This window comes from Paraburkholderia fynbosensis (assembly GCF_902859935.1).
GTDB lineage: Bacteria > Pseudomonadota > Gammaproteobacteria > Burkholderiales > Burkholderiaceae > Paraburkholderia > Paraburkholderia fynbosensis.
Window position 1 is genome coordinate 172,188 of record NZ_CADIKI010000008.1, and the last position, 57,671, is coordinate 229,858.

Consider the following 57,671-nt stretch of genomic DNA (forward strand, 5'->3'; position numbering starts at 1 on the left):
GCAGGAGAACGTCCAGCACTTCGAACCGGCCACGGCGCGTTTCGAATGCACGTGCTCGCGCGAAAAAGTCGGCGGCATGCTGAAGATGCTGGGTCGCGAGGAAGTGGACGGCGTGATCGAGGAACGTGGCCACGTCGAGATTCACTGCGAGTTCTGCAATCAGCGCTATGAATTCGATCCGGTGGATGTGGCGCAACTTTTCGTCGCCAACGCACTCTCACAAGGCGTGACACCGGCGGCCGACCAGCGGCACTGAGCGCCTTGCGCCGATGGATGCAGGCGCGAGGCGGCATCGGCGGTGCCTGCCCTATCGTATAGTTTGACGGCTGTTACGACGCGCCGCCCATGTCCTTTTCACGGCTTGGGCGGCGCGTTACCTTTGATCGTCGTTACGCTCAATCATTGGCGATGCACGCTGCACATGTTTTGCTTAGGCATCCGACCGATGGAGATCGAACATGAACTACGCTGCTTCGTTAAAACATGATGCGTGCAAGCTGGTTGCCATGGTCATCGTCGCGGGGAGCGCGGCGCTGAGCGGCTGCGCGATGAACCCACCGGGGCCGTCGCAGATTTTGAGCCGCCTTCCTCCCGATCAATCCGGCACGGTGTACGCTCCCGCGCAGCTCACGCCCGAAGAGCTCGCACGCTATGACGCGATCGACCGTCAGGTGCTGTTCGAGCAGGATCAGGCGATTGCCGCCGAGAATGCCGCGCAGGCATGGTCACGTTACTACTCGCCGCCCGTGCGCGTGTTCGGCGGCTATTCGAGCGGCGGCTGGGGACGGGGCTGGGGCACCGGTATCGGTGTCGGCTTTGGACCGACCTGGGGCTGGTAGTCCGGAGCCGCGATTCATCGCCGGTCAGCGGTCCGAGCGCCAGTCAATCCCCGAAAAAAAGCGCGGCTCATTTCTGAACCGCGCTTTTTTGCATCCCTTCGTACTGAGTCAACCCCAAGCAGCCAGGCTCAATGCGTGGTCTTGTCCTTGGCCGCCCTGGCGCCGCGCTTGCGATCCGGCTTCGCACGCGACTCCGGATTCGGCACCACATGCAGCGGCGCGGCCGACACCTCCCCACGCGTGGACGTGGTTACCGAAGGCGTATTCGCCGTCGGCAATGGCGCATTCGGCGATACGAACTGCACGAACACTTCGCCGTCCTTCACCATGCCCATTTCGTAGCGCGCCCGCTCTTCGACCGCGGCGGTGCCGTTCTGCAAATCCTGCACTTCGCCCTGAATACGTTCGTTGCGCAGTTTTGAATCGACATTCTTCTGCACTTGCTGCGCCAGTTGCTGCTGCAACTCGTGCACGCGCAACCAGCCGCCATGGCCCCACCAGAGCGGGTACTGGATCAGCGCCAGCAGAACGATCAGGACAGCAGTGACAAGCCGCATGAAGTAAGCACAATAAATACGCGCCGCCCTGCGCTATACGCAGGGCGGCGAGGTCAATCAGAAACGAAGGAAAACCGGCTCATCGGTCAGCGCTGGCAAACCGGCTGCTCAGCGCAGGTTGTAGAACGCCGACTTGCCCGGATAGCTCGCGATATCGCCGAGATCTTCCTCGATACGCAGCAGCTGGTTGTACTTCGAGATGCGGTCCGAGCGCGACAGCGAACCCGTCTTGATCTGCCCGGCATTCAGCCCGACCGCGATGTCCGCGATCGTCGAATCTTCGGTTTCGCCCGAACGGTGCGAGATCACGGCCGTGTAGCCGGCGCGCTTGGCCATTTCGATCGCCGCGAAGGTTTCCGTCAGCGTGCCGATCTGGTTGATCTTGATCAGGATCGAGTTGGCGATGCCCTTCTCGATGCCCTCCTTCAGGATGCGCGTGTTGGTGACGAACAGGTCGTCGCCCACCAGTTGCACCTTCTTGCCGAGCTTCTCGGTCAGCGTCTTCCAGCCTGCCCAGTCGCTTTCGTGCATGCCGTCTTCGATCGACACGATCGGGAACTTGTCGGCGAGGTTCGCCAGATAGTCCGCGAATTCCGTCGACGACAGTTGCAGGCCTTCGCCGGCCAACTGGTATTTGCCGTCGTGGTAGAACTCGCTGGCTGCGCAGTCGAGCGCGAGCAGCACGTCTTCACCGGCGCGGTAGCCTGCTTTCTCGATGGCTTGCAGGATGGTCGACAGGCATTCGTCGTTGCTGCCGAAGTTCGGCGCGAAGCCGCCTTCGTCGCCGACTGCCGTGCTCATGCCGCGATCCGACAGGATCTTCTTCAGCGCGTGGAACACTTCGGCGCCGCAGCGCAGTGCTTCGCGGAAGGTCGGCTGGCTGACCGGCACGATCATGAATTCCTGGATGTCCAGGCTGTTGTTCGCGTGCGCGCCGCCGTTGACGATGTTCATCATCGGCACCGGCAGTTGCATGGCGCCCGAGCCGCCGAAGTAGCGGTACAGCGGCAGGCCGGCTTCTTCAGCAGCAGCCTTCGCAACGGCCATCGACACGGCCAGCATCGCGTTCGCGCCGAGGCGCGACTTGTTGTCGGTGCCGTCGAGTTCCAGCAGGGTCTTGTCGAGGAAAGCCTGCTCGGAAGCGTCGAGGCCCATGATCGCTTCGGAGATTTCTGTGTTGATGTGCTCGACGGCCTTCAGCACGCCCTTGCCGCCGTAACGGCCGGCTTCGCCGTCGCGCAGTTCGATCGCTTCGCGCGAACCCGTGGACGCGCCCGACGGCACCGCGGCGCGGCCCATCGTGCCCGACTCGAGCAGCACGTCGCATTCGACGGTCGGGTTGCCTCGCGAATCGAGAATCTCTCGACCGATGATATCTACGATAGCACTCATGGTTTCCTCAAGAAATGACGTTGAATTCTTTACTGTGACACTGTATCTGGCACCTGCCGGTCTCCCCGACAGACAACTCGCGCGCCAATACGTTCGACGACCATCGCTAACATTCGCCGCGCGCCGACGATGGCGCTCATTATGCAAGCCAATCGTGACACGCGGCGAATGCCTGAATCAGTTGAAATCGCTTTCGAGGAACGGCGCCCGCTTGACCGCCTGGTCGAGCGTCACCAGCGTTTCGAGCAGGTCGGCCATGCGATTGAGCGGCACGGCATTGGGACCGTCCGATTTGGCCTGCGCCGGATTCGGATGCGTTTCCATGAAGAGCCCGGCGACGCCGACCGCCACCGCGGCACGCGCCAGCACCGGCACGAATTCGCGCTGGCCGCCCGAGCTCGTGCCCTGTCCGCCTGGCAATTGCACCGAGTGGGTCGCATCGAACACGACCGGCGCGTTGGTCTCGCGCATGATCGCGATCGAACGCATGTCCGACACGAGGTTGTTATAACCGAACGACACGCCGCGCTCGCACGCCATGAAGCGGTCTTCCGACAGACCCGCCTCACGCGCCGCGTCGCGCGCCTTGTCGATCACGTTCTTCATGTCGTGCGGTGCGAGGAACTGGCCTTTCTTGATGTTGACCGGCTTGCCCGAACGCGCACAAGCGTGAATGAAGTCGGTTTGACGGCACAGGAAAGCCGGCGTTTGCAGCACGTCGACCACCGACGCCACCTGTTCGATTTCGTGCTCGGCGTGAACGTCGGTCAGCACCGGCAAACCGAGCTGACGCTTCACTTCTGACAGGATGCGCAAACCTTCGTCCATGCCCAGACCGCGAAACGACTTGCCGCTGCTGCGATTGGCCTTGTCGTACGACGATTTGTAGATGAACGGAATGTTCAGCTTCGCGCAGATTTCCTTCAGGCGGCCCGCTGTGTCGATCGTCATCTGTTCGGATTCGACGACACAGGTGCCCGCGATTAGGAAAAACGGCTTGTCGAGCCCGATTTCGAAATCGCCCAGTTTCATGCTTTCTCCCCGACTTCGCTCGCCGCGCGCGATTGCTGACGCGCAAGCGCCGCTTCGACAAACGACTTGAACAGCGGATGACCGTCACGCGGCGTGGACGTGAATTCAGGGTGGAACTGCACGCCGACGAACCACGGGTGCATGCTGCGCGGCAATTCCATCATTTCCGGCAGATCTTCACTCGGGGTACGCGCGCTGATGATAAGACCACCCGCTTCGAGCTGGGGCACGAAGCGGTTATTGACCTCATAACGGTGACGATGACGCTCGTTCACGTCCTTGCCGTAGATCTCTTCGGCCATCGTGCCGGGCTTGATCGGGCAACGTTGCGAACCGAGGCGCATCGTGCCGCCCAGATCCGATTCTTCGGTGCGCTTCTCGACACGGCCTTCGCGGTCGTACCACTCGGTGATCAGCGCGACCACGCGGTTCTCGGTTTCCTGATCGAACTCGGTGCTGTTCGCGTTCTTCAGGCCGACCACGTCGCGGGCGAATTCGATCACGGCCAGTTGCATGCCGAGACAGATGCCGAGGTACGGCACCTTCGCTTCACGTGCATAGCGGATCGCGGCGATCTTGCCTTCGGTGCCGCGACGGCCGAAACCGCCCGGCACGAGTACCGCGTCGAGATGCTTGAGGCTTTCGACGCCTTGCGTCTCGACTTCTTCCGAATCGATGTATTCGATGTTGACGCGCGTTGCCGTATGCATCGACGCATGGCGCAGCGCTTCGATCAGCGACTTGTACGACTCGGTCAGATCGACATACTTGCCGACCATGCCGATCGTCACTTCGTGCTTCGGATGCTGGAGCTTCTCGACGAGGTCGGCCCACATGGACAGATCCGCGGGCTTCGGCGTGAGCTTGAGTTCTTCGCAGATGATCGCGTCCAGACCCTGATCGTGCAGCATCTGCGGAATCTTGTAGATGCTGTCCGCGTCCCACACGGAGATGACCGCGTCTTCGGGCACGTTGGAGAACATCGAGATCTTCGCGCGTTCGTCGTCGGGAATGCGGCGGTCGGCGCGGCACAGCAGCACGTGCGGCGAGATGCCGATTTCACGCAGCTTCTGCACACTGTGTTGCGTGGGCTTGGTTTTGAGTTCGCCGGCGGTGGCAACCCAGGGCACCAGCGTCAGGTGCACAAAGCACGCGCTGTTGCGGCCCATGCGCAGACTCATCTGACGCGCGGCCTCGAGGAACGGCAGCGACTCGATGTCGCCGACGGTGCCGCCCACTTCGACGATCGCGACATCCGGCTCGCCGCACGTCGCAGAAGCTGCGCCGCGCTCGACGAATGCCTGGATTTCGTTCGTGATGTGCGGGATGACCTGCACCGTCTTGCCGAGATAATCGCCACGGCGTTCCTTGCGGATCACCGATTCGTAAATCTGGCCCGTGGTGAAGTTGTTGGCCTTGCGCATCTTCGTGCTGATGAAGCGCTCATAGTGGCCAAGGTCGAGGTCAGTCTCCGCTCCATCTTCCGTCACGAACACTTCGCCGTGTTGGAACGGGCTCATCGTGCCGGGGTCGACGTTGATGTACGGATCGAGCTTGAGGAGGGTGACTTTAAGACCGCGCGATTCGAGGATCGCGGCGAGGGAAGCGGCGGCAATACCCTTGCCGAGGGAAGATACTACGCCGCCGGTGACGAAAACATATTTGGTCATCGCTGGATGCTCGCGGGAAAAACGGATTATACCGTAAAGCAAGGGCCCGACCCAGCAAAATCCGAGCGACATCTGCGCGTGCGGATGCCGCGGCGGCGGCGCCGCGCGTCGATCATGCACCGCTTTTGACGGGCGGCTGGCAGTTAGGGAGTCGCGCGTGCGACTGCTGGCGCGGTGACGCGCGCCTCGGCATCCGGTCAATGTTGCGGCGGCTTGTTGCGGGGGCTTGTTGTGGCAGGCACCGTGAGGCGCTCGGTCAATGGAGCCGACGCAGCCCCGTGTGTCGTATCGCTCGTCGCCGCATTGGCCGCGCCGCCTTCCGTTGCCAGCCTCCGACCTCCGACGCCCGCGCCGCACTTGACCCACGAATCGATGCCGAAGCCGCTCGAATAGCGCTTCCGCTCTCTGCTGACTCACGCACAGCTTGAGGCCAGCCGTCAGGCGCGCCGCTCCAGCTCGTGCAGCATCCTCTGCACCGCGCGCGCGGTCTCGATCGGCTTTTCCATCGGATAAAGATGGCTGCCCTCGATCCACTCGAGATGACCGTGAGTGGCGCGGCGGGTGGCATCGAGACCGGCCTGGCGGATTTCCTTCGAGCGTGTGCCCGCGATGAACCCGACCGGCACCGGTACGCCCCGGGCGAGCCGCGCGCCGAGCGTGTGCGGCAAGGTCCTGTAGATCTGATATTCGGTACGCCGGTCGAAGGCCAGCGTGCGCCCGCCGTCGGGCGAAGTCTGCGGAACACCGAAGTCGATGTAGTCGGACAGCATGCGATCGTCCCAGCGTGCGAACGCCGGCTTCGCATGAAAGTGCCGCCACGCTTCGTCGCGGCTCGCCCAGTGCGTGCGCCGCGTGCGCGTGGCGGCCGCGGGCGACAGCCGCTCGTCGAGCCCGGTCCACTGCGATACGCGCAGCATGCTGCTGCGCCAGCCGGCGATCACCGGCGAATCGAGCATCACCACGCCCCTCACCCACTGCGGCTTTTTCAGCGCGGCCATCAGTGAGAGATAACCGCCGAGCGAATGCCCCACCAGCCACACCGGCTGCTCGTACGAGCGGCCGATGTCGTCGAGCAGCTGTTCGACCAGATGCGGCCAGTCCTGCGTGACCGGAAAGTGCGCGTCGTGGCCGATACGCTCGATGGAGCGCAGTTCATAGTCGTCGGCGAGTTCGGCGAAGATGGTCCGGTAGGTCGACGCCGGAAAGCCGTTCGCGTGCGAGAAATGAATGATGTTTTTCAACTGCGGCTATCTCCGTTCTGTTTTCTGCTTGTGGGCCTGCGCGGACGTTTTTGTCGGGCGCTTTTCGCGAATGCGTACATGCAACTTCCGTGCACCGGCCTTGGCCTCGGCGCGTTCTTCTGCCTGTGCTGCTGGCGACTGACCGGCCAACGCGCCGGCCCGCGCCATCAACGATCCATCCAGTAGCGGCGCTGCGTATCGCGATAGCGTTCGAGCGTGAGGGCCGCACCGTTCGCCGCCGGGCTCGCATCGACGCGCACCGCGCCGTCCGTATCGCTGCGCGCGAGCTCGATATGGCGCGCCTTGTAGCGCTCGAACACCCCCTCGTTCGGATGATGAAAGCGGTTGCGATAGCCTACCTGAAATACCGCGATGGACGGCTCGACAGAGTCGAGGAACGGCTCGGTCGACGAGGTCTTGCTGCCATGATGTGGCACGACCAGCACCTGAGCGCGCAATGCGCCGCGATCGCGCGCGAGCAGCACGCGTTCGGCAGGCGCCTCGATGTCCGCGCTCAGCAAGGCCGCGACGCGCGGCTGCCCGGTCCGGTCATGCGTGACGGACTGACTCGCCGCGTCCGGCAAGGTGGCGACCCGCAGCACGCAGCAATGTGCATTGGGCTTTCCCTGCAGCGGCCCGGCGTCCGGCCACAGCATGGCGAACTCGACGCCGTCCCACTGCCAACGCTGCCCAGCCGCGCAGGGCAGCGTGGCCGCGCCGTGCTGCTTCGCGCCCGCCCACAGCGGGTGGTCCGGCGCCAATGCGGCCACCATCTGACGGACCTCGATCGCATCGAGCACGGCGGGCGCGCCGCCCGCGTGATCAGAGTCGGAGTGACTGACGATCAGCGTGTCGAGCGCCGTCACGCCATGCGCCTGCAGGAACGGCACGACCACCCGCTCGCCGGCGTGGGTCGATTCCGGCCCTGGCCCGGTATCGAACAGCAACGCGTGATGTGCTGTTTCGATCAGCACCGACGCGCCCTGTCCGACGTCGAGCGCCGTCAGCCGGAAACTGCCGGGCGGCGGCCCGGGCGGCGCCGGCATCAGCAACGGCAACCACGTGAGGGGGGCGGCCCAGCGCAGCGGCCAGCCGCGCGGCGCCAGAAGCCAGAACACGCCGAGCGCCGCCGCGGCCAACGCCCATGCGGGCGGCTGCGGCAGCCACCAGAGCGTCCAGGCCGGAGCGGACAGCCTATGCAAGCCCGTGGCCAGCAGATCGAGCAGCGCATGGGCGGCGTGGAATGCCCAGGCATCGAGCGGCGCGGGCAATGCGACGCCGGCCAGCACCGCCGGCGTGATCAGCAGACTCACCCAAGGGATCGCCAACGCATTCGCGAGCGGACCGATCAGCGGAATCTGTGCGAACCAGTAGACCGTGAGCGGCGCGAGCGCGAGCGTCACCGCGATCTGTACGTGCGCGGCGCTGAGGAGGCGCTCGGCGAATGCGTGCAGGTGGCGCTTCAGCGCGGCGCGCAGGGACGCCAATTTGCCGGGCCTCTCGTGGCCCGCCATGACTCCAGCAGCCCCACCAACTTCGCCAGCCCCGCCGCCCTCGCCCTTGCTATCGTCAGCGCGAACTCGCTGCCGAACCCTCATACGCGGGCGTCCCGACATCGCGAACAGAATCGCGGCCACTGCGCAGAACGACAGCCAGAAACCCGCCGACACGACCGCCCACGGATCGATCAGCAGCACGAGTCCCAACGCCCACGCCAGCACCGCCGAGCGCGCGAGATTGCGCCCACTGACGAACGCCAGCGCGACGACACCCGCCATCCATAGCGCGCGCTGCGCCGGCACGTTGAAGCCGGCCAGCGCCGCATGCAGCGCGGCAAAAGCCGCGCCGCCGACCACTGCGACGACTTGCGCCGGCAGCCGCAGCGGCCAGTCCCGCCCGATCCATCCGGAGCGCCGCCACACCGCGCCCACGAGCCAGGCGGCCAGCCCCGCGACGAAGCCGATGTGCAAGCCCGAAATCGCCACCAGATGACTCGTGCCGGTGCGGCGCATCAACAGCCAGTCGGCGGCGCTGATGTCGTCCTGCGCGCCGATCGCCAGCGCCACGACGATCCCGCGATGCGGCGCGTCGCCGAGCACCGCATCGATGCGCGAGCGCAACGCCGCGCGCCAGCGGTCCACGAGCACGCGCGGGCCGCGCGCCCGGCCCGGCAAACGGATCGCGTGGGCCGGCGCGCTGACATAACCGGTTGCCCGCACGTTGCGCGCGAGCAGGTTCGCTTCGGCATCGCGCACGCCGAAGTTCGCGTTGCCATGCGGCCGCTTGAGCCGCACGGTCAGACGCCAGCGCTCGCCCGGCACGAGAGCCGGCGCCGGGGCATCGTCGGCAATCCAGGAGAGTTGAATCACGCGCGGGAAGGCGGCGATCGGCGCATCGGCGGCTTCGACTTCGAAGAGAAAACGCGCGCCTTTCCCGTCGCGTGACGGCAGGCCTCTGATACTGCCGACGATGTCGATATCCCGGCCTTCCCACGCGGCCGGCAAGCTCGTCGCAAGCCGTATTTCCGCGCGCAAAGCGGCATAGCCGAAGCCGATAACGATTGCCGCGCACCATACGGCGCCCCAGCCAGCGAACGATCGCAGACGTCGGTTGAATCGAGTGTGGCGCAAGTGTGAAGTTGAGCGCGGAGCCTGCGGCTGGCCCACAGCCGAAACGGGACCCAGGCTCGCCTCCCGCAACCCCCACACCGCCACGACAAACGCCATTACCCCAAGCACAGCCAAGCCGCACCCGCCCCGCCAATCCGGCAACGCCGCCTGCCGCTGCAGCCAGATCACGCCCAACGCAAACCCGCACCATCCTGCCCGCATTCGCCCTCCGTTCAGCGACGCCGGATGACATCACGCGCGGCGAGCAGACGTCAGCAAGCCCGCCGGGCGTGGGTTTCGCCCGGCGCGAACCACTCAAACCAACGAGATCGATTATGCAGAGGAAAGGGCCAGTCGCGGCAGCGCGGCGAGCGCGTTAGCCGTTGTGCCTAGGGCGGTTGCGTCGGCGCTCATGCCGCGCAGTTCGGCGAGTCCCGCGCCGATGCCCGGAATCTGCTCCGGCGAGTTGCGCTGCTTGTACATCCACGCAGGCGCGATGTCCGGCGCGTCGGTTTCGACGACCAGCGCGTCGAGCGGCAACTGCTCGGCGAGCCGGCGGATTTGCCGCGCGCGCTCGAACGTCAGATTGCCGCCGAAGCCGAGGTGCATGCCCTGGTCGATATAGGCCTGAGCCTGCTGGAAACTGCCGTTGAAGGCGTGCGCGATGCCGCGATGAATTTGATGCCGCCGCAGGCCCTTGATGACCTGATCCTGCGATTTGCGCACGTGGCAAATCACCGGCAGGTCGAACTCGCGCGCGAGTTGCAGTTGGCCGTTATAGAAGAATTGTTGGCGCGCATCGTCGAGGCCGTCGACGAAATAATCGAGCCCGATCTCGCCGATCCCGACGAATAGAGGATCATCGAGACTCGCCTCGATCTCCATGCGCAGCAGATCGAGATCGCGCTCGTCGGCGCCCGGCGTGAACAGCGGATGAATACCGAGCGCATACGCGCCGCCGTCGATCCGGTGCGCGAGTTCGCGCACCGTCGCGAAATTGTGCCGGCCGATTGCCGGAATCACGATGCGCGCCACGCCCGCATTGCGCGCCGCCGCCGCGACCGCGTCGCGGTCGGCGTCGAATTCAGAAGCGTCGAGATGACAGTGCGTATCGATCCACATGACGTACCTCTTGAAACTGGCGGCGCGCGCACGCGGCAAGCGGCAAGCGCGCGGCCCTCAGACCGGCACCGGCGGCTCTTCGTGCAGCACGCCGTCGCGCAGCCGCATGATGCGATCGCAGCGGCCGGCCAGTTCCGGATCGTGCGTGACGATCACGAAACTCGTCTCGAGCGTTTGCGACAGTTCGAGCATCAGGTTGAACACCGTGTCCGCGGTGCCGCCGTCGAGGTTGCCGGTCGGCTCGTCGGCCAGCACGCAGGCCGGTTTGGTCACCAGCGCCCGCGCGATCGCCACACGCTGGCGCTCGCCACCCGACAGCTCGCCCGGCCGATGCTTCGCGCGATGTCCCATACCGACCCGCTCCAGCACCTGGAGCGCTTCGCGGCGTGCGGCGTCGGTCGTCATGCGGCGAATTCGCAGCGGCATTGCGACGTTGTCGAGCGCGGAAAACTCCGGCAGCAGATGGTGGAACTGATAGACGAAACCGAGCGCGCGATTGCGCAAGTCGTTACGTTCGCGCTCGGAGAGCTGCGTGAACGGCTTGCCCATTACCGAGACGTGGCCGGCGCTCGGGTCGTCGAGACCGCCCAGCACGTGCAGCAGCGTGCTCTTGCCGGAACCCGACGCGCCGACGATCGCCAGCTTCTCCCCGCGTCGCACGCTCAGTTGCGCGTTGTTGAGCACCTGCACATTCAGGCCGCCCTGCACGAACGATTTGGAAATGCCGCTTGCTTCGAGCACGTACGGATACGGCGCGGTGTCCTGAGTGGCCATGGAGAGATTAGCGGAACGGTCATTCATAGCGCAGCGCCTCCGCGGGACGGACTTTCGCACCGCGCCAGCTCGGGTAAAGCGTCGCCACCGCCGACATCAGGAACGCGATGATGCCGATGCGCGCGACGTCGGCCGGAATCAGCTCGGACGGCAACTCGCTGATGAAGTACACCGACGGCGGCAGGAACTGCACGCCGAGCATGTGCTCGATCATCGGCACGAGCCATGGAATGCTCCACGCGATCAGGCAGCCGAGCGCGACGCCCGTCGCGGTGCCGATGAAGCCGATCGTCACGCCCTGCACGACGAAGATCTTCATGATCGAGCCGGGCTGCGCGCCGAGCGTGCGCAGGATCGCGATGTCGGCCTGCTTGTTGGTCACGGTCATCACCAGCGACGAAACGAGATTGAACGCCGCCACCGCGATGATCAGCGTGAGGATGATGAACATCATGCGTTTTTCGATCTGCACCGCCGAGAACCAGGTCTTGTTCTGCTGCGTCCAGTCGCGGATGTACAGGTCACCCGACAAGCTGCGCGCAAGCTGATGCGCGACCTCCGGCGCGCGCTGCATGTCGGTCAGCCGCAGCCGCACGCCGGTCGGCGCGGGCAGGCGGAACAGCGCCTGTGCGTCCTTGATGTTGATCAGGGCGAGCGTGCTGTCGTACTCGTAATGCCCCGACTCGAAGATGCCCACCACGGTGAACTGTTTCAGGCGCGGCAGCATGCCGGCCGGCGTGATCGTGCCTTCGGGCGCGACCAGCGTGATCTTGTCGTTCAGCTGCACGCCGAGATTGGTGGCGAGGTCTGCACCGAGTACGATGCCGAAGTCGCCCGGCACGAGATCGGTCAGCTTGCCGCCCTTCATTTCCTTACCGATGTCGGACACCTCAGGCTCGAGCGTCGGCTCGACGCCGCGCAGCGCGACGCCGCTCACGGCGTCCTGGCGCGTGAGCAGCGCCTGAGCTTCGACATAGGGTGCCGCGCCGATCACTTCCTTGTTCTGGCGCGCTTCCTGAGCGGTCAGTTGCCAGTTGGGCATCGACCCGGTTGGTGAAAAGATTTCGACATGCGCGAGCACCGACAGCATCCGGTCGCGCACCTCTTTCTGGAACCCGTTCATCACCGACAGCACGACGATTAGCGCCGCGACGCCAAGCGCGATGCCGGACATGGACACCAGCGCGATGAACGAAATGAAGCCGTTGCCGGTCGTGCGTTTGCCGGCGCGCGTGTAGCGCCAGCCAATCTGCCATTCGTAGGGAAATTTCAAGCGAATCCTTGTCTGCGTTCTTCGGCTGCCTGGCGCTGCGCGCGAAAGCGTGGAGCGCCCGCCGCGCGGTCCGAGCGTGTGATCGTTGGTGTCGCGGCTGCGCCGATGGTTCCGGCGTCGCCGCGTCGCTGAGTAGCAAAACGTGCGCCGCGGCGTTCCGCTGTGCGGTGGACAAGCTGCGCCGCCTTTACTGTCAGCGCCGCATCTGCCGATGCCACCGCCGATCAAGCGCGAAGTTTGCCATACAATGCCGCCCACTCGCGCAAAGGCCATAGGGAACTGGCTCGCGCTGTGAAAGCGGCGGGGTCCGGCAAGGCCTGCTCTGGTGACGGAAAAAGCCCTGTTCGGCGGGTGACGCCAGCTTTGGCGTGCCGGTGTTGATGGGTGGGGGTTTGCGTGGCGCGTCCTTTGCCCTTCGCGCCCCACCGTTTGCCGTTCGCCCTCGCTGGTGTCCGGCGTTTGGCACCCACCTGCGCTAGCGCAAGTTATAACGCCCGCGCAGTTCATTAATGATCCCCGCCGCGGCCGTGCTCGCCACCTCGCGCACATCCGCGTCCTTCCGGTCGCGATGCAGATGGCTGATGTCCCAATTGCAGCCGTCCTCGTCCTCGACGGTCTCGTGCAAGCCGGTCGGAATCCAGCCGGCCGTGACCGGGTCGGCATCGAGCGCTTTAACCACCAGTTCCAACAGTTCCTGCTCGGTTTTGAGTTCACGTGGCATGCCGGTCTCCATCGTCATGTGCGCGGTGCCGCCGCGCGCGGCTCTCTGCGACGTCCGCATGGCACACGGCCTCACCGCCAGGCCGGGCGCCGCCGCGGATGCGCCGAGCGGGAAGCTGATGGTCGGAATACTCGCACTCTTTGCCCTACAATGCGCAGCATCATGCTCGCCAACCGTCTCCATCTTCTGCTGCCCTTCGCGCTGCCCGCCGCAGCGGACGCCTCCACCGCCCTTCACGACATCCGGAGCCCGGCCCTCGACCGGCTGATCGCGCGCGCGACGCTAGTCGAACGGGTGGTCGGCGAGGATTTTCAGCGCACGCTGCCGCACGAGCGCTGGGTGGCCCGCCAGTTCGGCGCACTGCCGGCGGGCGCGGCGGCCGCCGACGAAGCGCCGCTCGCCCCGTACATGCTGCGCGCCGACGGCGGCGATCCCGGCGACGCGACCTGGGCCTGCGTCCAGCCCGTGCATGTGCGCATCGCGCACGATCACCTGGTGCTGATCGATCCCGCCTCGCTCGACCTGTCCGACGACGAAGCCGGCGCGCTGCTCGCCGTCGCGCGACCGCTGATCGAGGAGCTCGGCGTGCGCATCGAGGCGCCGAAACCCGCGCGCTGGTACCTGTCCGGCGACGGCTTCGGCTCGCTGGCGGGCGCCTCGCCGTTGCGCGCGAGCGGCCGCAACATCGAAATCTGGCTGCCGCACGAAGCGCATTCCGGCGAGCGTTCGCGCGCATGGATGAAGCTGCAGAACGAAGTGCAGATGGCGTGGTTCGAGCACCCGGTCAACGAAGCGCGCGAGGCGCGGGGCCTGCCGGCCGTCAACTCGATCTGGTTTCACGCGCAGGGTGCGGCGCAGCCGGTGCGCAGCCCGTTCGCGCGAGTGTATTCCGATGCCGCGGCGACACGCGGTCTCGCGATGAGCGCCGGTGTCGGGACTGGTGCGCCGCCAGCCTCGTTTGCGGCACTGTCGGCGCTGTCCGGTGATCGCGTGACGGTAGCACCAGGCGGAGCGACGGTCGATGGGACAGGCGTAGCGACGAGCCGTGACCCGGGCGGCGACACAAACGGTCCCACAAACGGCCCCACAAACGGCCGGACCAAAGACGCCAATGGCCCGACCGGCGCCACGCTGATCGAACTCGACCCATTCTCCGCGCCCTACATCGAGCAGGACTGGGCGCGCTGGAACGACGCCTTTGCGGCCGTGCAGACCGACTGGTTCGAACCCGCGCTCGCGGCGCTGCAATCCGGCCAACTCCTCGAACTCGGCCTGACCCTATGCGGCGACACCGGCTCGGTGACGCTCACGGTCACGCGCGCCGATCTGCGCAAATTCTGGCGGCGGCGCGTGCTGGCCTCGCTTTTCATTGAATGATTTACCGCATGCTCCACGGCCTCTCCGAATGACTCGAATCGTTACGCGCGCCTGCTCCCCGGTCGACGCCGAAATCCTCACCCGCCACGGTCTGCACCCGGTGCTCGCGCGTCTGTACGCCGCACGCGGCGTGTGCCTGCCCGATGAAATCGAAACCGGTCTCGCGCGGCTCGTGCCGCCCGTCGCGCTAAAGGGCTGCGAAGACGCCGCCGTGCTGCTCGCCGACGCGATCCAGCGCCAGCGCCGCATGCTGGTGGTCGCCGACTACGACTGCGACGGCGCCACCGCCTGCGCGGTCGCGGTACGCGGCCTGCGCATGTTCGGCGGCCAGATCGAGTATCTGGTGCCGAACCGCTTCGAGTACGGCTACGGCCTCACGCCTGAAATCGTTGCGCTGGCCGCACGCAGCGCGTCGGGCAAACCGGATCTGCTGATTACCGTCGACAACGGCATCGCCAGCGTCGACGGTGTCGAGGCGGCCAACGCGCTCGGCATCGACGTGCTGGTCACCGATCACCACCTGCCCGGCGACGAACTGCCCGCCGCCCGCGCGATCGTCAATCCGAACCAGCCGGGCTGCACGTTCCCGAGCAAGTGCATCGCGGGCGTCGGCGTGATGTTCTACGTGCTGCTCGCGTTGCGCGCGGAATTGCGGCGCCGTGGCGCATTTGGCGACGACTTTCCCGAACCGCGCCTCGACGGCCTGCTCGATCTGGTCGCGCTCGGCACGGTCGCCGACGTGGTCAAGCTCGACGGCAATAACCGCGTGCTGGTCGCGCAAGGCTTGCAGCGCATCCGCAAAGGCAAGATGCAGCCGGGCATCGCCGCGCTCTTTCGCGCCGCCGCGCGTGACGCCCGCAGCGCGTCGGGCTTCGACCTCGGCTTCGCGCTGGGGCCGCGGCTGAACGCGGCGGGACGCCTGTCGGACATGTCGCTCGGGATCGAATGCCTGACCACCGACGACATCGGCCGCGCCTGGGACCTCGCGCAGCAACTCGACACGATGAACCGCGAGCGCCGCGAGATCGAAGCCGGCATGCAGCAGCAGGCGCTCGACGATCTCTCGGCCATCGATCCGGCAGGCGCGACCACCATCACGCTGTTCAATCCGGGCTGGCATCAGGGTGTGATCGGCATCGTCGCCGGACGGCTGAAGGAGAAATTCCACCGGCCCTCGTTCACCTTCGCGCTCGCCGACGACAGCGGCCAAACCGTCAAAGGTTCGGGCCGCTCGATCCCCGGTTTCCATCTGCGCGATGCGCTCGATCTGATCTCGAAGCGCGAGCCGAGCCTGATCGTCAAATTCGGCGGCCATGCGATGGCCGCGGGCCTGACGCTCGCCGCCGCCGACGTGCCGCGCTTCACCGCCGCGTTCGAGGCGGTCGGCCGCGAGTGGCTGTCCGAGGAGGCGCTGTCGCGCACGGTGGAGACCGACGGCGAACTCGAAGACGCGTACTTCACGCCGCAATTCGTCGAGATGCTCGACGCGGCCGTGTGGGGCCAAGGCTTTCCGGCGCCGGTGTTTTCGGGCGAATTCGACATCGCGTCGCAGGCGCTGGTGAAGGACAAGCATCTGAAGCTGCAGCTCATACGCGGGCGCCAGCGCTTCAACGCGATCTGGTTCAACCACACGGACACGCTGCCCGCGCGGACCACCGTCGCCTACCGGCTGGCGAGCGACACGTGGAACGGCGTGTCGCGCGTGCAACTGATCGTCGAGCACGCGGCGAGTTGAGGCTGCGGTTGAAGTGGGCAACTGGCGTCAGCCACCGCGGTTTGCCGCGAAAGCGGGCAAGGTAACGTGGCCGATCGCTGTGACCAACCGACGTGGCCAAACCGAAGCAGCAGCCTGAACCGCCGACCCGCACCGCCCCCAGCCATCCCGCCTGCGCCGGCCGCAAAAACGGCGAAAATCTCCGCAAAATCAATCCCGAACCCGCGCCGGATCACTCGAGAGCCTCCGGCGCCGCGCGTCGATCGGCTATAATTTCCCCTTTTTACGAAGCTATAAAGATCGACATGGAAGCGGAACGTCTCAACGCGATCGAAGCCTCTCTGGCGGACCTGCGCACGCGCGCGGCCGACCTACGGGGGTATCTTTGACTACGACGACAAAGCACTGCGTCTAATCGAAGTCAACCGGGAACTCGAAGACCCGGACGTCTGGAACGACTCGAAGCATGCCCAGGCCCTCGGCCGGGAAAAGAAACTGCTCGACGACACAGTCGGCAAACTCACCTCGCTGCACAACGACCTGCGCGACGCGCAGGATCTGTTCGAGATGGCGCGTGAAGAAAGCGACGACGAAACGCTGCTCGCCTGCGAAGCGGATGCGCAAGGGCTCGAGTCGCGCGTCGCCGACATGGAGTTCCGCCGGATGTTCGCGAACCCGGCCGACCCGAACAACGCGTTTCTCGACATCCAGGCCGGCGCCGGCGGCACCGAAGCGTGCGACTGGGCGTCGATGCTGCTGCGCCAGTACCTGCGCTACTGCGAACGCAAGGGCTTCAAGACCGAAGTGCTGGAGCAGACCGACGGCGACGTCGCGGGCATCAAGAACGCGACGATCAAGATCGAGGGCGAATACGCCTACGGCTTCCTGCGCACCGAGACCGGCGTGCACCGCCTCGTGCGCAAGTCGCCTTTCGACTCGTCGGGCGGGCGTCATACGTCGTTCTCGTCGGTGTTCGTGTACCCGGAAATCGACGACTCGATCGAAGTGGACATCAACCCGGCCGATCTGCGCATCGACACGTATCGCGCGTCCGGCGCAGGCGGTCAGCACATCAACAAGACCGACTCCGCCGTGCGTATCACGCACATGCCGTCGGGCATCGTCGTGCAGTGCCAGAACGACCGTTCGCAGCACCGCAACCGCGCCGAAGCGATGGCCATGCTGAAGTCGCGCCTGTACGAAGCGGAAATCCGCAAGCGTCAGGAAGAGCAGGACAAGCTCGAAGCCGGCAAGACCGATGTGGGCTGGGGACATCAGATCCGCTCGTACGTGCTGGACAACAGCCGTATCAAGGACCTGCGCACCAACGTCGAAATCAGCAATACCAAGAGCGTGCTCGACGGCGACCTCGACCCGTTCATCAGCGCAAGCCTGAAACAAGGCGTGTAACCCGCGCAATCGGCGCGGCTTTGCAATGAGCCGCGCCGCATCTTTTTACCGCCTGAGGTTTTTACACTGACTGGCCTCCCGCATCCGGCGCACTCCGGTGCATGCCGACGCGGGCCACCGAACACACATCATCATGAACGAATCGACCCAGCCTAATGCGGCCCAGCCCAATGTGGCCCAGCCGACAGTCGCGCCCGAGGTGGACGACAACAAGATCATGGCCGAACGCCGTGAAAAGCTGCGCGAGCTGCGTGAGCAAGGCGTCGCCTATCCGAACGATTTCCGTCCCACGCACCACGCCGAAGATCTGCAGGAACAGTTCGAGCACGCCGACAAGGAAGCACTCGAAGCGAATCCGCTCGAAGTCGCGATCGCCGGTCGCATGATGCTCAAGCGCGTGATGGGCAAGGCGAGCTTCGCGACCGTGCGCGACGGCTCGGGTCAGATCCAGTTCTTCATCACGCCGGCCGACGTCGGTCAGCAAACGTACGACGCCTTCAAGAAGTGGGACATGGGCGACATCGTCGCGGCGCGCGGCGTGCTGTTCCGCACCAACAAGGGCGAGCTGTCGGTGCGCTGCACCGAGCTGCGTCTGCTGTCGAAGTCGCTGCGTCCGCTGCCGGACAAGTTCCACGGTCTGTCGGACCAGGAAATGAAGTATCGCCAGCGCTACGTCGACCTGATCGTCACGCCGGAAACGCGCAAGACGTTCGTCGCGCGCACCCGTGCTATTTCGTCGATCCGCAAGTTCATGGCCGACGCCGACTTCATGGAAGTCGAAACGCCGATGCTGCATCCGATTCCGGGCGGCGCTGCGGCCAAGCCGTTCACCACGCATCACAACGCGCTCGACATGCAGATGTTCCTGCGCATTGCGCCGGAGCTGTATCTGAAGCGTCTGGTGGTCGGCGGCTTCGAGCGTGTGTTCGAGATCAACCGTAACTTCCGCAACGAGGGCGTGTCGGTGCGCCACAATCCGGAATTCACGATGATCGAGTTCTACGCCGCGTACACCGATTACAAGTGGGTGATGGACTTCACCGAGCAGCTGATCCGCCAGGCCGCGATCGACGCACTGGGCACCGCCACCATCACCTATCAGGGCCGCGAACTCGATCTGGCCAAGCCGTTCCATCGGCTGACGATTACCCAGGCGATCCAGAAGTACGCGCCGCAATACACGAACGAACAACTCGCCGACAGTGCGTTCCTGCGCACCGAGCTGAAGAAGTTCGGCGTCGATGCGTCGCAGCCGCAGTTCCTGAACGCGGGCGTGGGCTCGCTGCAACTGGCGCTGTTCGAAGAGACCGCCGAGTCGCAATTGTGGGAACCGACCTACATCATCGACTACCCGATCGAAGTATCGCCGCTCGCGCGCGCGTCGGACAAGGTCGACGGCATCACCGAGCGTTTCGAACTGTTCATCACCGGCCGCGAGATCGCCAACGGCTTCTCGGAACTGAACGATCCGGAAGACCAGGCCGCCCGCTTCAAGAAGCAGGTTGACCAGAAGGACGCCGGCGACGAGGAAGCGATGTTCTACGACGCGGACTATATTCGCGCGCTCGAATACGGCATGCCGCCGGCCGGCGGTTGCGGGATCGGCATCGATCGTCTGGTGATGATGCTGACGGACAGCCCGAGCATTCGCGACGTGATTCTGTTCCCGCATCTGCGCCGCGAAGACTGATTTTCACGCGGTGCGCATCAAAGCAAACGCCTGGCTCCCGGAGCCGGGCGTTTTTTCTTGCAGCGCGCGGAAAGCTACGGGCGGTGGGCATGTTCGATGGTTTGTAACTATAGGTAAAAGCTGAAGAAGTGCGGTCGCGTCACTGCAACGGGCACTTGTGTCGAACGTTGTAAAGACCAAGGCGCCCCGCTCGCCTTCGCCAAGGCATGGCGGCAGCCCACACCTTAGCCGGTTACAAATTGAAACGCCAACGGGATCGAATTGCCGGACACTCGGTCTCAATAAAAGTCGACTCTGCTAGAGACGGAGGCCAACATGGACAAGCCCACCATCGATACCCAGCCCACGCAACAACGCCGTCTTCACCCGCTCGTCGCGGGCGCGGCGGCGGCGGTCATCATCGCGAGCCTCGCCGCGACTGCGGCCGTCACGGGCCTGTTCCCGAAGGCGTCGAGCAGCGGCGCGCAAACCGATCAGACTCAGGCCGCGCAAGTGACGCCACAACCGGGCGTCGTCGATTCGGCGGCGCCGGTCAACGGGTCGGCGCAACAGCAGCTCGCGCAACAGCAACAAGCACCGCAACAAGCACCGCAGCGGGCTCAACAGCCGGCGCCGGAGCCTATGCCGCCACAGCAGCAACAGTATGCCCAGCAGCAACAGGCTCAACCTGCGCCGCCATACGCGCAACAACGTCCCTCATCCCCCGCCTATTGCTCGACATGCGGCACCGTCGTCGCCATTTCGGCGGTCCGTCAGGAAGGTCATGGCACCGGCATCGGCGCGGTCGGCGGCGCGGTGGCCGGTGGCGTAGTCGGCAACCAGTTCGGCGCTGGAGGCGGGCGCACGGCGATGACGCTGCTCGGCGCACTGGGCGGCGGCCTCGCTGGCAACTCGGTCGAAAAGCACATCCGCAGCTCGACGTCGTATTCGGTGCGGGTGCGGATGGAAAACGGCAAGACGCGCTATTTCACGTATCACGAAGCGCCGCCGTTCCAGCAAGGTCAGCGCGTCCGGGTCGAAAACGGCACGCTGGCCGCAGGCTAGGCCAACGAAAAGGCCAAGGGAGGCAGTCCGGCATTCCCGCGGACGTTAAAAAAGGCGATTCCAATGGAATCGCCTTTTTCTTTGCCGCGAGGCAGCCGAAGCGGAACCGTTTCACGCATCGGCCACGGACCGATCAGTCACGCCGCGCTCAGTAATCCGCGTCTTCAATCCATGCAGTCTGAATCGCCTCGAGGATCTTTTCGCTCGAACGGTTAGGATCGTCGTCGAATCCTTCCAGCTCGGTGACCCAGCGGTGCAAGTCGGTGAAGCGCACCTGCTGCGGATCGATGTCCTGGTGCTTGTCAGTCAGGGCCATCGCGATGTCTTGCGTATCGGTCCACTTCATGGCTGCATCCTCCTGTTAGTGGTTTTCCTTCGCGTGATTGATCGAATAACGCGGAATTTCGACGACCAGGTCCTGCTCCGCCGGCACCATCGCCTGGCACGACAGACGCGAAGCCGGCTCGAGCCCCCACGCCTTGTCCAACAGATCGTCCTCGTCTTCCTCGGACGGCGTCAAGGCGGCGAAACCCTCACGCACGATCACGTGACAGGTCGTGCACGCGCAGGACTTCTCGCACGCGTGCTCGATTTCAATGCCGTTCTCGAGCAGATTGTCGCAAATGCTCTTGCCAGGCACGGCATCGATCACCGCGCCTTCCGGGCACAGTTCGACGTGGGGCAGCACAACGATTTGAGGCATACATTTTCCGTTTGGGTCTGAGGCGCGGCGGCCATCAACGGGCTCCGCACCATTTTACTGGCGCCGTGGGGACTTTTTAAGTCCGCACGGCGCGCTTGAGCGTCGGTGGCCAGCGCGGCGCCTGCCGTCGGCTCGCGACGCTCAGATCTCGTCGAGCTTGCGACCGGCGAGCGCGCGACGAATGCCCTTGTTCATACGGCGGGCAGCGAATTCGTCGGTGCCCTCGGCGAGCGTTTTGGTCGCGGCTTCGATTGCGCCGGCGTCGTCGCTTTGCGCGACTTTGCGCAATGCATCGAGCAGCGCGTCAAGCGCCGCGCGCTCCTCGTCGTCGAGCAATTCGGCGTCGGCGGCGAGCGCCGCGTCGGTCGCTTCCACCAGACGCTGCGCTTCCACCTGCGCCTCGCGCAAAGCACGCGCGCGCATGTCGACTTCGGCGGTCGAGAAGCTGTCTTCGAGCATGCGGGCGATGTCGTCGTCGGCGAGACCGTACGACGGTTTGACCACCACCGATGCTTCCACGCCCGAGCCCTGCTCACGCGCGAACACGGACAGCAGACCGTCCGCGTCGACCTGATAGGTCACGCGAATGCGCGCCGCGCCGGCCGCCATCGGCGGAATGCCGCGCAGTTCAAAACGCGCGAGCGAACGGCAGTCGCTGACGAGCTCGCGCTCGCCTTGCACGACGTGAATCGCCATCGCGGTCTGGCCGTCCTTGAAGGTCGTGAAATCCTGCGCACGAGCAACCGGAATCGTCGAGTTGCGCGGAATGATCTTCTCGGTGAGCCCGCCCATGGTCTCGACGCCGAGCGACAGCGGAATCACGTCGAGCAGCAGCCACTCGTCGCCGTCCGCGCCGCGGTTGCCCGCGAGCAGATCGGCCTGGATCGCAGCGCCAAGCGCGACGACCTGGTCCGGGTCGAGGTTGACGAGCGGCGGCTGGCCGAAGAACGATTCGACCGAGCGGCGGATCACCGGCATGCGCGTCGCGCCGCCGACCAGCACGACGCCCTTGATCTCTTTGGTCGTGACCCTGGCGTCGCGCAGGGCTTTTTTCGTGGGCCCGAGCGTGCGCTGCACCAGCGCCAGAGTGATCGCCTCGAAAGTGGCTTCAGTGATCGTCAGATCGAGCCTGGTGCCGTTCGAGAGCGCTGCCGCAAGGGTAGCCTCGGGCGCATCCGACAACGCCTCCTTGGCCGTGCGCACGCTGTCGAGCAGCAGGCGCACGTCTTCCGGTGATAGCGTCTGCGGCGCGATACCCGACTGCTCCAGCACGTGGCGATACAACGCGTGGTCGAAATCGTCGCCGCCGAGCGCGGAGTCGCCGCCGGCCGCGAGCACTTCGAATACGCCCTTGGTGAGCTTGAGGATCGACAGGTCGAACGTGCCGCCGCCGAGGTCATACACCGCGTACAGACCCTCGGAGCCGTTGTCGAGGCCGTAGGCGATCGCCGCCGCGGTCGGCTCGTTCAGCAGGCGCAGCACGTTCAGACCAGCCAGACGGGCAGCGTCCTTGGTGGCCTGGCGCTGGGCTTCGTCGAAGTAAGCCGGCACCGTGATGACCGCGCCGACCAGTTCGTCGCCGAGCGAGTCTTCGGCGCGCTGGCGCAGCGTCGCGAGAATTTCGGCCGATACTTCGACCGGGCTCTTCACGCCGTCGACCGTGCGGATTTGCACCATGCCGGGGGCGTCGATGAAATCGTACGGCGCGTTTTCAGCGCCTTCCACTTCCGCCTTGCCACGTCCCATGAAGCGCTTGACCGAGACGATCGTGTTGCGCGGATCGCTCGCCGCTTCGGCCTTGGCCGTGCGGCCGATCCGGCGGCCGCCCTTTTCCAGGTAACGCACCACCGACGGCAGCAGCGCGTGGCCGTCCTCGTCAGGCAGCACATCGGGCACGCCGCTGCGCACCGCGGCGACGAGGGAGTTGGTGGTACCGAGATCTATACCGACCGCCAGACGCCGTTGATGAGGCGCCGGCGCCATGCCGGGTTCGGAGATTTGCAGTAAGGCCATCTGGATCTTCTCGGGGCCGCTTTGCCCCGTCCTGAATTTTCGCGTTGCTGGATGTAATGCTACGGCTGCTGGCCGGTGCGTTGCTTCATGTCAGGTTGCGTCTGCGATCGTGTTCTACGGAAACCCGCTCACGGCACGTCGGATGCTAATACTCGAGCCGCTCGATCTGCACGCCGATTTCGGACGCCACCCGCTCGATGAACATCAACTGCCGCACGGCTTCGCCCGCCGCCTGGTTCGCGCCGCTGTCGAGCAATGCGCCGAGCTTGCCGAACCGCACGCGCTCTTCGTCGCGCAGCTCCGTGAGCAGGGCGTCGAGCGCATCGACGTTCTTCGCCGCGGCCGCGTCTTCGATGCTTTCGCGCCACTCCATCTGCTGCATCAGGAACGCCGGCTCCATCGCCGTGTTGTTCTCCGCGCCGACATCGATGCCGCGCCGCGACAGCAGATACGTGGCACGCCTGAGCGGGTCGCGCAGCGTCTGATACGCCTCGTTCGCACGCGTCGCCCATTGCATCGCGATGCGCTTTTGCGCGTCGCCGGCGGCCGCGAAGCGGTCCGGATGCACTTGCGCCTGCACCGTGCGGTACGCGTGATCGAGCGTCGCCGCATCGAGCGCGAATTGCGCCGGCAGATCGAACAGATCGAAGTGGCTGTCGTTCAGCGAGGCCATCGGATTAAAAGTCCGTTGATGAAAGCGCACCGGAGTGCAGTCTAAAAATGTGGCTCGAAAGCGAATGCGTGGCCGGGCGTGAAACGTCCAACCAGCCAGGCCATGCGGCGGCGGATGTGCAGATCAAATTAAAAAGGCGGCCCGCGCCGCCTTTGATCCGCTGCACGCGGAAGTCTTCGGATTTACACGCGGAACGACTCGCCGCAGCCGCATTCGTCCTTCACGTTCGGGTTGTTGAACTTGAAGCCTTCGTTCAACCCTTCGCGTGCGAAGTCGAGTTCCGTGCCGTCGATATAGGCGAGGCTCTTCGGGTCCACAATGATCTTCACGCCGTTGCAATCGAACACCTGGTCTTCGGGTGCGAGTTCGTCCACGTACTCGAGCTTGTAGGCCAAGCCGGAGCAACCGGTCGTACGCACGCCGACGCGCAGCCCGACGCCTTTACCGCGACGGATCAGATACTTCTGGACGTGCTGTGCTGCCTTCTCGGTCAACGTAATTGCCATAGCGTTTCTCATTGCGCAGTGCGCGCGCCGTACGGGTGTCGAGCCCCCGCGTGGCGTCTTGCGCCCTGCTGCCCTGCCTGCATCAAATATCGCTCATGCTGGACGGCGCGTTGAATCTGCCCCGCCCGCTTCCTGTCACTCAATCGCGCTCAACCCCGCGCCGCAAAGATCGCTCAAGCGTGCTGCTTGTCGCCTTCGACCGCTGCTTCACCGTGACGTTGCTTGTAGTCGGCGACCGCTGCCTTGATCGCGTCTTCCGCGAGGATCGAGCAGTGGATCTTCACCGGCGGCAGCGCCAGTTCTTCGGCGATCTGCGTGTTCTTGATCGACATTGCCTGATCGAGCGTCTTGCCCTTCACCCATTCGGTGACGAGCGAACTCGACGCGATTGCCGAACCGCAGCCGTACGTCTTGAACTTCGCGTCTTCGATGACGCCGTCCGCGCCCACGCGGATCTGCAGCTTCATCACGTCGCCGCAGGCCGGCGCGCCGACCATGCCAGTGCCGACCGTATCGTCGTCCTTCGCGAAGGAACCGACGTTGCGCGGGTTTTCGTAGTGGTCCAGAACCTTGTCGCTATAAGCCATGATTACACTCCTTGATCCGTTTCAACCTGCAATTTGCAATTCGATGAATCCGACGTCGTCCAAACGGCGCGTCAGTGCGCTGCCCACTGGATGGTCGAAATATCGATCCCGTCCTTGTGCATTTCCCACAGCGGCGACAAGTCGCGCAGCTTCGAAATCTTGCTCTTCAGCAGGTTGATCACGTAGTCGACGTCCTGCTCGGTCGTGAAGCGGCCCACCGTGAAGCGGATCGAGCTGTGCGCGAGTTCGTCGTTGCGGCCGAGTGCGCGCAACACGTACGACGGCTCCAGCGAGGCCGACGTGCAAGCCGAGCCCGACGACACCGCCACGTCTTTTACCGCCATGATCAGCGATTCGCCTTCGACGAAATTGAAGCTGATGTTCAGGTTATGCGGTACGCGCTTTTCCATGTCGCCGTTCACATACACTTCTTCCATTTCCGACAGGCCGGCAAGCAGACGGTCGCGCAGCATACGGACGCGCTCGTTTTCCGTCGCCATTTCTTCGCGCGCGATGCGGAATGCTTCGCCCATGCCGACGATCTGGTGCGTGGCCAGCGTGCCCGAACGCATGCCGCGCTCGTGACCGCCGCCGTGCATCTGCGCTTCGATGCGGATACGCGGCTTGCGACGCACGTAGAGCGCGCCGATGCCTTTCGGGCCGTAGGTCTTGTGTGCCGAAAACGACATCAGATCGACCTTCAGTTTTTGCAGGTCGATGGCGATCTTGCCGGTGGCTTGCGCCGCGTCGACGTGGAAAATGATGCCCTTTTCGCGGGTGATTTCGCCGATTGCCTCGATGTCCTGGATCACGCCGATCTCGTTGTTCACCGACATCACCGATACCAGAATTGTGTCGGGGCGCAGCGCGGCCTTGAATTTTTCCAGGTCGATCAGACCGTCGTCCTTGACGTCCAGATACGTGACTTCGAAGCCTTCACGCTCGAGTTCGCGGCAGGTGTCGAGCACGGCCTTGTGCTCTGTCTTTACCGTGATGACGTGCTTGCCCTTGCTCTTGTAGAAGTGCGCCGCGCCCTTGATCGCGAGGTTGTCCGACTCCGTTGCACCCGAGGTCCAGATGATTTCGCGCGGGTCTGCGTTGACCAGCGCGGCGACGTTCTCACGCGCTTCTTCGACCGCACGCTCCGCGTCCCAGCCATACGAGTGGCTGCGCGATGCGGGGTTGCCGAACTGCTCGCGCAGATACGGAATCATCTTGTCCACCACGCGCGGATCGATCGGCGTCGTAGCGCTGTAGTCCATGTAAATGGGCAGATGGAGAGAGTCGTTGTTCATCAATTGCTCCGGGGACGTCATTGTGCTCTGGCTTCTAGGTTCTTGATCAGGCAGCGGCGAATGCTAGATACCGCGCCTCACGAACCGGCCATGTTGAAAACGGAATTGGGCCCTTTCGGCGCGGGGCGAACAGGCTCGACCGCCGGCGCTTCGTTGCGCCTGTCGCGCAGCACCGCTGGCGCGCCTTCGCGCGAGCGCTGCTGATCGACCAGATCCTTCAGGGAGACCGAATCGAGGTACTCGACCATTTTCTGGTTCAGCGTCGACCACAATTCATGCGTCATGCAGTGACCGTCGTGCTGTTTGGTGCCTTCGCACGAGCCCTTGCCGCCGCACTGGGTGGCATCGAGCGGCTCGTCGACCGCGATGATGATGTCGGCCACCGTCACGTCTTCGGCGCGGCGGGCCAGATTGTAGCCGCCGCCCGGCCCGCGCACGGACTCGACGATTTCGTGACGACGCAGCTTGCCAAACAGCTGCTCGAGGTACGACAGGGAGATATGTTGGCGCTGGCTGATACCCGCAAGCGTCACCGGGCCCTGCTCCTGGCGCAGCGCCAGGTCAATCATCGCCGTGACGGCGAAACGGCCTTTCGTGGTGAGTCTCATATGGTGTGGGAACCGCAATTCTCGACAAGTTTGGTCAAGTATAAATACATGAGCGATTTAGTCAAGTATCCCTGTTGCGAAGTGGGTCATTTACTTAATAAGCGACGAACCTGAATGCGCTGCTACGGGAACTACGCGAGCAATTGGGGACGCAACGCGGCGATCAAACCGCGGCAGGCGACTTCGCACTGATCCAGTACCTGCTCAAAGCCTTCCGCGCCGCCGAAATACGGATCGACGACTTCGCGGGCGCCGCCCCAACGGCCATCCGCTTCCGGGACGAATTCCATCAACAGCCGGATCTTGTCGCGCTGTGCCGGCGGGCAGATCTGGCGCAGCGCGGCGACGTTCTTGTCGTCCATCGCGATCAGCAGATCGAAGCGCTCGAAGTCGGCGGCGGCGATCTGCCGACCGCGTAAGGCGGCCAGTTCATAACCCCGCTGCCCCGCCGCATGCTGCGCGCGCTCGTCGGGTGGCGCACCGATGTGCCAGTCGCCCGTGCCGGCGGAATCGATCAGAATGCGCTCCGCGAGTTTCTCCTCATCGACCAGATGGCGCATCACGCCTTCCGCCGTCGGCGAACGGCAGATGTTCCCCAGGCACACGAAGCAGACGGACACGGTTTTCATCGAAGTTTCGGGCGCTTTCTTCAGGCGAGACTGATGGTTAATAAACAGTGCCGCGATTATACAAAGCCGGACACATTCTCGCCGAAGGTCGTCGCGGCGGCCTTGGGTATAACTCGCATCTAGTCCGATGGACAGCCCGCATGAGCGGTCAGCAAGTTATCGTGCCCTGAACTCAGGATGCCTCGGCAAGCGGCATTGAGGCCGTGGCACGCATTGGCTTGGCCGGCAGGGCCGAAGCGGCGTCGATCATGCCGTACGAGACGGCGCGCGCGAGCTCCGCGGTCAGTTGATCAGCGTCCAGCGTGATCTGAGGAGCGCGCGAGGCGGCACTGCCGCAAACATGCAGGTAAGCAGCCGCAGCGAGCGGCACAACAATGGCAAGGGGCCAGTACACCGATATTGTCTTTTTCATGATGTGTTCGTTCCAATTAGGGGCGCATGAGCTTGTGACGCACTATGCCCAGTGCGAATGCTATAGGAATTCACAATCAGGAAAAACCCGCCGGTACGAGATACAGCGTTGCTCCAAACGGAACAGTCAATTGTTGATTACGTGCTGCAGCCGCGCGGCGCACGTTGGCACGAAAAAGAAATCCTTACAAACATATACAAACTGCTTATGACGGACAGGGATAATGGCGGTCTTACAAAGTAATCCTCTCGCACTGACTCATCATGAAACGTCTTGCACCCCTTACTGGCCTCCTGGTCGCCGCCCTGCTTGGCGGCTGCGCGGTCTATCCGGACGGCACGCCGATGTATAGCAACGGCTATAGCGGATATGACGGTTATGACGGCTACGCCACCGGCGGGCCGGTCGTGCCGCAAGCCAATGTCTATATGGGATATAGCAACTACTCCGGCCCCGGCTACTACGGCGGGCCGGGGCGATACTACGGGCCGGGGCCCGGCTACCGGGGCTACCCTGATCGGGGTCGGCCGAATAATGACGAACATGGAAACCATGACAGCCGCGGCGACAATGGCGGTCGCCATGGGCAGCCGAACGGCGGGCCGCCTCCGCAGGGCGCGGCTGGCGGGCCGCGTGGACCTAGCGGGTCGAATGCACCACACCCCGGCGCGGGAGGTCCGCCGCCCCAGTCAGCGCCGCAGCAGCAGGCGGGCAATGGCGGCGGGCGCGTCAGCGGTGACCGCACAAGGCCGGCCAGAGACACGTCCGGTCGTCAATCCGGTGGAGCGATGACGCAGCATTGAGCGCCGCGTGCGATGCGATGCGATGCGGCATCGGTTTCGCACGCTTCACCCCCGAGTGGCGATCCCCACGCCCGATAAATGAGTTTGAGTCGCCGCGCCTCAGCGGCGGCTTGCCAATCTCATTTACTCGATCCCTTTGCCCGTACGGGTTGCCGGTGCGGCGCGCCCTGCCGAGCCGCCAGCGATTGCGCACGGCTACGCGCAACGCCGCTCGTCAACGCCAGTTCAGCTCAGCCAATATGACTACGCTGCGCGGCATACAACTCCCTGAACGTCCGGCCGACCGGCGCCGGCATATCGCGCGTGTTGGTCCAGCCCGCGCCGCCCAGCGGCAATTTAGCAATCGAACGATTGCGTCCACCCATCCGCTCGAGCACGCGCACGGCCAGCTTGGTAAAGAGCGCATAAGCGTCGGGATGCAACGCCATAAAACCCCACACGGCCAGCCCGGTGCGCTCCCTCCACGGACGCAGACGCCGCTCCACCTGCTTCTCCCGCAACTTGCGCAGCAAATCGGAGAGCGGAATCCCCACCGGGCACACGCTATTGCACTCGCCGCACAAGGTCGCGGCCTGCGGCAAGTCCAGCGCCTTGTCGATGCCGACATAGCTCGGCGTCAATACCGAACCCATCGGCCCGGGATAAACCCATCCATATGCGTGGCCGCCGACCTTCTGATAAACCGGGCAATGATTCATGCAGGCGCCGCAGCGGATGCACCTGAGCATCTCCTGAAAATCACCGCCGATCAGCCCCGTGCGCCCGCCATCGACCAGCACCACGTACATGTGCTCGGGGCCGTCCTGATCGCCCTCGCCGCGCGGTCCGGTCAGCACGGAAAAATAGTTCGACGTGCTCTGCCCGGTCGCCGAGCGCGGCAGCAGGCGCATCGCCGTCGCAAGGTCTTCGAGCGTCGGCAGCACCTTTTCGATGCCGGTGACGGCGACATGCACGCGCGGCATCACCGTGCACATGCCCTCGTTGCCCTCGTTCGTGACGAGGACGACCGAGCCCGTTTCCGCCACCACGAAATTGCCGCCCGTCACGCCCATGTCCGCGCTCATGAAGTGCGGCCGCAGCATCTCGCGCGCTTCGCGCGTCATCTCGGGAATCTCCGTCAGACGCGGGCGGCCATGCGTCCTCGCGAACAGGTCGGCGATCTCGTCCTTATCCTTATGGACGACCGGCGCGATGATGTGACTGGGCGGCTCGTTGTCGTTGATCTGCAGGATGTATTCGCCGAGATCGGTTTCGATCGACTGCACGCCCATTTGCCCGAGCACCTCGTTCAGGCGCATTTCCTCGGTAACCATCGACTTCGTCTTGATCACCTTCTTGACGTCGTGCCGCCGCGCGATGTCGCCGACGAGCCGCGCCGCCTCCTGGGTCGTTTCGGCGAACAGTACCGTCACGCCACGCCGGCTTGCCTCGCGTTCGAAGTTTTCCAGCCACACGTCGAGATTGTCCAGCGCGCGATTGCGGCGCTCCTTGAGCGCCGCGCGAGTGGCGGGAAAGTCGATCGCGGTCATTGCCGTGGCGCGGGCCGACACGAACTTGGTGGACAGCTTGGTCAGGTTCTGCTGCAACCGCTGGTCGGCAAGTTTCTGACCGGCGCGAGCCTTGAACTGCATCGATTGGATTTGCATGGCGGCCTTGAGCGGACTCGAAAACGCGACGCGCGGCACCGGAACGCGCGAGTCGATATGCGTGAAATAAATGGCGCGAGTGGAACGACAAGCGGCAGGCGGCGACCAACGGCCACGCGCCTTATATGTCTCCCGCCAGCACCTGAGCGATGTGCAGCACCCGAGTGGTCGAGTCCCCGGTTCGCCGCAGACGGCCTTCGATGTTGAGCATGCAGCCAAGATCGCCGAGCACCACCGTGCCGGTGCCGCTCGCACTGATATTCGCGCACTTCTCGTCGACGATCGCCGTCGAGATATCGCCGTACTTGACCGCGAAGGTGCCGCCGAAACCGCAGCAATGCTCGCAATCCTTCATCTCCGTCACCGCGACGCCCACCTGCGCGAGCAATGCGCGCGGCTGGCTCTTTACGCCGAGTTCGCGCAACCCCGAGCAGGAGTCGTGGTACGTTACGTGGCCCGCAAACTCGCCCGGCTGCAATTGCACTTTGGCCACGTTGACGAGGAAATCGGTCAGCTCGAACACCCTCGCGCGCACCCGGCCGTAGCGGTTCATCAGTTCGGGATCGTCGGCGAACAGGTCGCCGTAGTGCACGCGCATCATGCCGCCGCACGACCCCGACGGCACCACCACGTAGTCGAACTGTTCGAACTCGCGCAAGGTTTTCTCGGCCAGATCGCGCGCAATGCGCCGCTCTCCCGAGTTGTACGCGGGCTGCCCGCAACAGGTCTGCGCCGGTGGCACCACCACCTCGAAACCGGCGCCTTCGATCAGTTTGATGACCGAAAAGCCAATCTCGGGACGCATCAGGTCGACCAGGCAGGTGACGAACAATCCGACTCGCATGAGCCCTCCTTCGGGAAAACGTCCCTGATTATCCGCTGTTTGGCGCACAATACCAACGGCCGGAAGGCATAGGACGAACGTCTCGCAAATTCGAGCAGCCTTCGAACCGCGTTCGCTTTTTTCACTATACGAGATACAATCAATTTCCGCTGTTTGACGCGTCAACCGATTCTGCCCATGAGCGATACGAACCCGGATCCCAAAACTTCGATCCAGGTGATCGAACGCATGATGCGCCTGCTCGATGCACTCGCGGCGCATAGCGACCCGGTCAGCCTGAAAGAACTCGCTATCCGCACGGAGTTGCACCCGTCCACCGCGCACCGCATCCTGAACGACATGGTGATGTGCCGGCTGGTCGACCGCTCGGATCCCGGCACCTACCGTCTCGGCATGCGCCTGCTCGAACTGGGCAATCTGGTGAAGGCGCGTCTGTCGGTGCGCGACGCGGCGCTGACGCCAATGCGCGAGTTGCACCGGCAGACCGGCCAAACGGTGAACCTGTCGGTACGTCAGGGCGACGAAATCGTCTATATCGAACGCGCTTATTCCGAACGTTCCGGCATGCAGGTGGTGCGGGCCATCGGCGGGCGGGCGCCACTGCATCTGACTTCGGTGGGCAAGCTGTTCCTCGCCGCCGACGAATCCAACCGCGTGCGAGCCTACGCCACGCGCACCGGCCTGTCGGGCCACACGCAGAACAGCATCACCGACCTGAGCAAGCTGGAGCGCGAGCTGTCGCACGTGCGCCAGCAGGCCTGCGCGCGCGACAACGAGGAACTGGAACTGGGCGTGCGTTGCATCGCAGCCGGCATCTACGACGACACCGGCAAGCTGGTCGCCGGCCTGTCGTTATCGGCACCGGCAGACCGCCTGCAGGACTCGTGGCTCGGGCAGCTCAGCCAGACGGCGCTGATGATTTCCGAAGCGCTCGGCTATCGGCCACAGGCGCCTCATGATCATTCGCGCAGTCATCACGCCTGAGACGGCCGCCACGCCTGCACCGTTGCAATGAAAAAAGCCTCGCGAAAATGCGAGGCTTTTTTTATTCACGCGCGGCCGTCCTGAGAACCGGCCGCCGCAACGTCCCACTTCAGGTGCCGGGACCGCTGGCATCCGCGCTGGTGATACGCGGCTGGTCGCCGCCGTTATCGAGCCACGTGCGCAGACGCGTGGCGTCCGCGAAACGCGAATACTTGCCCGACGAATCCAGCAGCACCATGATCATCGGACGGCCATGAATGGTCGCCTGCATCACGAGGCACTCGCCCGCCTCGTTGATGAAACCGGTCTTCTGCAGACCAATGTCCCACGTCGGGTTGCGCACCAGCGCATTGGTGCTGTTGTACGCCAGCGAACGCTTGCCGGTGTACACCTCGTAACTGCGATCGGTCGAGAATTTGCGGATCAGCGGGTACTGGTACGCCGCGTTGACCATCTTCACGAGGTCGCGCGCGCTCGACACGTTCTGGCTCGTCAAACCCGTGGGGTTTTCGAAGTGAGTGTCGGTCATGCCGAGTTGTTTGGCCTTCGCGTTCATCGCGGCGAGGAACGCCGGACGGCCGCCTGGGAAATACCGCGAGAGCGCAGCGGCGGCTCGGTTTTCCGAGGCCATCAGCGCGATGTGCAGCATGTCCTCACGCGACAGTACCGAGCCCACCGACAGACGCGAGCCGGTGTTCTTCTCGTAGTCGCGGTCTTCGTCGGTAACTTCGATCTGGTCAGTCATCGACTCTTTCGAATCGAGCACCACCATCGACGTCATGAGCTTGGTGATCGACGCGATCGGCACCACGGCGCGCGAGTTCTTGTCGAACAGCGGCTCGCCGGAATTCTGGTCGATCACGTAGGCGACGCTCGAGCGCAACATCAGCGCGTCCGGCGTTTCGTGCAGGCCGAAAGCCTGGCCGACGGTTGGCTGGCGCGGCTCATACGCGACGCGGCGCACCACCGAGTGATGACGGCCGTTCGACGTGAAGCTCACGCGCTTGCGCCTCGCGCTGGCACGCGGCGCATCGTCGTCCGCGGCGGCTGCGGTTTTCACCGCCGCGCCTTTACCGGCCTTCGCCGACTTGCCCGACACCTTGGCGGTGGCGGCAGCGGCGGCCGGCTTCTTCGCGGCTTTAGCGTGTTTGGAAGTTTTTGCGGTCGCAGCAGCCGTGGCGGCAAAGCTGCTGACAGGCGTGGCGAACGCCGCTGCGACGACCAGGGAGACGGCCACCGACAGAGCGGTGCTGCGGGCCGCGCCGTGGATCACTTTTAGCGACGAAAACATGTCGGTTTTCATGGGTGTTCGGTAGGGAGCGGCGAGAAGTTTCCGCAAGTGTAGTAAAACAACGAAAAATTAGCAATTTTAAGCACTTATAAGCGCTCCTTAAACCGGCTTGTAAGCTCCGATCGCAAAAAGACAAATAAGTGCCGCGCGTCGATCGAAAAAAACGATCGGCAACGCGCTGGGCCTCGCCCTTGTCGCCATCCACCGAATCGACGGATTTTTGCAGCTTAACGGCAATTTCGAGACAACCTTGATGAGGGGAACTACGGTTGGAGCACCGGCAGGTGCAGCCGCCGACGCGGCAGACGTCGTTGGGGCCTCTGCTCATCTTGTAAACACCTGCTGGAGACCGCCAACGCGCATTCGACCGGCATGAAGCATTAACGTTCCGTGACAGTTGGCGGTTTACACTGAATTGTCATTTCACGACTTTTCGTGAGATGCGGATGTTACCGTTCCCCGGCCGATCCCGCTGTGGCGGAAGAAAAACCTCACCGAACTCGTCCCGAATATCGATTTGTGCCGCACCAGCGCGGTGCAGCAGTCAAATCATCCGGCGTCACACGAATGACATGCTTACTGCATAACGTGTTGTTTTGTCAGCATTTTCTTAAAATTGTGCGCCGCACAAAAATCGCTTGACATTCGCTGTGGTCATCTTAAAATGAGGACATTGCTGCGATGCACAATACATCGCGGCCCGGGGAGACGACCTTCCGTCTCGCCCCCACCCAATGCGGTCCGCGCAGACAGACCGCAATCCAGGAGCGTAAACCATGACTCTGCTGACCCCTGAGCAATTCGCCGCAGCCCAGAAAGCCAACTTCGAAACGCTGTTCGGCCTGACGACCAAAGCATTTGAAGGCGTCGAAAAGCTGGTTGAGCTGAATCTGCAAGTCGTCAAGTCGACGCTCGCGGAAAGCCAGGAAAATGCCCAACGCGCGCTGTCGGTCAAGGACGCGCAGGAATTGCTGGCGCTGCAGGCGAGCCTCGCACAGCCGGTGGCTGAAAAGGCGCTGTCGTATGGCCGCCACGTGTATGAAATCGTTTCGGCAACGCAAGGTGAATTCACCCGCGTCGCGGAAGCCCAGTTCGAAGAGCAAAACCGCAAGGTGCAGTCGCTCGTCGAAAACGTCGCGAAGAATGCACCGGCCGGTTCGGAAACCGCCGTCGCCGTGATGAAGTCGGCAATCACCGCCGCCAACACCACGTACGAAACGGTTCACAAAGCAACCAAGCAAGCTGTTGAAATCGCCGAAAGCAACTTCAACGCAGCCGCTACCGCCGCGTCGAAGGCCGCTTCGCAAGCCGCTGCGCAAGCATCGCGTTCGGCCAAGAAAGCAGTCTAAGTTTCAGGCATCGCTTTCGGGCAGTACCTCACGCCAGCACCGCGCAAGCAGTGCCGGCGTTATCGTAAGCAACAGCGTCGTGCCGTTGCCGCTCACACGGTTTGATTGGCCGAACGCTCCGATACGTTGAACAGCGTATCGTTTGCCCGGCCAAAAGCCGGGATTTTTTTGGCCGGCTGCCGGACATGAGGCGGCGAGCATGCGTAAGCCACCGCCGCGAGTGTCATGGCGGCACGACAGGCGCCCTGCCCTGTTGCCCGATGAAAAGAAACGGCGCGTTCCCGGACGGGACGCGCCGTTTCTCTTTGCTCTTTCGAACCCGCCCGCAAGCGGGCCGGCCGAACGGCTTTACTTCTTTTTCTGCGGCGGCAAATCGGTGCAGACGCCTTCATACAGCTCGGCGGCCATTCCGATCGATTCGCCCAGCGTCGGGTGCGGATGAATCGTCTTGCCGATGTCGGTCGCATCCGCGCCCATTTCGACTGCGAGACAGACTTCGCTGATCAGGTCGCCCGCATTCAGACCGACGATCCCGCCGCCGATCACGCGATGCGTTTCCTCGTCGAACAGCAGCTTCGTGAAGCCTTCGTCGCGTCCGTTGGCGATCGCGCGGCCCGAAGCCGCCCACGGGAACACCGCCTTGCCGTACTTGATGCCCGCGGCCTTCAACTGGTCTTCAGTCTTGCCGGCCCACGCCACTTCCGGATCGGTGTAGGCCACCGACGGAATCTGCAGCGCGTCGAAGTACGCCTTCTCGCCATGCGCGGCTTCGGCGGCGACGTGCCCTTCGTGCACCGCCTTGTGCGCGAGCATCGGCTGACCGACGACATCGCCGATCGCGAAGATGTGCGGCACATTGGTGCGCATCTGCTTGTCGACGTCGATGAAGCCGCGATCAGTGACCGCGACGCCCGCCTTGTCCGCGCCGATCCGCTTGCCGTTCGGCGTACGGCCGACGGCGACCAGCACGAGGTCGTAGCGCTGCGCTTCGGCCGGCGCCTTCTCACCTTCGAACGACACGTAGATGCCGTCGTCCTTCGCTTCGGCTGCGGTGGTCCTGGTCTTCAGCATGACGTTCGCGAAACGCTTGCTGTTGTACTTCTCCCACACCTTGACCAGATCACGGTCCGCGCCGGCCATCAGGCCGTCGAGCATTTCGACCACATCGATTTGCGCGCCGAGCGTTGCATACACTGTCGCCATTTCGAGGCCGATGATGCCGCCGCCGATCACCAGCATGCGCTGCGGAATCTGCCGCAATTCGAGCGCGCCGGTCGAATCGACCACGCGCGGGTCTTCCGGAATGAACGGCAGCTTCGCCGCTTCCGAGCCCGCGGCGATGATCGCCTGCTTGAACCTGACGACCTTCTTGCCGCCTTCGGTCTGCACTTCCATGTGGTTCGGATCGACGAACGCGCCGGTGCCCGTCACCACTTCGACCTTGCGTGCCTTGGCCATGCCCGCGAGGCCGCCGGTCAGCTTCTTGACGACGCCCGACTTGAAGTCGCGCAGCTTGTCGAGATCGATCTGCGGCTTGCCGAACGTGATGCCGTGCGAGCCGAGCGCTTCGGCTTCGTCGATCACGAGCGCCGTATGCAGCAACGCTTTCGACGGAATGCAGCCGACATTCAGACACACGCCGCCGAGCGTCGAATAACGCTCGACCAGCACCGTCTTCATGCCGAGGTCGGCCGAGCGGAACGCGGCCGAATAGCCGCCGGGGCCCGAACCGAGCACGAGCATGTCGCACTCGATATCCGCGCTGCCCGCGAAACTGCCGGCTTGCGGAGCGGGCGTGGGCGCCGCCGGCTTCGGCGCGGGCGCTGCGGCAGCCTGCGCCGGAGCCTTTTCAGGCTCGCTGGCCGCGGCCTTCGGTGCATCCTTGGCGGGCGCCGCGTCCGCCGACGTTTCGACGAGCGCGATCACGGTGCCTTGCGAGACCTTGTCGCCGGCTTTGACGCGGACTTCCTTGACGGTACCGGCGGTATCGCTCGGCACTTCGATGGAAGCCTTATCGGATTCGAGCGTCATCAGCGCCTGTTCGTTCTCGATGACGTCGCCCGCTTTGATATTGACTTCGATGACATCGACGTCCTTGAAGTCACCGATATCCGGTACTTTTACTTCGACGAGACTCATGTTGTCCCCTTCTCTTATTGATCGTGATGTGCGAAGAACCTACCCCATGCGCCCAAAAGCTCGCAGCGCGACGGACAGAACCATCCTTTGCTGACCGCCGAAGGACGCGCCTTTCTTTTGCTTACTTTTTTTGGAAGACAAAGAAAAGTAAGTGCCGCCCCGCAGAGGGGCGACGCCAATAGACCGACAGGAATGCAGGTTCTACAAAAGTGCGCGGATCACAGACAAACAGTCAGCGCCCCGCGCAACATCACCATCAAAGAATCACACGCCGGAAATCGGCAAGAAGCGCCCCAAGATACGCATTGAAGCGCGCAGCTTCAGCGCCGTCGATAACCCGATGGTCATACGACAGCGACAGCGGCAACATCAGCTTCGGCACGAACTGCTTGCCGTCCCACACCGGCTTCATCGCTCCACGCGACAGACCGAGAATGGCGACTTCAGGCGCGTTGATGATCGGCGTGAAATGCGTGCCGCCGATCCCGCCGAGCGATGAAATCGAGAAGCAGCCGCCTTGCATCTGATCCGGCTTGAGCTTGCCGTCGCGTGCGGCCTTCGACAGATCCGTCATTTCCTTCGCGATCTCGACGAGCCCCTTCTTGTCGGCGTCGCGAATCACCGGCACCACCAGACCATTCGGCGTATCGGCGGCAAAACCCACGTGGTAGTACTGCTTGAACACGAGGTTGTCGCCATCGAGGCTCGCGTTGAACGTCGGGAATTTCTTCAGGGCCGACACCACGGCCTTGATCACGAACGCCAGCATCGTGATCTTCACGCCGGCCTTTTCGTTTTCCTTGTTCAACTGCACGCGCAGCGCTTCGAGTTCGGTAATGTCCGCTTCGTCGTTGTTCGTGACGTGCGGAATCATGACCCAGTTGCGATGCAGGTTCGCGCCCGAAATCTTCTTGATGCGCGACAGCGGCTTCGGATCGATCGGACCGAACCTGGTGAAGTCGACCTTCGGCCACGGCAGCAAATTCAGCTCGCCGCCACCTGCAGCGGCCGGCGCCGCACCTGCGGGCGCCGCACGCTGGCCGGTCATCACGCCCTTGATGAAGGCGGTCACGTCGGCTTGCGTAATGCGGCCCTTCGGACCCGTGCCCTGCACCTGCGTGACGTCGACACCGAGTTCGCGTGCGAACTTGCGCACCGACGGCGATGCGTGGCTCGCGTGGCGCGTGCCGCCCTCGCCAGCCGGAATCGACGGTGCTTGCGCAAGCGCCGACGGTGCGGCCGGCGCGGGCGACGGCGTGGCCGGCGCATCGGACGGCTCTTCGGCGGGCGCCGGCTTCGCAGCCGGTGCGGGCGCCGGCGCGGCAGCCGCGCTCTCGGCTTGCACGACCACGATCACCGAGCCTTCCGAGACTGTATCGCCGACCTTGACCTTCACTTCCTTGACGACCCCGGCGGCCGAGCTCGGCACGTCCATGGTCGCCTTGTCGGATTCGAGCGTCACCAGCGACTGCTCTTTCTCGACGCGATCCCCGACCTTCACCGCGACTTCGATCACGGGAATGTCCTTGTAGTCGCCGATATCCGGCACCTTGACTTCCTGCAGGCCGCCGCCGCTCGCAGCGGGTGGGGGCGCAGCAGCCGGCGCGGGCGCCGGTGCGGCAGCAGGAGCCGGGGCCGGGGCCGCAGCCGCTGCTCCACCTTCAGCGCCTTCCAGCACGACGATCAGCGAACCTTCCGACACGTTGTCGCCGACCTTGACCTTCACTTCCTTGACGACGCCGGCCGCCGAACTCGGCACATCCATGGTCGCCTTGTCGGATTCCAGCGTAACGAGCGATTGCTCTTTCTCGACGGTATCACCCGCCTTCACCAGCACCTCGATCACAGGAATGTCCTTGTAATCGCCGATGTCCGGCACCTTGACTTCGATCGCTTGACTCATTGTTAGTGTCTCCTGGGCCGCGCACGCAGCCTGCCTCTGTCGATCAGAAGCAGGCGCGCACCGTGGCACACGGGGAATGATGCCTTAGACGGTCATCGGGTTGGGTTTGGCGGGATCAAGGTTGTACTTCTTGAGCGCCTCGGCGACCACCTTGCGTTCGATCGTGCCTTCGTCTGCCAGCGCGTTCAGCGCGGCAACCGTGACCCAGTAGCGGTCGACTTCGAAGAAGTGGCGCAGCTTTTCGCGAGTGTCCGAACGGCCATAGCCGTCCGTGCCCAACACGACGAACTTCTGCGGCACGAACGCACGGATCTGCTCGGTCAGCGCGCGCACGTAGTCGGTCGATGCGATGACCGGACCTTGCGCGTCCTTCAGCAGCTTCTCGACGTGCGAGAGTTTCTTCTCTTCGGTCGGGTGCAACAGGTTCCAGCGCTGGACTTCGTGACCTTCGCGGGCCAGTTCGGTGAAGCTCGGCACGCTCCACAGGTCGGCGGCGACGCCCCAGTCGTTCTTCAGCAAGTCGGCGGCGGCGATCACTTCGTTGAAGATCGTGCCCGCGCCCATCAGCTGCACGCGCGGTGCCTTCTTGTCCGCTTCGGCCTTGCGGAACGCGTACATGCCCTTGATGATGTCGGCCGCTACGGCGTCGCCCTGCGGAATCGCCGGGTGCTCGTAGTTTTCGTTCATCACCGTGATGTAGTAATACACGTCTTCCTGGTCAGCCACCATCCGGCGCAGACCGTCCTGCATGATGACCGCGAGTTCGTAACCGAACGTCGGGTCGTAGCTGATGCAGTTCGGCACCGAAGCGGCCCACAACAGCGAGTGGCCGTCTTCGTGTTGCAGACCTTCGCCGTTGAGCGTCGTGCGGCCCGCGGTGCCGCCCAGCAGGAAGCCGCGCGAGCGCATGTCGCCCGCCGCCCATGCGAGGTCGCCGATACGCTGGAAGCCGAACATCGAGTAGAAGATGTAGAACGGGATCATGATTTCGCCGTGCGTCGAGTACGACGTCGCGGCGGCGATCCAGTCCGCCATACCACCGGCTTCGTTGATGCCTTCCTGCAGAATCTGACCGCTTTCCGACTCGCGGTAGAACATGAGCTGGTCGGAATCCTCCGGCACGTACTTCTGGCCGTCCTGATTCCAGATGCCGATCTGACGGAACAGGCCTTCCATACCGAAGGTACGCGACTCGTCCGGCACGATCGGCACGATGCGCTTGCCGAGCGCCTTGTCCTTCAGCAGGATGTTCAGGATTCGCACGAACGCCATCGTCGTGGAGATCTCGCGGCCTTCGCCCGTGCCCTTCAACAGCGGCTCGAACGCCGACAGTTCCGGCACCGGCAGCGAGTCCGCCTTCTGGCGACGCGCCGGCAGATAGCCGCCGAGGTCCTGGCGGCGAGCGCGCATGTACTCGAGTTCCTTCGAACCTTCTTCGAACTTGAGGTACGGCACGTTGACGAGGTCTTCGTCGGCGATCGGCAGACGGAACTGGTCGCGGAATTTCTTCAGCTGCTCCACCTGCATCTTCTTTTGCTGGTGGGTGATGTTCATCGCCTGGCCGGCTTCGCCCATGCCGTAGCCCTTGATCGTCTTCGCGAGAATGACGGTCGGCTGGCCCTTCGAATTCGACGCTTCCTGGAACGCTGCGTAGATCTTGTGCGGATCGTGGCCGCCGCGATTCAGATTCCAGATGTCCTCGTCGGACCATTCGGCGACCAGCGCCTTGAGTTCCGGCGTGTTGAAGAAGTGCTCGCGCACAAAGGCGCCCGACTCGGACTTGTACGTCTGGTATTCGCCGTCCACGACTTCCATCATCCGGCGCATCAGCGCGCCCGACTTGTCGCGTTGGAACAGCGCATCCCAGCGGCTGCCCCAGATCACCTTGATCACGTTCCAGCCAGCGCCGCGGAATTCGCTTTCGAGTTCCTGAATGATCTTGCCGTTACCGCGCACCGGGCCGTCGAGGCGCTGCAGGTTGCAGTTGATCACGAACACCAGGTTGTCGAGGCGTTCGCGACCGGCCATGCCGATCGCGCCGAGCGATTCCGGCTCATCCGTTTCGCCGTCGCCGAGGAAGGCCCAGACCTTGCGGCCTTCGGTCTTCGTGATGCCGCGCGCCTGCATGTACTTCATGAAGCGCGCCTGGTAGATCGCCATGATCGGACCGAGGCCCATCGACACGGTCGGGAACTGCCAGAAGTCCGGCATCAGCCACGGGTGCGGGTACGACGAGATGCCCTCGCCGCCCACTTCCTGACGGAAGTTGTCGAGCTGGTTTTCGCTCAGGCGGCCAAGCAGGAACGCGCGCGAGTAGACGCCCGGCGACGAGTGGCCCTGCACGAACACGAGATCGCCGCCATGCTCGGCCGACGGCGCGTGCCAGAAGTGGTTGTAGCCGACGTCATACAGCGTGGCCGCCGAAGCGAACGACGCGATGTGGCCGCCGACGTTGGTTTCCTTGCCCGCGCGCAGCACCATCGCGATGGCGTTCCAGCGCGTGTACGAGCGGATGCGGTGTTCGAGGTCCTGGTCGCCGGGGATTTTCGCCTGGCGGGCAACCGGAATCGTATTGATGTACGGGGTGTTGGCCGAGAACGGCAGATGTTCGCCGTGCACGCGGGCGAACTCGATCTGTTTCTCGATCAGGTAGTGGGCACGGTCGGGGCCCACAGCAGAAATCACGCCATCCAGCGCCTCAAGCCATTCGCCGGTTTCCTGGGGATCGTCGTCTTTTTCAGCGGCGACATATTTCATGACTTCGTCGGGTACAGCGGACATGCTCGTCTCCTGGGTATAGAGGAACGCTCTTTGGACAGACGACGCGGACGAAGCACGACCGCGGCAACTGCGGCCGATTGTAATAAGGGTCCCGACGTCCACGCAACAAAATTTTCAAATGACGAGATCAATTCTCATAATGCGGAAAATTGCTGCGACGCAACCTGGTTTGACTGCCGATCGACGGATACGTCGGCTAGTTTGCGCCGATTAATGGCACTTTCCGTGCTTTTTTGCGCCTTTTGTCAGTCACGCGCTGCGCTACAATGCCACGCATGTTGACCGAACGGCTTTTCGCTCGCTCGGCGCGCACCGCCGGTTCGCCGGGCGATTCGACGCCGTCCTCCCGCTGGCACCATGGACCATGGTGGTCGAATTCCTATTTGCTGACGCCGCTCCTGTCGATCCTGGTTTTCCTGGTCGTCATGAGCCTGATCCTGTGGAGCCTCAACCGGCGCGAACAGCAGCAGCAGGAAGACACCCTCTACCGTAACGTCGCGTGGGCGCAGCAGCAGATCCGCCTGTCCATGACCGGCGCGCAGGAACAGATTCAGGCGCTCGCGCGCGATCTGGCCACCGGCCACGCCGATCCGCATTCGTTCCAGGCGTCCATTACGGACATCATGCAGGGGCATCCCGAGATCCTCTACATGAACTGGTACACGAGCGCACAGCAGCCGCGCTGGCCCAATACCGCCCTGCCCGTGTTCGGCCAGCGGCTCGCGAGGCCCAACGACGCGCAGATGGACGAAGCGGTCAAAGCCGCCTTCGCCGAAGCGCGCGACACGCGCCGCCAGGTTTATTCGCCGCTGATCTACGACGACCTCGGCAACGGCTACATCACGCTGCAAACGCCGGTGTTCCGTGACCGCGAGTTCCTCGGCGCGATTGCGGCGGTGTTCTCGGTCGAAGGAATTCTCAAGCGCGACATCCCGCCCGAGCTGTCTGCCAAATACAAGATCTCGATCATCGACGTGAACAACCGCGAGTTGACCACCACGTCGACCCGCCCGCGTCTGCCGCGCGACATGTTCTATGACCTGCCGCTCGATCCGCCGGGCCAGGGCATCTCGGTGCGTGTCTACGCGTTCCCGCAGATGACCAACTTCACCAACAACACGCTGGTGTGGCTGGTGGCGGGCCTCTCGTGCTTCGTGTTGTGGAGCTTGTGGAGTTTGTGGAAGCACACGCGCCAGCGCTTCGAAGCACAACAGGCGCTGTACGCGGAAGCGTTCTTTCGCCGCGCGATGGAAAACTCGGTGCTGATCGGCATGCGCGTGCTCGACATGCACGGCCGCATCACCCACGTCAATCCCGCGTTCTGCCGCATGACCGGGTGGGACGAAAGCGATCTGGTCGGCAAAAACGCGCCGTTCGCCTACTGGCCGCGCGACGCCTATCCTGAGATGCAACGCCAGCTCGACATGACGCTGCGCGGCAAGGCGCCGTCCTCCGGGTTCGAGCTGCGGGTGCGCAGGAAGGACGGCTCGCTATTCCATGCGCGTCTTTATGTATCGCCGCTGATCGACAGTTCGGGCCGCCAGACCGGCTGGATGTCGTCGATGACCGACATCACCGAGCCCAAGCGTGCGCGCGAGGAACTCGCCGCCGCCCACGAACGCTTCACCACCGTGCTCGAAAGCCTCGACGCCGCGGTGTCGGTGCTGGCCGCCGACGAAGCCGAGTTGCTGTTCGCCAACCGCTACTACCGGCACCTGTTCGGCATCCGCCCGGACGGTCATCTGGAATTGGCGGGCGGCGGGTTCGATAGCGCACAGGCGTCGTCCGATTCGATCGATATGGTGGATACCTACGCGGGCCTGCCCGCGGCCGCGTTGACCGAAAGCACCGCCGATGCGCAGGAAATCTACGTGCAAAGCATCCAGAAGTGGTTCGAAGTGCGCCGTCAGTACATCCAGTGGGTGGACGGCCACCTCGCGCAGATGCAGATCGCGACCGACATCACCACCCGCAAACGGGCACAGGAACTCGCGCGCCAGCAGGACGAAAAGCTGCAGTTCACGAGCCGCCTGATGACGATGGGCGAGATGGCCTCGTCGCTCGCGCACGAACTCAATCAACCGCTCGCCGCGATCAACAACTACTGCTCCGGCACTGTCGCGCTGGTTAAATCCGGTCGCACGACGCCCGACAACCTGCTGCCGGTGCTCGAAAAAACCGCCCAGCAGGCGGTGCGCGCCGGCATGATCATCAAGCGCATCCGCGAGTTCGTGAAGCGCAGCGAGCCGAAGCGGCAAGCCACGCGCGTCGCCGATATCGTCGCGGACGCGGTGGGGCTCGCCGAGATCGAAACGCGCAAGCGCCGCATTCGCATCGTCACCGATCTGCGCTCGCGCCTGCCGGTGATCTACGTCGACCCGGTGCTGATCGAGCAGGTGCTGGTCAACCTGCTGAAGAACGGCGCCGAGGCGATGGCCGAAGCCCGCCCGAACGCGGTCGATCCGGTGATCCGCGTGGTCGTGCGGCTGGAGAGCGGCTTTGTCTGCATCAGCGTCGTCGACCAGGGTCCGGGCGTCGACGAAGCGACAGCCGAGCGGCTGTTCGAACCGTTTTACAGCACCAAGTCCGATGGTATGGGCATGGGGCTGAACATTTGCCGTTCGATTATCGAATCGCACCGCGGCCGTCTGTGGGTGGTGAACAACGTCGAGTCCGACGGCCACATCACAGGCGCCACGTTCCATTGCAGTCTGCCTATTGGAGAGCCTGACGGCCCGAGCAACGGCGGGTCAGAGGCGCCGACACCACAAACCGTTACGGGAGAGCTATGAACAGCCCAGTCACCACACAGGAAACTGTCTTTGTCGTCGACGACGACGAGGCCGTGCGAGATTCGCTGCGCTGGCTGCTGGAGGCGAACGGCTACCGCGTGCAGTGCTTCTCCAGCGCCGAGCAGTTCATCGACGCATGGCAGCCGCATCAGCATCCAGGCCAGATCGCCTGCCTGATCCTCGATGTGCGCATGTCAGGCATGAGCGGGCTCGAGTTGCAGGAACGCCTGATCGCCGACAACGCGTCGCTGCCGATCATCTTCGTGACGGGTCACGGCGATGTGCCGATGGCCGTGTCGACGATGAAAAAAGGCGCGATGGACTTCATCGAGAAACCGTTCGACGAAGCCGAGTTGCGCAAGCTTGTCGAGCGCATGCTCGACAAGGCCCGCAGCGAGAGCACCAGCGTGCAGCAGCAGCGCGCCGCCGCCGAGCGCCTGGGCAAGCTGACCGCGCGTGAGCATCAGGTGCTCGAGCGCATCATCGCAGGCCGTCTGAACAAGCAGATCGCCGACGACCTCGGCATCAGCATCAAGACTGTCGAAGCGCATCGCGCGAACATCATGGAAAAGCTCAACGTCAATACGGTCGCCGATCTGCTGCGACTGGCGCTGTCGAACAAGCCGCAACCCGCGCAATAAATCCGACGGGCGGCATTCCCCGCAAAAAGCCATCGCATTGCTCACGGCCGGACTGCAGAAGCGTCCGGCCCGCAGCGGTTCCACGCCTGCGCTACCCGCGCGCGGCACCCTTCCCCCGTTTTGCTTTCCCCGCCTTCCTCCATGTTTTCTTCCGCGTTGCCTTAGAAGTGCTGATGCACAATCGATGCGGGCACCACGTGCGGTACACGGCGGGCACCCGTCAATCAGCACGCTCAGGTGTATCAGAAGAACCTCGGGCCTCAGACAGCGCGTGCAGCGGCGGCGGTCAAAGCGTTCGATCCGCACGAGAGCTGGCAGGCGGTGCAGCCGTAAGGCATGGCCTCGGCGGCATGGAGGCGATGCCCTGCCGGTCGCGCTGTGCGTGACGCGAATCCGCGTGGCGCGTCAGACAGGCCCGGTATAATGTCGGACTTCGCAGCCGCGCATATCTCCGATTCGCGCCGCGCGCTTTTCACGTGCCGACCCGTTCCCGCTGAAAAGCGCCATCGCGCGGGGCGCCTTCAGGCGTGCGCGCCTTGGCCCGCTTTCCAAACTGCCCATCTCGACCCGACCATGACTGCCAAACTGATCGACGGCCTCGCCCTTTCCAAGACTCTGCGCGCCGACGTCGCCGCACGCGCCGCCGCCCTCACCGCCCGCGGCCATCAGCCGGGCCTAGCCGTCGTGCTGGTCGGCGCCAATCCGGCCAGCGAAGTGTATGTGCGCAACAAGGTCAAGGCGTGCCAGGACAACGGCCTCGGCTCGTCGTTCGACCGCTATCCGGCCGACCTGCCGGAAGCCGAGCTGCTCGCGCGCATCGACGAACTGAACCGCGATCCGCGCATCCACGGGATTCTGGTGCAACTGCCGCTGCCCAAACATATCGACAGCCACAAGGTGATCGAGGCGATTGCGCCGGAAAAGGACGTCGACGGCTTTCACGTCGCCAATGCCGGCGCGCTGATGACCGGCCAGCCGCTGTTTCGTCCGTGCACGCCATACGGCGTGATGAAAATGTTCGACGCGTACGGGATCGATCTGAAAGGCGCGAACGCGGTGGTGATCGGCCGCTCGAACATCGTCGGCAAGCCGATGGCGCTGCTGCTGCTCGAAGCCGGCGCGACCGTGACGATCTGCCATAGCAAGACGCGCGATCTGGCCGCGCACACGCGCAACGCCGACGTGGTCGTGGCGGCCACCGGCTTGCGCAACATCCTGACGGCCGACATGGTGAAGCCCGGCGCGACGGTGATCGACGTCGGCATGAATCGCGACGACGCTGGCAAGCTGTGCGGCGACGTCGATTTCGCGGGCGTCAAGGAAGTGGCCGGCTACATTACGCCGGTGCCGGGCGGCGTCGGCCCGATGACCATCACGATGCTGCTCGTCAACACGATCGAAGCCGCCGAGCGCGAAGCGCAGGCGCAGGCGTAACGGCGGCACGCGGAAAAAGACGGCCGGCGAACCAGATTCGCCGGCAAAAGAGACTTTCTGCGAACCTTGGCGCCCGCCTTCACGCACAGAAGCTCGGCGCAGGAAACAGCGGCAGTCACGCGCCAGGGTTCGAGGTGCGCCGCGCGCGCAGGCAGCGCCGCTTCAACGCGTCGCCCGATCTCCCGCAGCCATACCCGCCGCCGACGACCTGTGCTGCGGCGCAAGCCGCGTGCGGCACCACGTCAGCACCGGCCGTTCCACAAGGTGCCACGACAGCGCCGCGCTCACGAGGATCAACGGCGCGGCGACCACCAGCGACATCACGTGGCTCAACTGCGGCGCGATATTCGCGACGCACTGCTGCACCATGAACCCGTACAGATAAATACCGTACGAGTAGTCGTGACGCGGCACGAAGCGCCGCAGCGTCGGCGTCGTTCCCACCCACAGCACGCCGTACACGAAGGCCAGATAGAACAGCGGCTGCGCCCCGGCCGTATCGCGAAAGACCAGAAACACCATCGCGAACCCCAGCGCCGTCAGACCGTTGATGTCCACCCGCTCGCGCCAGCCGTACAACAGCATCCCCAGGATGAAGAACGGCTCCGGCCAGAACGAATAGCCGTTGGCGGGATGGCTGAAATCGCGCACGCCCAGCTGCAGATGCGGCAGATGCACGCGCAACACGATCGCGGCGCCGCCGAGCGCCGCCGCCAGCAGCACGCCGCGCGGGCTGGACAGCAGCCCCAGCATGCCGGTCACGAGCACGATCAGATAGCAGCGCACTTCGAGCGGCAGCGTCCACAGCGTTGCGCAGATCTCGTGCGGCATGCGGTTATGCTCGAATACGCCAGGCAACGTCCAGCGGGTCTTCAGGACGATGGTGGAGAAGTTGTCGAGGTTCGCCCAGGTCATCCCGGAGGCGAAGTATTCGCGCAGCGGCAGCGTCGTGAAAAGCGGCCCGATGATGAACACCGTCACGACCGAGCCGAGCGCCACCGCCGGCCACAGCCGTGCAATCCGCAACGCGACGAAACGCGGCCCCGAGCGTTGCCGGTCGAAGCTGGCGGTCACCAGCATGCCGCTCAGCAGAAAAAAGGCGTAGACGCCGAACGCGCCGAAGCCATCGAAGCCGAGCGCGTTCTGCACCCAGTCGGTCGTGCCATCCGGCGCCTGGAGCAGATACGAATGGCCATACACGACGGCCAAGGCGGCCAACAGCCGCACGAGGTCGAAGTTGTTGCCGTTGCGCTTTAAAGCGTGCGAAAGCGGGTTCATCGACACCTCCGACAGAAACATCGCTCACTGCTAGCGACATGTCAGATTGCGGCAGGGCAGCAATGCGCACCGTTCGCTTTCGCACAGAAGCGCTTCAGCGGCGGCAGGCGCCCCGAAGGCGCCGCGAGCGCGCGTGGCCGCCTTCACGTCGCACGCCCCACGTCGCATGCCGCATGCGATTCACCCACCGAAGCCGCGACATCTGATAATTTGTCTGCCGACGGATTGGAATCGGCGCGTCCCGCCCCAATACTGTCCCTATCGGGTGCCACAGGCGGCCGCGCGCGCCCCTCGTCGATGCACCGATTACCCGTTCACCCGCGTCAGACAGGAAGCCTCATGTCCACTACTCCCTCGCATCACGACAATCCGCTCCTCGATTTTTCCGACCTGCCGCGCTTTGCCGACATCCGCCCCGAACACGTGACGCCCGCTCTCGATGTGCTGCTCGCCGACGCGGCCGCCGCCGTCGAGCGCGCCGCGCTGCCGGTCACGCCCGCGTCATGGGCCGACGTGGTCGAGCCGGTCGAGCGCGCCACCGAACCGCTGTCGCGCGCGTGGAGCGTGGTCGGCCATCTGAACGCCGTCGCCGATACGCCTGAACTGCGCGCCGTGTACGGCGAAAATCTGCCGCGCGTCACCGAATTCTGGTCGAGCGTCGGACAGAACCTCGCGCTGTACCAGAAGTACAAGGCGCTGAACGCGAGCAGCGATTTCGCATCGCTGAGCGGCGAGCGCAAGAAGATCCTCGGCAATGCGTTGCGCGATTTCCGTTTGTCCGGCGCCGAACTGCCGGAAGACCAGAAGCCGCACTTCGCCGAGCTGCAGGAAAAGCAGGCGGGGCTGTCGAAGGCCTTCTCGGACCACGTGCTCGACGCGACCAACGCTTACGCGTACATCGTCGATGCGGGCCAGGAAGCGCAACTGGCCGGACTGCCCGAAGATGTGGTGGAAGCCGCGAAGGAAGCGGCCGAACGCGAAGGCAAGACCGGCTACAAATTCACGCTGCACTTCCCGTCGTACTTCCCGGTGATGCAATACTCGGAAAATCGTCCGATGCGCGAAGCGATGTACCGCGCGTACGTGACGCGCGCATCCGAACTCGGTGCGCAATTCGGCAACGGCAAGCCTGAGTGGGACAACACGTCGGTGCTCGCCGAACAGTTGAAGCTGCGCGCGGAAGAAGCGCATATGCTCGGCTACGACAACTTCGCCGAAGTCTCGCTTGCGCCGAAGATGGCCGAGTCGCCCGCCCAGGTCATGACGTTCCTCGAAGACCTCGCCACGCGCGCGCGCCCACATGCGGAACAGGACTGGAAGGAGCTGCGCGAATTCGCCGCGAACGAACTCCGCATGAGCGATCTGCAACCGTGGGACATGACGTTTGCCGCTGAACGTCTGCGCCAGAAGCGCTATTCGTTCTCCGAGAACGAGGTCAAGCAGTACTTCCCCGAAGACGCGGTGTTCAAGGGTCTCTTCAAGGTCACGCAGACGCTGTTCGGCGTGCGCATCCGTCGCGACGAAGCGGCCGTGTGGCATCCGGACGTGCGCTTCTTCCGCGTCGAGAATCAGGACGGCGGTCTGGTCGCGCAGTTCTACCTCGACCTGTATGCCCGCGAAGGCAAACGCGGCGGCGCCTGGATGGACGATGCGCGCGGCCGTCACAAGCACTCGCATGGCGGCGTGCAAACGCCGGTCGCGTATCTGACCTGCAATTTCTCGGCGCCGGTGGGCGGCAAGCCCGCCTGCTTCACGCACGACGAAGTCATCACGCTGTTCCACGAGTTCGGCCACGGGTTGCATCACATGCTCACGCGCGTCGATGAACTCGGCGTGTCTGGGATCAACGGCGTGGAGTGGGACGCGGTCGAACTGCCGTCGCAATTCATGGAGAACTTCTGCTGGGAGTGGGACGTGCTCAGCGACATGACCTCGCACGTCGAAACGGCGAAGCCGCTGCCGCGCGATCTGTTCGACAAGATGCTGGCCGCCAAGAACTTCCAGAGCGGTCTGGGCACGCTGCGTCAGATCGTGTTCTCGATGTTCGACATGCAACTGCACACCGGCTTCGACGCGAGCGGCACGAAGAGCGCCACCGAACTCGCCAGCGAGATCAACGAACGCTTCCACGTGGTGCCGCAAGCACCGTTCTCGCGTTGGCCGAATACGTTCAGCCATATTTTCGCGGGCGGTTATGCGGCGGGTTACTACAGCTACAAGTGGGCTGAAGTGCTGTCCGCCGACGCGTACGCCGCGTTCGAAGAAGCGGCGCAAGCCGCGAGCGGCAGCGTGCTCGATCAGACGACCGGCATGCGCTATCGCAAGGAGATTCTGGAGGTGGGCGGCAGCCGTCCGGCGATGGAGTCGTTCAAGGCGTTCCGAGGCCGCGAGCCGAATATCGACGCGTTGTTACGCCATAACGGCATGGCGCCGGGCTCGGTGCATTGACCAGTTGAAGCATCGAGCGGCGTGTTGTTGTGCGCCGCGCCGTCGATGTCGATGTCGATGTCATCAAACAAAGCCGGCGGCCTGCGTGAGCAGGCGCCGGCTTTTTCCTGCGCTAACGCCTACGCGCACAAATCGCAGACTTACCGCGCCGCGCCAGCCCGTTAGCCGCGATGCAGCTTGAAGTCCACTTGCGCCGGCCGCCCTTCGAGCGATAGCGCCGCCCGCGCAGCCGGCGCGCGGCTCACCACCTTGCCACGGCTCACCACCGCGAGCCGCGCGGCGCGTAGGCGAATCGCCTCGACCGGATCACGCGCGTCGAGCAGCACCAGATTGGCCGCGCATCCCGGCGCGATGCCATAGCCTTCCAGACCGAGAATCCGCGCGGCATTCACCGTGACCGCGTCGAAGCACGCGCGCATGCCGTCGACGCCCGTCATCTGTGCGACGTGCAGGCCCATGTGCGCGACTTCGAGCATGTCGCCCGAACCGAGGCTGTACCACGGGTCCATCACGCAGTCATGACCGAACGCGACGTTGATGCCGGCCGCCATCATCTCCGGCACGCGCGTCATGCCGCGCCGTTTCGGATAAGTGTCGCTGCGGCCCTGCAGCGTGATGTTGATGAGCGGATTCGCGATCGCGGCGACGCCCGACTCGCGCATCAGCGGCAGGAGCTTGCTGACGTAGTAGTTGTCCATCGAATGCATCGACGTCAGATGCGAGCCGGTGACGCGCCCCTGCAAACCGAGCCGCTGCGTTTCGGCCGCCAGCGTTTCGATGTGGCGCGACAGCGGATCGTCCGATTCGTCGCAATGCATGTCGACGCGCAAGCCCTGCTCCGCCGCGTACTCGCACAGCAGGCGCACGGACTGCGCGCCGTCGGCCATCGTGCGCTCGAAATGCGGAATGCCGCCGACCACGTCGACGCCCATCGCGATCGCCCGCTTGAGGTTCTCGAACGCGCCGGCGCTGCGCAGCACGCCGTCCTGCGGAAACGCCACCAGTTGCAGATCGAGATACGGCGCGACCCGGCGCTTCACTTCGAGCAGCGCCTCGACCGCGAGCAGGCGCGGATCGCACACGTCGACATGGCTGCGGATCGCCAGCAAGCCGCGCGCGACGGCCCAGTCGCAATACTGCAACGCGCGCTCGACGAGCGCCGCCTGCGTCAGTTCCGGCTTCAGCTCACCCCACAGCGCAATGCCCTCGAGCAGCGTGCCCGACGCGTTCACGCGCGGCAAGCCGTACGACAGCGTCGCGTCCATGTGGAAATGCGGATCGACGAACGGCGGCGCGACGAGCGAACCCGCTGCATCGATTTCCTCGCCCGCGCTCGCGGCGAGGTTCGCCTCGACGGCGACGATGCGGCCCGCATCGATGCCGATGTCGACCGGTTGCCTGTCCTGTGGCGCGGTGCCGGACGGCAGCATCGCGCGGCGGATGATCAGATCCATCTGTCTCTCCCTTTGCCCGCTTCTGGGTGGTTACGATTCTATCGACGACAGAAAAGGTCGTGCGGTGTTTTATCCGGATGCCCGCCCCGGCTTCCGTACCGGCGCGCGGCGCGCAATCCGTACCGGCTACATGCTTCGCCGCGCGCCTATACTCGGCGTTCAGGACGGTGCATGCCGGGCGCTCCGGCAGCCGTCACCCGTTCACGGAGCAGGCAGATGAAAATGATCGGCGTGATTGGTGGGATGAGCTGGGAGTCGTCCACCGAGTATTACAAACTCCTCAACCGTCATGCGAAGGCGCGGCTCGGCGGGCATCACAACGCCCGCAGTCTGATGCTGACGGTCGACTTCGCGCCGATCGAGGCGAACCAGCGCGCGGGCGACTGGAACGCGCTCGGTCAGCAGATGGCCGATGCCGCGCGCCAGCTCGAACGCGGCGGCGCCGATCTGGTGATGCTCGCGACCAACACGATGCATCGCGTGTACGAGTCGATCGAGCAGGCGATCACGGTGCCGTTCCTGCATATCGCCGATCCGACCGGCGAAGCGCTGCGGGCTGCCGGTGTCGAACGGGTTGGCCTGCTCGGCACGCGCTATACGATGGAACAGACGTTTTACACGGGCCGCCTGCGCGAGCACTACGGCCTCGAAACACTCGTTCCCGATGAAGCCGGCCGGGCCGACGTGCACCGCATCATTTACGACGAGCTGTGTCACGGCAATGTGCAGGATGCGTCGCGAGCGGTGTATCAAGGTGTGATCCAAACATTGGCCGAGCGTGGCGCGCAGGCGGTGATTCTCGGCTGCACTGAAATCACGTTGCTGATCAAGCCGGAAGATTGCGCGCTGCCGGTGTTCGATACGACCGCGCTGCATGCGCAAGCGGCGGTGGAATGGGCGATTGATACCCATCAGCCGCGCGGCTGATGACTGGCGGAACTGCGCCTCGCGCACAACAAGCCAGTCAATGCGGCAGACCTGCCGCCCCTATCTCCGCACGGCCATCGTCGCGAGCAGGAATTGCAGTGTGGTCCTCAACCTGTCGGCTGCGTATATCGCTACGCGTACGCCCCTGATTTCCTCGCACGCGAACGCGACGCCCGGCGAGTAGACCGACGGGAAGTCGCGCTGGTTGATCATCCATTTCACCGGGGTGATCGCGAGCCTCGCCGGCGCCGGGAGTCGGGGTAATCCAGAGCTGACTCGCGAAATTCGCTTTGTCAGATTGCGTGGTCACGGCGGTGATACGCGTGATGAAATTGACTGCACGACTCAATGCGTATGGGCCCGGATAATGGTGTCTTTCGGATGCGTTCGATCCACCAACGCTTCGTCGGTGGACTCCTGTGCGTCAATGCTCGTATTGACACGGTCGAGCATGGCTCGGGCCTTGTTCATGTCGATCGCCCCTTCCCATCGTGCGACCACGATCGTCGCCACGCCGTTGCCGATCAGGTTCGTGACGGCACGCGCCTCGTTGAGGAAGCGGTCAACTCCCAGCAGCAGCACCAACCCGGACACCGGGATCTTGTGCATTGAGGCCAGCGTGGCAGCCAGCGCGACGAATCCGGCCCCCGCTACACCCGCAGATCCCTTGGACGTCAGCAGCAACACGCCGAGCAGCAGCAACTGGTCCCAGAGGCTCAGGTGGATGTTCATCGCCTGCGCAATGAACATCGAAGCCATGGTCAGGTAGATCGCGGTGCCATCGGCATTGAAGGTATAGCCGGTGGGCAATACCATGCCGACCACGGGCCGTGAACACCCCATCTTTTCCATTTTGATCAGCATTTGGGGGAGCACCGCTTCGGTCGACGCCGTGCCGAGCGTGATGAAAATTTCGTCCTTGATGTAGCGGAGATACTTCCACAACGACAGCCCGCTCATCCGCATCACCAGTCCAAGCACCACGACCACGAAGAAAATCGAAGTCAGATAGAGGCACAGCATCAACTGGCCGAATGACGCGAGCGTGCCGATGCCGTACTTCGCAATGGTAAATGCCATGCCGCCAAACGCTCCAATCGGCGCGACGTACATCACGATTCGCACGACGCCGAACATGCCCTGAAGGAACATGTCGAGCATGTCGACGAACGGCGCGGTTCGGGGACCGAGCCTGGCGAGTGCGATGGCCAGCAGCAGTGAAAAGAAGATGATTGGCAGGATATCCCCATTCGCGAACGCTCCGACAATGCTGTTCGGAACGATGCTCATGAAGAACTCGAGCATGCCGTGCTGCCGTGCTGCGTGGGTGTAGGCGGCAATCGCGGAACTGTCGATATGCGCGGGGTCGATGTTCATGCCGCTGCCCGGTTTGATCACGTTCACGATGATGAGGCCGACAGCAAGCGCAATCGTCGATGCTATTTCGAAGTAGATGACCGCCTTGACGCCGACGCGACCGGCCTCATGAAGATCACTCATGCGAGCGATACCGACGACCACGGAGGCGAAAATGATCGGAGCAAGCAGCATCCGGATCAGTTTGATGAACAGGTCGCCAAGTGGTTTGAGTTGGGAACCGACGTCAGGATAGAAATGGCCGACGAGGACGCCGGCGACAATGCCGATCAGAACCTGTACATAGAGCCTGGAAAGATATTTTCCGATCTTTGAAACCCGCATGACTGTCTCCTATGCGTGGCATCTTTTAATGAAAGTCGGGTCGAGCACTCGCAGCGGGATTTCCCACTGCGGTGGGCACGGACCGATCTTGCCTGCGTTCCTTTTGTCTACTTTTGTGAACGCCGCGCCGGCGCCTGCGTCGGCGCGCTTACCAGTTGACGGCCTAGGCTGACAGCTTCTGCATCTCGGCAAACAGATCAGCTTTGCCTTCGAAGCCGATACCCGGCAGATCGGGCATGGTGATGTAGCCGTTGTCCACCTTCACACCGTCGGGGAAGCCGCCATACGGCTGGAACAGGTCGGGATAGGATTCGTTGCCGCCGAGACCCAGGCCGGCCGCGATGTTCAACGACATCTGGTGGCCACCGTGCGGAATGCAGCGGCTCGGTGACCAGCCATGCTGATGCAGCATGTCGAGCGTACGCAGATATTCGACGAGGCCGTAGCTCAACGCGCAGTCGAACTGCAGCCAGTCCCGGTCCGCACGCATACCGCCGTAGCGAATCAGGTTGCGGGCATCCTGCATCGAGAACAGGTCCTCGCCGGTGGCCATCGGTTTGTCGTAGTAGTTGCGCAAGGTCGCCTGCAGTTCGTAGTCGAGCGGATCGCCCGGCTCCTCGTACCAGAACAGGTCGTATTGCGAGAGCGCCTTCGCGTACCGGACCGCCGTGTCGAGATCGAAACGGCCATTGGCATCGACGGCCAACTTCTGCCCGTCGCCGAGCACGCTCAGGATCGAGTCGATGCGACGCAGGTCTTCGTCGAGCGAGGCGCCGCCGATCTTCTTCTTCACGACCGTATAGCCACGGTCGATATAACTGCGCATTTCGTCTTTCAGCTTCCCGTGATCCTGGCCTGGGTAGTAGTAACCGCCCGCCGCGTACACGAAAATCTTACGGTCGGGTTGGCCGTTGCCATAGCGATCCGCCAACAGTTGGAACAGCGGTTTGCCCTCGATCTTTGCCACGGCATCCCAGATCGCCATGTCGATCGTGCCGATCGCAACCGAGCGCTCGCCGTGACCGCCGGGCTTTTCGTTGGTGAACATGGTCGCCCAGATCTTGTGCGGGTCGAGGTTGTCGCCGGCGTCGTTGGCGAGCGTGGCGGGATCGGCTTCGAGAAGGCGCGGAATGAAACGCTCGCGCATCAGCTTGCCCTGACCGTAGCGGCCGTTGGAGTTGAAGCCATAACCGACGATCGGCTTTCCGTCGCGGATGACATCCGTCACCACGGCGACGAGACTCAGCGTCATCTTGCTGAAGTCGATATAGGCATTGCGGATCGGGGAACTGATCGGAACGGTCTTTTCGCGGATTTCCACGATTCTCATGACATGTCTCCTGAGTTTGGGCACGCATTGCATGCGTCTGAGTGCGATGGAAAGCAGCTTATCCGCGAATCGAGGCGTTAGAATTCACTTGCATTCATTTCATTTTTTACTTTAGGTGCACAACCAGCGTGCCAACCGACCCGGCATCCGATTTCGAGTTTTTCGTCCTCCTCGCCAAACTAAAAAGCCTGTCGGGAGCCGCGCGTGCGCTCGATCTCACTCCGCCGGCCGCCACCAAACGGCTGGGGTCGATCGAGCAGAAACTGGGGGTGCGGCTGGTCAACCGGACGACGCGAAGCGTCAGTCTCACGCCGGAGGGCGAGACCTACCTGCGCTACGCGACGCAAATCGTCGGGCAGGTCCGACAGATGGAAGATGAGATATCGGGCGCCAGGTCCGACCCTCACGGGCTGTTGCGGATCAATGCGACGCTCGGCTTCGGGCGCACGACCATCGCGCCCCTCGTGTCAGACTTCGCTAAGCGGTTTGCGAATGTCGAAATCCAGTTCGAAGTGACCGACCGGCCCATCGATCTGGTCGAGGAGGCGTTCGATATGGCGATCCGTTTCGGCGAGCTTCCCGATAGCCGGCTGAGCGCGAGGCGCATCATGAGTAACCGCCGTTTTCTTTGCGCCTCCCCGAAATACCTGGAGCGTTTCGGGACACCGGAGCGCGTCGAGGACCTCGCCCGCCACCGCTGCATCATTCATCGCCAGAACAATGATGCCTATGGCGTCTGGAGGTACATGCAGGGCGACCACACCGAGGCTTTGAAAGTCAAAGGCGCGCTGTCGAGTAACGATGGCGACATCGTGCTGCGCTGGGCGCTCGACGGGCATGGGATCCTGATTCGTTCCGAATGGGATCTGGCGAAGTATGTTCAGAGCGGCAGGTTAAGGCTGGTCTTGCCAGACACGGAACTGCCGTCCGCCGATCTGTTTGTCTACTATCCCAACCAGCGCAACCAGACGGCGCGCGCGCGAGCATTCATCGATTTTCTGATCGATCATTTTCAGGCGCCGTTCATCCCCGTCGAAACCGGCGCTCTGATCTACGCACAAAAAAAGAGGGGTGGGCGCAAGTCATAAATCGTGCGTCGCGTTCAGCGTGAAGGTCACGCTAGACATAGCGCTTACGCGGTCGCAATCTGAAACATATTTCGGTATCCATATGATGGATGTCCCAGGCGGACCGCTCGTCAAAGGCTGTTTGCGCTTTTTCAATACTGCCGCCATGTTTGCCCGACCGCCCCAACGGCGTGATCGAATATTCGACGGCCACCGGCGGCGACGCTAGAACACGACGATTGTCGAGGCCGTTTCGCTCGAGGCGTCGTAGAGCCTCGATTAGCACCCTGTGAGTGATCGGGTCGAGGCGTCGCTTTCGCGTTGAACCGGGACGGCTTCGCGCACAACACGGTGAGGATCAGAACCGACCACTTATTTAGGCTGCGCGAAGAAGTGGCTGCTGCTGCGCTATTTCTGGCCACGGCCGACAGCAGCTTTGTCAGCGGTGGGAACTGGGTGTCGACGGGGGCATGACTGCCTGAAGCAGATCTCGCGGGAACGCCCTGCTTTTACGCTTCGTTCGGGGGTTCGGCACGTCCCCGCTTCTCGCGGTCTTCCGGCGACTCGCGACAAGCGGCTCAGCAAAAGGGGCTGATAAAGGCACACGACGCATGTGCGGTCGTCCGTGACGAAGTCAGCAGATGGCAAGAGAAAGACAACGGGGTGAAGCCGTCAGAAACCGCAAAACAAAAAGCCCGCTAGCGCGGGCTTTTGTCACAACGGATTTGCCAGATTTCTGATGGCTTCGCCATCTACTGCATAAGCACCTGAAATCTTGCAAAGCCATGTAATGCGTTGGTTGCGGGGACAGGATTTGAACCTGTGACCTTCGGGTTATGAGCCCGACGAGCTGCCAGACTGCTCCACCCCGCGTCAGAGAAAAAAGATTATATCTGGCTGTTCGCAATACGTCAAACCATTGCGCGCATTATTTTCCGAACGATCGCATACACAGAGGCACTCGTTCA

48 protein-coding genes, 1 tRNA gene and 2 pseudogenes (1 of these 51 only partly in view) are annotated in these 57,671 nt (G+C 63.7%); 18 read left to right on the top strand and 33 right to left on the bottom strand.

Going from position 1 to position 57,671, the window contains the following annotated elements:
• Together hslO and HV770_RS15545 are read left to right on the top strand one after the other, a co-directional pair.
• On the top strand, window positions 1-256 hold the end of the coding sequence (gene hslO, locus HV770_RS15540) for an Hsp33 family molecular chaperone HslO (protein WP_175160901.1). It extends 695 nt beyond the left edge of the window; the window shows 256 of its 951 coding nt (coding positions 696-951); its start codon lies beyond the left edge, outside the window; its stop codon occupies window positions 254-256.
• A 202-nt stretch (window positions 257-458) separates the two neighbouring features.
• On the top strand, window positions 459-839 hold the full coding sequence (locus HV770_RS15545; RefSeq protein ID WP_175160903.1) for a hypothetical protein: 381 nt from the start codon (window positions 459-461) through the stop codon (window positions 837-839).
• Window positions 840-967: 128 nt separating this feature from the next.
• Here the strand turns inward: HV770_RS15545 and ftsB are convergent, their stop codons facing one another.
• The 10 genes from ftsB to HV770_RS15595 form a co-directional block, all read right to left on the bottom strand.
• Window positions 968-1,396, bottom strand: coding sequence for a cell division protein FtsB (gene ftsB / locus HV770_RS15550; protein WP_175160905.1), 429 nt, complete (start codon window positions 1,394-1,396; stop codon window positions 968-970).
• Between the two features lie 108 nt (window positions 1,397-1,504).
• Window positions 1,505-2,788, bottom strand: coding sequence for a phosphopyruvate hydratase (gene eno, locus HV770_RS15555; RefSeq protein WP_121317352.1), 1,284 nt, complete (start codon window positions 2,786-2,788; stop codon window positions 1,505-1,507).
• Between the two features lie 177 nt (window positions 2,789-2,965).
• Window positions 2,966-3,820 carry a 3-deoxy-8-phosphooctulonate synthase gene (kdsA, locus tag HV770_RS15560; protein ID WP_168669826.1) on the bottom strand — a complete coding sequence of 285 codons (855 nt, stop codon included), beginning with the start codon at window positions 3,818-3,820 and terminating at the stop codon, window positions 2,966-2,968.
• The gene (gene pyrG / locus HV770_RS15565; protein WP_121317348.1) at window positions 3,817-5,490 is read right to left on the bottom strand and encodes a CTP synthase; all 1,674 of its coding nucleotides are present in this window, start codon (window positions 5,488-5,490) and stop codon (window positions 3,817-3,819) included. The genes kdsA and pyrG overlap by 4 nt, the downstream gene beginning before the upstream one ends.
• Window positions 5,491-5,927: 437 nt before the next feature.
• Complete coding sequence (locus tag HV770_RS15570; protein ID WP_175160907.1) at window positions 5,928-6,731, bottom strand: alpha/beta fold hydrolase; 804 nt, start codon at window positions 6,729-6,731, stop codon at window positions 5,928-5,930.
• 167 nt (window positions 6,732-6,898) lie between these two features.
• Window positions 6,899-9,562, bottom strand: a complete 2,664-nt coding sequence (locus HV770_RS15575; protein ID WP_175160909.1) for a DNA internalization-related competence protein ComEC/Rec2 — start codon at window positions 9,560-9,562, stop codon at window positions 6,899-6,901.
• A 111-nt stretch (window positions 9,563-9,673) separates the two neighbouring features.
• Complete coding sequence (locus HV770_RS15580; RefSeq protein WP_175160911.1) at window positions 9,674-10,462, bottom strand: TatD family hydrolase; 789 nt, start codon at window positions 10,460-10,462, stop codon at window positions 9,674-9,676.
• Between the two features lie 57 nt (window positions 10,463-10,519).
• On the bottom strand, window positions 10,520-11,263 hold the full coding sequence (lolD, locus tag HV770_RS15585) for a lipoprotein-releasing ABC transporter ATP-binding protein LolD (RefSeq protein WP_175160913.1): 744 nt from the start codon (window positions 11,261-11,263) through the stop codon (window positions 10,520-10,522).
• Window positions 11,256-12,509, bottom strand: coding sequence for a lipoprotein-releasing ABC transporter permease subunit (locus HV770_RS15590; protein ID WP_175160914.1), 1,254 nt, complete (start codon window positions 12,507-12,509; stop codon window positions 11,256-11,258). The genes lolD and HV770_RS15590 overlap by 8 nt, the downstream gene beginning before the upstream one ends.
• A 475-nt stretch (window positions 12,510-12,984) precedes the next feature.
• Window positions 12,985-13,413 carry a hypothetical protein gene (locus tag HV770_RS15595; protein WP_175160699.1) on the bottom strand — a complete coding sequence of 143 codons (429 nt, stop codon included), beginning with the start codon at window positions 13,411-13,413 and terminating at the stop codon, window positions 12,985-12,987.
• Here HV770_RS15595 and HV770_RS15600 point away from each other — a divergent pair.
• The 6 genes from HV770_RS15600 (at window position 13,381) to HV770_RS15625 (ending at window position 20,465) form a co-directional block, all read left to right on the top strand.
• Window positions 13,381-14,607: a regulator gene (locus HV770_RS15600; protein WP_175160916.1), complete on the top strand. Its 1,227-nt coding sequence runs from the start codon at window positions 13,381-13,383 to the stop codon at window positions 14,605-14,607. The two genes, HV770_RS15595 and HV770_RS15600, sit on opposite strands and share 33 nt — an antisense overlap.
• Before the next feature lie 28 nt (window positions 14,608-14,635).
• Entirely contained in the window at window positions 14,636-16,342 is a 1,707-nt protein-coding gene (recJ, locus tag HV770_RS15605) for a single-stranded-DNA-specific exonuclease RecJ (RefSeq protein WP_175160918.1), read from the top strand.
• 92 nt (window positions 16,343-16,434) lie between these two features.
• Entirely contained in the window at window positions 16,435-16,710 is a 276-nt protein-coding gene (locus HV770_RS15610; protein WP_175160701.1) for a peptide chain release factor 2, read from the top strand.
• Window positions 16,627-17,731 (top strand): peptide chain release factor 2 gene (gene prfB, locus HV770_RS15615; protein ID WP_175161121.1). Its coding sequence is split into 2 segments (ribosomal slippage): window positions 16,627-16,707 and window positions 16,709-17,731, totalling 1,104 coding nucleotides; the frame shifts between segments, so codons are not numbered across the junction. The genes HV770_RS15610 and prfB overlap by 84 nt, the downstream gene beginning before the upstream one ends.
• Window positions 17,732-17,864: 133 nt before the next feature.
• On the top strand, window positions 17,865-19,421 hold the full coding sequence (gene lysS / locus HV770_RS15620; protein WP_175160920.1) for a lysine--tRNA ligase: 1,557 nt from the start codon (window positions 17,865-17,867) through the stop codon (window positions 19,419-19,421).
• Between the two features lie 315 nt (window positions 19,422-19,736).
• Complete coding sequence (locus HV770_RS15625) at window positions 19,737-20,465, top strand: glycine zipper 2TM domain-containing protein (RefSeq protein ID WP_175160922.1); 729 nt, start codon at window positions 19,737-19,739, stop codon at window positions 20,463-20,465.
• Between the two features lie 148 nt (window positions 20,466-20,613).
• On the opposite strand, the gene iscX is transcribed toward HV770_RS15625, so the two are convergent.
• The 10 genes from iscX to HV770_RS15675 form a co-directional block, all read right to left on the bottom strand.
• On the bottom strand, window positions 20,614-20,811 hold the full coding sequence (iscX, locus tag HV770_RS15630; protein ID WP_175160923.1) for a Fe-S cluster assembly protein IscX: 198 nt from the start codon (window positions 20,809-20,811) through the stop codon (window positions 20,614-20,616).
• A gap of 15 nt (window positions 20,812-20,826) precedes the next feature.
• Window positions 20,827-21,168 (bottom strand): ISC system 2Fe-2S type ferredoxin, encoded by a 342-nt coding sequence (gene fdx, locus HV770_RS15635; RefSeq protein WP_175160925.1) that lies wholly within the window; start codon window positions 21,166-21,168, stop codon window positions 20,827-20,829.
• A 141-nt stretch (window positions 21,169-21,309) separates the two neighbouring features.
• Complete coding sequence (hscA, locus tag HV770_RS15640; RefSeq protein ID WP_175160927.1) at window positions 21,310-23,181, bottom strand: Fe-S protein assembly chaperone HscA; 1,872 nt, start codon at window positions 23,179-23,181, stop codon at window positions 21,310-21,312.
• Window positions 23,182-23,326: 145 nt separating this feature from the next.
• Window positions 23,327-23,854: a Fe-S protein assembly co-chaperone HscB gene (hscB, locus tag HV770_RS15645; protein WP_175160929.1), complete on the bottom strand. Its 528-nt coding sequence runs from the start codon at window positions 23,852-23,854 to the stop codon at window positions 23,327-23,329.
• Window positions 23,855-24,036: 182 nt separating this feature from the next.
• Complete coding sequence (iscA, locus tag HV770_RS15650; RefSeq protein WP_175160931.1) at window positions 24,037-24,360, bottom strand: iron-sulfur cluster assembly protein IscA; 324 nt, start codon at window positions 24,358-24,360, stop codon at window positions 24,037-24,039.
• Between the two features lie 173 nt (window positions 24,361-24,533).
• A complete protein-coding gene (gene iscU, locus HV770_RS15655; RefSeq protein WP_175160933.1) occupies window positions 24,534-24,947 on the bottom strand; it encodes a Fe-S cluster assembly scaffold IscU in 414 nt (137 codons plus the stop codon).
• Between the two features lie 71 nt (window positions 24,948-25,018).
• Window positions 25,019-26,242, bottom strand: a complete 1,224-nt coding sequence (locus tag HV770_RS15660) for an IscS subfamily cysteine desulfurase (RefSeq protein ID WP_175160935.1) — start codon at window positions 26,240-26,242, stop codon at window positions 25,019-25,021.
• Window positions 26,243-26,319: 77 nt separating this feature from the next.
• The gene (gene iscR / locus HV770_RS15665; RefSeq protein WP_175160937.1) at window positions 26,320-26,850 is read right to left on the bottom strand and encodes a Fe-S cluster assembly transcriptional regulator IscR; all 531 of its coding nucleotides are present in this window, start codon (window positions 26,848-26,850) and stop codon (window positions 26,320-26,322) included.
• A 131-nt stretch (window positions 26,851-26,981) separates the two neighbouring features.
• Window positions 26,982-27,479 carry a low molecular weight protein-tyrosine-phosphatase gene (locus tag HV770_RS15670; protein WP_175160939.1) on the bottom strand — a complete coding sequence of 166 codons (498 nt, stop codon included), beginning with the start codon at window positions 27,477-27,479 and terminating at the stop codon, window positions 26,982-26,984.
• A gap of 172 nt (window positions 27,480-27,651) precedes the next feature.
• On the bottom strand, window positions 27,652-27,891 hold the full coding sequence (locus tag HV770_RS15675; protein WP_121317304.1) for a hypothetical protein: 240 nt from the start codon (window positions 27,889-27,891) through the stop codon (window positions 27,652-27,654).
• Window positions 27,892-28,154: 263 nt separating this feature from the next.
• On the opposite strand from HV770_RS15675, the gene HV770_RS38665 reads away from it, so the two are divergent.
• A complete protein-coding gene (locus HV770_RS38665; RefSeq protein WP_246290930.1) occupies window positions 28,155-28,694 on the top strand; it encodes a hypothetical protein in 540 nt (179 codons plus the stop codon).
• Between the two features lie 230 nt (window positions 28,695-28,924).
• Here HV770_RS38665 and HV770_RS15680 read toward each other — a convergent pair whose 3' ends face one another.
• Both HV770_RS15680 and HV770_RS15685 read right to left on the bottom strand, forming a co-directional pair.
• Window positions 28,925-30,340: a lactate utilization protein B gene (locus HV770_RS15680; RefSeq protein WP_175160941.1), complete on the bottom strand. Its 1,416-nt coding sequence runs from the start codon at window positions 30,338-30,340 to the stop codon at window positions 28,925-28,927.
• Window positions 30,341-30,461: 121 nt separating this feature from the next.
• On the bottom strand, window positions 30,462-31,184 hold the full coding sequence (locus tag HV770_RS15685; protein ID WP_175160943.1) for a (Fe-S)-binding protein: 723 nt from the start codon (window positions 31,182-31,184) through the stop codon (window positions 30,462-30,464).
• Window positions 31,185-31,361: 177 nt separating this feature from the next.
• Here HV770_RS15685 and HV770_RS15690 point away from each other — a divergent pair, with 177 nt between their 5' ends.
• Window positions 31,362-32,168, top strand: coding sequence for an IclR family transcriptional regulator (locus HV770_RS15690; RefSeq protein WP_175160945.1), 807 nt, complete (start codon window positions 31,362-31,364; stop codon window positions 32,166-32,168).
• A 109-nt stretch (window positions 32,169-32,277) separates the two neighbouring features.
• Here HV770_RS15690 and pbpG read toward each other — a convergent pair whose 3' ends face one another.
• Window positions 32,278-33,471: a D-alanyl-D-alanine endopeptidase gene (pbpG, locus tag HV770_RS15695; protein WP_175160947.1), complete on the bottom strand. Its 1,194-nt coding sequence runs from the start codon at window positions 33,469-33,471 to the stop codon at window positions 32,278-32,280.
• Window positions 33,472-34,235: 764 nt separating this feature from the next.
• Here pbpG and HV770_RS15700 point away from each other — a divergent pair.
• Window positions 34,236-34,808, top strand: a complete 573-nt coding sequence (locus HV770_RS15700) for a phasin family protein (protein WP_095418901.1) — start codon at window positions 34,236-34,238, stop codon at window positions 34,806-34,808.
• A gap of 348 nt (window positions 34,809-35,156) precedes the next feature.
• On the opposite strand, the gene lpdA is transcribed toward HV770_RS15700, so the two are convergent.
• The 3 genes from lpdA to aceE form a co-directional block, all read right to left on the bottom strand.
• Complete coding sequence (lpdA, locus tag HV770_RS15705; protein ID WP_175160949.1) at window positions 35,157-36,947, bottom strand: dihydrolipoyl dehydrogenase; 1,791 nt, start codon at window positions 36,945-36,947, stop codon at window positions 35,157-35,159.
• A 256-nt stretch (window positions 36,948-37,203) separates the two neighbouring features.
• Entirely contained in the window at window positions 37,204-38,850 is a 1,647-nt protein-coding gene (gene aceF / locus HV770_RS15710) for a dihydrolipoyllysine-residue acetyltransferase (protein WP_175160951.1), read from the bottom strand.
• 84 nt (window positions 38,851-38,934) lie between these two features.
• Window positions 38,935-41,631, bottom strand: a complete 2,697-nt coding sequence (gene aceE, locus HV770_RS15715; RefSeq protein WP_175160952.1) for a pyruvate dehydrogenase (acetyl-transferring), homodimeric type — start codon at window positions 41,629-41,631, stop codon at window positions 38,935-38,937.
• A gap of 275 nt (window positions 41,632-41,906) precedes the next feature.
• Between aceE and fixL the strand changes: the two genes are divergently transcribed.
• From fixL to folD, 4 genes and pseudogenes are all read left to right on the top strand, one after another.
• On the top strand, window positions 41,907-44,423 hold the full coding sequence (gene fixL / locus HV770_RS15720) for an oxygen sensor histidine kinase FixL (protein WP_217468608.1): 2,517 nt from the start codon (window positions 41,907-41,909) through the stop codon (window positions 44,421-44,423).
• The gene (gene fixJ, locus HV770_RS15725) at window positions 44,420-45,064 is read left to right on the top strand and encodes an oxygen response regulator transcription factor FixJ (RefSeq protein WP_006051254.1); all 645 of its coding nucleotides are present in this window, start codon (window positions 44,420-44,422) and stop codon (window positions 45,062-45,064) included. Before fixL ends, fixJ begins: the two co-directional genes overlap by 4 nt.
• Window positions 45,065-45,283: 219 nt before the next feature.
• Window positions 45,284-45,397, top strand: a pseudogene (locus tag HV770_RS15730) (DUF2950 family protein); the annotation flags it as partial.
• Between the two features lie 240 nt (window positions 45,398-45,637).
• Entirely contained in the window at window positions 45,638-46,498 is an 861-nt protein-coding gene (gene folD, locus HV770_RS15735; protein WP_175160956.1) for a bifunctional methylenetetrahydrofolate dehydrogenase/methenyltetrahydrofolate cyclohydrolase FolD, read from the top strand.
• Window positions 46,499-46,660: 162 nt separating this feature from the next.
• On the opposite strand, the gene HV770_RS15740 is transcribed toward folD, so the two are convergent.
• The gene (locus tag HV770_RS15740; protein WP_175160958.1) at window positions 46,661-47,776 is read right to left on the bottom strand and encodes an acyltransferase family protein; all 1,116 of its coding nucleotides are present in this window, start codon (window positions 47,774-47,776) and stop codon (window positions 46,661-46,663) included.
• 339 nt (window positions 47,777-48,115) lie between these two features.
• On the opposite strand from HV770_RS15740, the gene HV770_RS15745 reads away from it, so the two are divergent.
• Window positions 48,116-50,224, top strand: coding sequence for a M3 family metallopeptidase (locus HV770_RS15745; protein WP_175160959.1), 2,109 nt, complete (start codon window positions 48,116-48,118; stop codon window positions 50,222-50,224).
• 161 nt (window positions 50,225-50,385) lie between these two features.
• Here HV770_RS15745 and HV770_RS15750 read toward each other — a convergent pair whose 3' ends face one another.
• Window positions 50,386-51,678, bottom strand: a complete 1,293-nt coding sequence (locus tag HV770_RS15750) for an amidohydrolase family protein (RefSeq protein ID WP_175160961.1) — start codon at window positions 51,676-51,678, stop codon at window positions 50,386-50,388.
• 216 nt (window positions 51,679-51,894) lie between these two features.
• Here HV770_RS15750 and HV770_RS15755 point away from each other — a divergent pair, with 216 nt between their 5' ends.
• Window positions 51,895-52,605, top strand: coding sequence for an aspartate/glutamate racemase family protein (locus HV770_RS15755; protein WP_175160963.1), 711 nt, complete (start codon window positions 51,895-51,897; stop codon window positions 52,603-52,605).
• 147 nt (window positions 52,606-52,752) lie between these two features.
• Here HV770_RS15755 and HV770_RS39730 read toward each other — a convergent pair.
• From HV770_RS39730 to HV770_RS15765, 3 genes and pseudogenes are all read right to left on the bottom strand, one after another.
• A pseudogene (locus HV770_RS39730) lies at window positions 52,753-52,874 on the bottom strand (malic enzyme); the annotation flags it as partial.
• A gap of 76 nt (window positions 52,875-52,950) precedes the next feature.
• Window positions 52,951-54,306, bottom strand: coding sequence for a C4-dicarboxylate transporter DctA (dctA, locus tag HV770_RS15760; protein WP_175160965.1), 1,356 nt, complete (start codon window positions 54,304-54,306; stop codon window positions 52,951-52,953).
• A gap of 163 nt (window positions 54,307-54,469) precedes the next feature.
• Complete coding sequence (locus tag HV770_RS15765; protein WP_175160967.1) at window positions 54,470-55,636, bottom strand: mandelate racemase/muconate lactonizing enzyme family protein; 1,167 nt, start codon at window positions 55,634-55,636, stop codon at window positions 54,470-54,472.
• Window positions 55,637-55,764: 128 nt separating this feature from the next.
• On the opposite strand from HV770_RS15765, the gene HV770_RS15770 reads away from it, so the two are divergent.
• Window positions 55,765-56,724 (top strand): LysR family transcriptional regulator, encoded by a 960-nt coding sequence (locus tag HV770_RS15770; RefSeq protein WP_175160969.1) that lies wholly within the window; start codon window positions 55,765-55,767, stop codon window positions 56,722-56,724.
• Window positions 56,725-56,755: 31 nt separating this feature from the next.
• Here the strand turns inward: HV770_RS15770 and HV770_RS39735 are convergent, their stop codons facing one another.
• On the bottom strand, window positions 56,756-56,989 hold the full coding sequence (locus HV770_RS39735; protein ID WP_217468609.1) for a winged helix-turn-helix transcriptional regulator: 234 nt from the start codon (window positions 56,987-56,989) through the stop codon (window positions 56,756-56,758).
• Between the two features lie 510 nt (window positions 56,990-57,499).
• Window positions 57,500-57,576, bottom strand: a tRNA-Met gene (locus tag HV770_RS15780).
• Between the last annotated feature and the right edge of the window lie 95 nt (window positions 57,577-57,671).

Coding starts and splice junctions, on each gene's coding strand:
- HV770_RS15685 (WP_175160943.1), bottom strand. CDS start 31,184: ATGCGAGTCGGATTGTTCGTCACCTGCCTGGTCGACCTGATGCGTCCC.
- HV770_RS15660 (WP_175160935.1), bottom strand. CDS start 26,242: ATGAACAACGACTCTCTCCATCTGCCCATTTACATGGACTACAGCGCT.
- hscB (WP_175160929.1), bottom strand. CDS start 23,854: ATGGCCTCGCTGAACGACAGCCACTTCGATCTGTTCGATCTGCCGGCG.
- fdx (WP_175160925.1), bottom strand. CDS start 21,168: ATGCCTCAAATCGTTGTGCTGCCCCACGTCGAACTGTGCCCGGAAGGC.
- hscA (WP_175160927.1), bottom strand. CDS start 23,181: ATGGCCTTACTGCAAATCTCCGAACCCGGCATGGCGCCGGCGCCTCAT.
- dctA (WP_175160965.1), bottom strand. CDS start 54,306: ATGCGGGTTTCAAAGATCGGAAAATATCTTTCCAGGCTCTATGTACAG.
- HV770_RS15765 (WP_175160967.1), bottom strand. CDS start 55,636: ATGAGAATCGTGGAAATCCGCGAAAAGACCGTTCCGATCAGTTCCCCG.
- iscU (WP_175160933.1), bottom strand. CDS start 24,947: ATGGCTTATAGCGACAAGGTTCTGGACCACTACGAAAACCCGCGCAAC.
- HV770_RS15575 (WP_175160909.1), bottom strand. CDS start 9,562: ATGCGGGCAGGATGGTGCGGGTTTGCGTTGGGCGTGATCTGGCTGCAG.
- HV770_RS15680 (WP_175160941.1), bottom strand. CDS start 30,340: ATGCAAATCCAATCGATGCAGTTCAAGGCTCGCGCCGGTCAGAAACTT.
- HV770_RS15700 (WP_095418901.1), top strand. CDS start 34,236: ATGACTCTGCTGACCCCTGAGCAATTCGCCGCAGCCCAGAAAGCCAAC.
- iscA (WP_175160931.1), bottom strand. CDS start 24,360: ATGGCAATTACGTTGACCGAGAAGGCAGCACAGCACGTCCAGAAGTAT.
- HV770_RS15675 (WP_121317304.1), bottom strand. CDS start 27,891: ATGAAAAAGACAATATCGGTGTACTGGCCCCTTGCCATTGTTGTGCCG.
- HV770_RS15690 (WP_175160945.1), top strand. CDS start 31,362: ATGAGCGATACGAACCCGGATCCCAAAACTTCGATCCAGGTGATCGAA.
- aceF (WP_175160951.1), bottom strand. CDS start 38,850: ATGAGTCAAGCGATCGAAGTCAAGGTGCCGGACATCGGCGATTACAAG.
- lpdA (WP_175160949.1), bottom strand. CDS start 36,947: ATGAGTCTCGTCGAAGTAAAAGTACCGGATATCGGTGACTTCAAGGAC.
- lolD (WP_175160913.1), bottom strand. CDS start 11,263: ATGAATGACCGTTCCGCTAATCTCTCCATGGCCACTCAGGACACCGCG.
- HV770_RS15600 (WP_175160916.1), top strand. CDS start 13,381: ATGCGCAGCATCATGCTCGCCAACCGTCTCCATCTTCTGCTGCCCTTC.
- folD (WP_175160956.1), top strand. CDS start 45,638: ATGACTGCCAAACTGATCGACGGCCTCGCCCTTTCCAAGACTCTGCGC.
- fixL (WP_217468608.1), top strand. CDS start 41,907: ATGTTGACCGAACGGCTTTTCGCTCGCTCGGCGCGCACCGCCGGTTCG.
- fixJ (WP_006051254.1), top strand. CDS start 44,420: ATGAACAGCCCAGTCACCACACAGGAAACTGTCTTTGTCGTCGACGAC.
- pyrG (WP_121317348.1), bottom strand. CDS start 5,490: ATGACCAAATATGTTTTCGTCACCGGCGGCGTAGTATCTTCCCTCGGC.
- iscX (WP_175160923.1), bottom strand. CDS start 20,811: ATGAAGTGGACCGATACGCAAGACATCGCGATGGCCCTGACTGACAAG.
- HV770_RS38665 (WP_246290930.1), top strand. CDS start 28,155: ATGAAACGTCTTGCACCCCTTACTGGCCTCCTGGTCGCCGCCCTGCTT.
- HV770_RS15745 (WP_175160959.1), top strand. CDS start 48,116: ATGTCCACTACTCCCTCGCATCACGACAATCCGCTCCTCGATTTTTCC.
- pbpG (WP_175160947.1), bottom strand. CDS start 33,471: ATGAAAACCGACATGTTTTCGTCGCTAAAAGTGATCCACGGCGCGGCC.
- HV770_RS15625 (WP_175160922.1), top strand. CDS start 19,737: ATGGACAAGCCCACCATCGATACCCAGCCCACGCAACAACGCCGTCTT.
- HV770_RS15740 (WP_175160958.1), bottom strand. CDS start 47,776: ATGAACCCGCTTTCGCACGCTTTAAAGCGCAACGGCAACAACTTCGAC.
- aceE (WP_175160952.1), bottom strand. CDS start 41,631: ATGTCCGCTGTACCCGACGAAGTCATGAAATATGTCGCCGCTGAAAAA.
- eno (WP_121317352.1), bottom strand. CDS start 2,788: ATGAGTGCTATCGTAGATATCATCGGTCGAGAGATTCTCGATTCGCGA.
- iscR (WP_175160937.1), bottom strand. CDS start 26,850: ATGAGACTCACCACGAAAGGCCGTTTCGCCGTCACGGCGATGATTGAC.
- kdsA (WP_168669826.1), bottom strand. CDS start 3,820: ATGAAACTGGGCGATTTCGAAATCGGGCTCGACAAGCCGTTTTTCCTA.
- HV770_RS15580 (WP_175160911.1), bottom strand. CDS start 10,462: ATGTGGATCGATACGCACTGTCATCTCGACGCTTCTGAATTCGACGCC.
- recJ (WP_175160918.1), top strand. CDS start 14,636: ATGACTCGAATCGTTACGCGCGCCTGCTCCCCGGTCGACGCCGAAATC.
- HV770_RS15595 (WP_175160699.1), bottom strand. CDS start 13,413: ATGGAGACGGTTGGCGAGCATGATGCTGCGCATTGTAGGGCAAAGAGT.
- HV770_RS15670 (WP_175160939.1), bottom strand. CDS start 27,479: ATGAAAACCGTGTCCGTCTGCTTCGTGTGCCTGGGGAACATCTGCCGT.
- HV770_RS15545 (WP_175160903.1), top strand. CDS start 459: ATGAACTACGCTGCTTCGTTAAAACATGATGCGTGCAAGCTGGTTGCC.
- ftsB (WP_175160905.1), bottom strand. CDS start 1,396: ATGCGGCTTGTCACTGCTGTCCTGATCGTTCTGCTGGCGCTGATCCAG.
- HV770_RS15755 (WP_175160963.1), top strand. CDS start 51,895: ATGAAAATGATCGGCGTGATTGGTGGGATGAGCTGGGAGTCGTCCACC.
- lysS (WP_175160920.1), top strand. CDS start 17,865: ATGAACGAATCGACCCAGCCTAATGCGGCCCAGCCCAATGTGGCCCAG.
- HV770_RS15750 (WP_175160961.1), bottom strand. CDS start 51,678: ATGGATCTGATCATCCGCCGCGCGATGCTGCCGTCCGGCACCGCGCCA.